Below are 57,671 nucleotides of genomic sequence, written 5' to 3' on the forward strand. Positions count from 1 at the left end.
CTCAAATTCAAAATTTAGTCGTGGCATAGGACAAAAAAGTCTCTATTTAAATTGTCTATTTTATTGACAGGGGACCATAGGATTAATTAACTTTTATTTAATTATGAATTGCATCGTGAATAACACGTGCTCTACGTTTGTAATGTGCTCTAACTTTTTCACTTAACTTAATCAATGGATCGTCAGCATAATTGCGTTGAACGGAGACATCTCTGGATAGATAATGCCACGTCGAAACAATTAATAACAATGATACAAAGATTAATGGAAAACCGGCCATTGAACAAATGGCCTGAATCGTTTTGAAACCACCAACAAAGACAATCCCAAATGAGAACAACATGAAAATAACCATCCATACCATCCGGTTAACCAAACTTGGTTGTTGAGATGGTCTGAGCTTTGTACTGGTAAATGATGACACAATGTAAGCAGATGATGAAATCGTCGTTGCCAAGAAAATGAAACACGAAATGGCATAAATTACTAACATCACATACTTAAGTGGTAATGTCGAAATCACTTGCGCAATTGCAGCGGCTTGACCATACGTATTCAAGGTATGAATCAAGTTCACTGCCCCGCTTTGTTGGAGATAAAGTGAATAACCACCTAAGATGGCATAAAAACTCATACAACCTAACGCACCATATGCCAGCATCCCCAAAATCACCTGACGAATTGTCCGTCCACGTGAAATTCGGGCGATAAACAAGCCCATGAATGGCATGAAGGTCAACCACCAGCCCCAATAGAATACTGTTTCTGATTTAACTGGGTCAGTCGCATGTCCCAATCCTGAAGCAGTCCCGGTACTCATGGTAATAAATTTAGTAACCAAAAGCACTAAACTGTGACCTTCAGACTTAAGAATATACATTGTAGGTCCAACAAGTAAGACAATTAATAGAAAACCAATTGCGGTCCAGATGTGGGCTGAACTCAATCGGTCAATCCCACCTTTGATACCTTTGAACATTGTTAATATGAATAACGTGAACAAAACTAAGAATAATGCTAACTTCAAGAAAATCGTATCTGGTACTGAGGTTAACGTTGCAATAATTTTTGAAAGCACTGGAATTTCCATCCCTACAGATGAACCAATACCACCCATAATTCCAATAACGACAAGAAAATCTACAACCTTACGTAGTACTTTCTTATAAGTCTGGTCCCCTTGTAACATCGGAATAACGTCACTCACACACATGACTTTAACATTTTTAACGTACATCACATAGGCGATAATCACGGCAGATGAAGCAAACATCATCCACGCCATTGGGCCCCAGTCGAACTGGCCCAACATGTGAGCATTTTGATAATTGGCAGGTGACATCGCTTTAGCACCAAACAAAGGTTGTTGCACGTAGCGAAGTGGATCAACCATGCTAAGCATTAAAATACTAGCATCAATGGCAGTGGCAAACACCATGCTACCCCATTTAAAGTTACTATACATTGGCTTTTCATTTGCATTTCCAAGTCTAATCTTCCCTAAATGACTTAATGCAATGTATAAAAAGAACACGAAATTGATGATATAAATACTTAGATATGCCCAACTTAGATGTGCGGTAATCACGTCCATCACCGAACTTAATGACGTTTTAAGACCTGATCCACCAAGCAACAATCCGATTGACACCAAGAAAAACAATGCCACAGTTGGTACGAACATCTTCTTATCAATATTCTGACTCTTTAAAATAAAAAATTCCTCTTTCCCATAACTAGAGTGCATCAAACCACGCGCAGCTTTAACCAACTAGCAAACACATTTTGCTTTAGTTGAAAAAAGTTTTGGATTGGGGCACGGTTCAAAAATAAGAGTGCGAACAGTCGTGGTCAGCTTTTGAGCACTAACAATAAAATATGTTTTGGACTCGTACTTGGAGTCTAAAAATATTTTGAGTTAGGTGAAAAGGCTGGGACTGGAAGCACGTTTACGTGAGAGTGCGACAAAAGTTGAATTGATTGTGAGCATTAGTCTAGCTTAGTTAAAAGCCGTTTTTAGGTTTGAAACTAATCGTAACTAAGTGAAGCAATCAAACTTTTGGACACGTTTCGATATTTTACATTTCATAGGTTCATTAACTTAGATAGATTAAACGTGCTCAGTCGCTATCGATGCTTTTCACACTCTCATATTTACATACACACAAAAAAGCACACCGATACAGTTTCTCCACTAGGGATATCTGCACAGCGTGCTTTTTAGCTTTGCTATCTTATACAAATACGATTGCGAGTGTGTTAACAACTAACTGTTAATCACACATTTAATATTTAAGTTAATCAATCTACTTTTAATTACTAACCGGGACTCACATCCCCGTTATCATCCAAATGACGAATGATCCGTGCTGGATTACCAGCAATCACGACATCATCCCCAAATGATTTAGTCACTACTGAACCAGCACCAACTACTACTCGGCTACCAATTGTTACACCAGGTAAAATGGTCACATGACCACCCATCCAAACACTATCACCGACCGTGATTGGTTTTCCTAGTTCAACATCTGCATCGCGTAATTTGGCAGACAATGGATGTACTGGTGTGTAGAATCCAACATCTGGACCAATATAACAATGATCACCAATTGTGATTGGACATGTGTCTAACATTGTTAAATGGTAATTAGCATAAAAGTGATTTCCTACATGAATATTAAATCCATAATCAAATTCAATTCCCGTTTCGGCCCAAAAATCTTCACCGGAATCGGCAAGTAATTCTTTAATTAATTTGTTTTGTTGTTCGTTATCATCAAGCTGGTTAATTGTCCGCAGTTTTTTCCGAATTAGTTTTCGTTGTGCAACTAACTCCGGATCCAACTGCTCGTACGGTTCACCATCTGACATTTTTTCTCTTTCTGTTTTCATCATGGTATAAGGGTAACACTTATTAGTCTGTTTGTTAAAGTTAGTTTACGAAAACGGCCAAAATGCCGAGAAATTAGGCCTAATTTAGACTGTTATAGTAAGGGTTGATAAGAATTTATATTATTTTTTTCAAATTAAACCATAAATTATTTAAGGATATTCATTCAAGTTTGGTTATTTAATCATTATTCATTTACCATTTTTAAAATCACCAAATTGTTTTGCGCTTTCAATCACAATATCTTTGCTTTCAGAAAAAATTGTGGAAAACAATATTCATTTTGAAACAGCTTTTCTTTGATTTTTATTGGATATTTAAGAAATCAAAAAAGTTTCAATAATGATATTAACTATTGAAACATTTTTTGCGTGATTAATTTATTTTGTTCACTTCAAAGCATTCAAAACATCTTCAACAGAATTTGCTGCCTTCAGTAGTCTCAAGCTTTCATCATTTCCTAATAAGTGCATGATTTCTGAGACTTGAGTTAATTTGCCACCCAAAGGATCAACAAATAAGAAAACAACTGCGACTGGATTTTCGTCGATACTTCCCCAATCAATTGGGTTGGCCAACGTGGCAACTGCCACACATGGACTGTTGACTTCTTCACTTTGACCATGTGGAATGGCAATCCCATTTCCGATTCCAGTAATCCCTTCATTTTCTCGAGCACAAATTGCCTCCAAAGTGCTCACATTATCAATTAGCTTTCCCGACGCAACTAACGAATCTACCAACGCCGTAATAATCTCTAATTTATTCTTTGCCCGTAGATTAACCAAAATATTATCTTCACTAATGATTTGTTCTGTAGTCACTCCTCATTCACTACCTTCCAAAACAAAATATTGTTTGATTTAATGAAACCAATTGATTCTAAACAGGTTCATCAATCTGGCCTTTGGATAAACACACCGGACAATGACATAAAGGGACACTGCAAACATGCCATACCAGCTAAACATAAACCCAGCAGTTTTCTGCGCTTCTGTTAAGCCAAAGTAGCCAATAATTAGATAGAGAATAAACAAAACACAAAATACGATAATTGATCCTCTAACAACCTTATGTTGCTTACCCTTATTACTATTATTTGTTTGCATGATTAGTGCCCTCCATTTTTCTATTTAATGATTATTTTTCAATTGAATTGCGGTGGTAAGTCCCGTTAAATTTAAAGTCGTAATGTACTGACGAATTGGATCTTTAATTCGTTCCACAACGTAGCGATTGGCATCAATATGATGATCATTTAAATTCCGATACATTTTTTGAATTTCCGCTTTCACTTCTGGCTCGTTGTAAACATAATGGCCCGCAACATCTAAAATGATGTCATATAAGTCAGGCCGCTTCAAAGCCTGTTCAGTGGTGACGTTCGTATCCGCTCCTTGCAGCCACTTGCTCCAACGACCATTCATCACTGCTTTATAAAGCAATACTCGATATAGTTCTGATGATTCTTCAATTAACCCATTACTCAACAGTCGTTGCTCAACTTCATACAGATGTAGTAAGGCTCGGGTTTCCACCGTTCCATACTGTGGTGCGACATTGGCAGCCGTAATATGCGCTAGTGGTTGCATTAAAAGCGTTACATCGTCTAAATAATCAGCGTTGTGTTCTTTCAACCCGACTCCGTATTTTTTGGCCATTGTTGATAGTTCAACCGAGTTTTCATAGTTCCATTTACCGATTTGTTCACCGACCCTAATCAAGGTCCCGGTCTGCCCTACAATAAACGTTGGCATTGGTAATTGGCGTTCATCCAATTTGGCCTTTAATCGCTGGATGAAGTTTTCATACTTATCAGTCGTGGTGAGTCCACCGTTAGTTTCTTCAGTCCCGACTTCATAACCAATTTCCGGTAAATTTCGTTTCTTTCGTTCAGTTTCACAAAACTCAATTAGTTCCACAGTCCAATCAATCACATTGTCTAAGTTAACTACTTTACCAATTTGGAAAGGATCCTTCGTTGGATCAATCATCAGCAAATCAAACCCAGCTTCAATATCTGCCAAATATGACTGTTTCGCAATTTTCATTGCTGCTTCAAGTGATAAATGATCATTTCGTTCTTTATCTCGTTGCCAGGGTCCGCCATGGTCTCGACAAAGATAATAAATACCATCAAATTCAACTTCATTAGCAATTTTTTTAATATCTGACGCAAACCTCGCTTGATTCCAGCCGTTCACATAACCACCACCAAGTTCATCATTATCGACTTGGTTTCGACTGGCAATAAACATTAGTGGAAAATCATCATCACGTGCTAATTCAAAACTAGCCCTTAACAAGTTAGGTGACATTGGCCCGATTCCGACAAGTGTCGAATAACGCCCCTCATCTTGCAAACTCAGCATACTGGTAATTGCGTCTTTAATTGGAACTTTTACATTCATTCTAAATTCCTCCAAAGTAATGATATTTTGTTACATTTTTGCCAATTTGTTCATCAATGCCCCTGATTTTTCAATGATTACTGTCGAACTGAGTTCAATCACTTTTTTGCCTTTAAAACGTTGAATACCACGGATTGATGTGTCATTTGTCAAAACAACATAATCGGCATCTGCAATTTGTTCAACCGTTAACGTATTATCTGCTCCACCGGCACCTTGTGTTTCAATATGAACTTCATAGCCTTTTTCTTCACCTGCATTTTGTAATGCTTCGGCAGCCATATACGTATGTGCCACCCCACTTGGACAAGAAGTAACTCCTACAATTTTCATCATGTTCATCTCCTATTAATTAAAAGTTTTGAATGTCAAAATCAATATCTTCGTCATCTGTTTTATCTTCGACTTCTTCAGCGACATAATTCTTTTTTGTGACTCCGACAATTACAGCCACTACTAACGATCCAATCAATACCGCAGCGACATATCCTAATCGGTTTTCTACAACTGGCAAAACAATCAATCCTCCCCACGGTGCGTGATTCAAACAACCAAACATAAATCCGGACAAACATGCAACTGCGGCACCAATGGTATTAGCTGGAATCACCCGAACTGGATCTGCAGTGGCAAATGGAATTGCCCCTTCAGTGATTCCCATCGTTCCCATGACTAAAGCCGCAATGCCTGAATTCTTTTCATCTGGACTGAATTTTTTTCTGAAGATTAGAGTTGCAATTCCCAGTCCGATTGGTGGAGTAGCACCGGCAGCGCCGACACCACCCATTAAGAATGGCAAGGTATCAACTTGAGTTTGAGCAAATGTATATGCAACCTTATTAATTGGGCCACCCATGTCAATCCCAACCATGGCTCCTAACAATGCTCCCAATGGTGCTTTGGCAGCACCGTGTAAGCCATTTAAGAAACTAGTTAATGCTTTCATGATTTCAGCAATTGGTCCTCCTAATACGAAGACCATCAATCCACCGGCAATCAATGTCCCACCTAATGGATAAATAAAGATGGTACTCAAAGTTCTGAAATTAGCAGGAAGTTTGATTTTCTTTAATAAATTAACTGAGTATCCAGCTAAGATACCACCCAGAATTCCGCCTAAAAATCCGGCATGAATCTGTACCGCCAGATAAGCTGTAATGAATCCTGGTGCAAGCCCAGGTCGGTCCGCCATACTAAATGCTAAGTAACCACCTAACGCTGGTATAAAAAGTGCTAACCCTGCAGCTCCAATTGAATTTAATTTTCCTAACCAACCAGTGGTAGGTTGTGATGGTTGCCCACTTAACATCACAGATAGTGCAAAAATTATACCCCCAGCTACCACAAACGGAATCATGTATCCTGTCGCCGTCATCAAGTGTTTTTGCGCCGGTGCCCACCAACTATTACCTTTTTTCTTTGCATTTGCAGCCATTTAATTCACCCCTATAGTTTTTTTTGATTATCAATTAACAACTTATAGACTTTTTGTTCTGGTAAAGTCCGCAACTTTTGTCGAAAATCATCATGCATTAGCAACCGTGCCAAGTTTGCTAGAATCTTAAGATGCAACTTTTCTTCTCCTCCTGTTGGTACGGCAATTAAAAAGATAAAATCGACTTGCTTATCATCAATCCAGGTTACTGGTTTTGTCAGTTTTCCAATCCCAATGGTTGCCTTTTGCACCGCATCACTTTGTGCATGTGGCAACCCAAAGCCATAACCAATGTATGTTGACAATTCAGACTCTCGATCAAACACGTCTTGTTGAAACTTTTCCTGATTAGTCAGTTTTCCTGTCTCAAACAGTTTACTAACGACCTGATTAATTGCCTCGCTCTTCGACTCTGCTTCGATATCAAAAGCGGTCACAATATCAACAAGTCTTGCGGAATCCTCCATGATGTTCACCCCTATTCATTTATACTGCGTATGATAGCGCTTGCAAAATATTGCAACAAGACAAATTATTGCACTAGAAAAATGCAAAAATTGTGTTCTTCAATAATCGTTGTTATAATTATGTAAACGTTTTCAATTTTATTAGGAGGTTCATCTTGATTAATATTAGCCAAAAGAAACGGATTAACCTACTAGCGACCTATCTTGTTTCTCACGAATATGCCAACCTACATGACATCGCCAATGAGTTTTCCATTTCAAAACGAAGTGTTTTTTATTGGATTAAAGATCTAAATAATCAGTTAGATGAACTAGAAATCGACCCGGTTCAACGATTAACACAAAGTAAATACTACTTAACTCCTTTATCAAAAGAAGATTTAAATCAATACGATGATTTGGATAATGACAATTTTTCTATTGAATATTCAGACAAAACTACACGGCGTGATATTATTATTTGGAAATTAATTCAAGGTGAACACGAAATTACACTTAGTAAAATGGCCGAATTTTTCAATGTTTCCAAAAATACCATCATCAATGATTTCCAGAACGTCAAATCCTATTTGGGCATGTATTCTCTTTCGGTGGATAACGTCAAATACGGGAAAAAAATAAATGGTGCTGAAATCAATAAGCGCGCTTGGGTGTATGAAATTATCACCACTAAACAAAATCAAATCATTTTAAATGAGTTGAATGGTGCAGATTACCGCTACCTAGTTGAGCAACTGACGAACTTACAAACCATCTCCAAAGTCATTTTCAGTGACAATTCGTTTGAAGCCCTAGCAAAATTCCTTTCATGGAATTTGAACCGGATTCGACTAAATGCTGATTGTGAGGTTGAGCAAGTCCCAAATGATCTCCACTCTTTAGATTCAGTTCTTAGTGATTGGCTTATCAAGCTGATTCAACAATACAAAAATACCGTTTCGGACAATGAAATTAATTACTTTAAGAATATTATTTATAGTGCACAAACGACTAATATTCCCGAATGGCAAGCAACCAGTAGCTTACCAGTTGAACGATTAGTACCCGAAATTATCAGCCGTTTTAGTCGAATTTCAGGTACCAGTATTAGCTCTGAACAATTACAAATTGGATTAACCGCGCACTTACTCTCTACTTACCAAAGGTTAATCCTTGGTATCCCTTATAAATCTCCCAACTTGGAAGAAATTAAAAATGATTATGCGGACCTCATGAATCTTACCAGTTTTGCAATTCAACCATTTGAAGCGTATGCCCACCAGCAATTACCAGAAGACGAGTTAGCCTTGATCACCACCTATTTTGGTGGCCAAACTAGTTATTTAAAAAATACCAAATCGTTTACGACCAACATTGATGTGATTTTAATTTGTTCCAGTGGTGTCGGACCGTCTAACTTTTTAAAACAGACCCTGAAACGCAAATACACACAAATTAAGTTTTCCAAAGTGCTCAGTATTAAAGAATTTCAACAATTACGTGGCATCGTCAACACGAAGTTGATTATTTCAACCGTGGAACTTGAAGATGAACCACTGGTAAAAACTGTTATCGTGCACTCCATTCCAACGGAGAAAGATTTTGCCTTAATTGACAACGCATTACACCAAGTTGGGTTAACCGCCATGCATGACGCAAACGCCTTAGCGGTTGATGTGATGGATATCATTGGCAATGAAATGAAGATTGAGAACCCCAAGACTTTAAATCAAAAGTTAGTCGATTATTTTAACCGCCAAGTTAACCCAGGTGCAATTTCTCAATCTAAAAATTATCATTTTATTCCCTCAATTAAAGAACTGCTGTTGCCATTAAATGTTACCATTACTAATCAGTCATTAAATTGGGAAGCTGCCATTCAAACTGCCTTTGTACCTTTACTCGACAATCATTCTATTAATGAAAGTTATATCACGGAAATTATTTCAAAATTGCAGACTGATGAACACGTTTTGATTGCTAAAGAAGGAATTTTACTAGCTCATTCAGAGCCATCATCCAAGGTTTATAAATTAGGTATGTCCTTATTGAAGTTAAGTAAACCAACGGATTTAAAAGGACATCAAATTAATGTCATCATTTGTTTAGCACCGAAGGAAGAAAAACAACATTTACGCGCATTAAGTGGCCTGCTGGAAATCTTACAAAACGAGCAAAAATATCAATGCCTTATGAAGGCCGACAGTGAATCAGAAATTGCTTCTTTAATTGAAAGTTTAAAAAATTGACCATCGACAATATATTTTTGGTAACTTGACCAACCCAATTTGCTTGGCTATAGTTTTGTTATACGACACGACAAAGGAGCACAATTATGAACATTTCTGAACACCAAGCGTGGCTAACTGATTTTTATAAAGAACGTGATTGGTACAAACTCTCGCCATTTATTCGACTCAACTTTTTAACCGAAGAAGTTGGTGAAGTATCGCAAGCAATTCGCGATATGGAAATTGGTCGAGATCATCCGGGTGAAGCCAAACATACCCTCGAATATCGCCAAAATCATTTACACGAAGAACTCGGCGATGCACTTGATCAAGTCCTAATATTAGCCAGTAAATATGACATTGATGCGCAAGATTTATTAGATGCTAGCGAACGAAAATTAAAAAAGCGATTCAATCTCTAGGCATGTTGAGTAAATAATGAGACCAAATTTGAGAACAATGTAATATCTTTTATTTTTATTAAAGTAACCCCTTTCAATTTTGTTAAATCAGCAATCGTGATAGTATGTATGTGTTGAATAGTTAACTTTTGTTAATTGAAAGTAGTTCTACAATGTTAGCAAGTTATCCAGCCCTGTTCTATTCAAGTATTGGTATTGATGAACCGGCAGAATATTTCATCCATTTCCCCGATTTTAAAAATAGCGCGACTCAAGGAGATGATATCCACGATGCGTTGATCATGGCATCTGATTGGCTAGGTATGAATTTAGTTGATTATGTCGCCAACGGAGGAGCGTTGCCACAGCCCTCCGATATCAATCAATTGTCCCTTTTTAACAACAACCCATTCAAAAATGATCCTGATTTTAATCTCAAATACATCCCCAAAGAATCATTTATTTCAATGGTTAACGTTAACTTAGCAGACTACTTAGAACTGGATGAACCAATCGAGAAAAAAGGGACCATTCCTAAATGGGCTGACGAACGTGCAACCAGCTTACATTTGGATCTCGGCGAAACTCTAGTTGATTCAATATTAGAAAAAGAAATCCGTTAAATATTAAAGTGCTTAATTCGAATTTGAATTAGGCACTTTTTAAATTCTCTGAGATTAATTTAAGCTGAATAACCAAATTATTTCGTACTTAACTTATGTAGGTACAATTGTATTTATTGATTAACACGTGTTATACGTGTTATAATTTCAGCATATGGAGAACTCCACAATGCCAATGACTCAACGGCAAATGGTTAAGTTGTTACACCGTCACGGATGGAACAAAGTTATTGGTGGTAAAGGCTCTCACATTAAAATGAGCAAAGCTGGCCACAGACCAATTACTGTTCCGCATGGTGAACTAAATAGAATTACGCAAGATGCAATCTTTAAGGAAGCAAACTTAATAATATAAATTTAGAAAGGAGTCTTAATATGTTAGTCAGCTATCCAGCCTTATTTTACTTTTTAGAAAATGAACCGGTTAATTATTATATCTACTTTCCTGATATCAAAAGTACTGGCACTCAAGGAACTGATATCCCAGATGCCATGTCAATGGCTTCCGATTGGTTAGGAATCATGCTAGCTGATGATATTACGAATGAACGCCCAGTTGCAAACCCTTCAAACATCAACGATTTGTCTTTGAAAACCGATGCACCTCAGCAAACTTTAAATTTTGATCCAACGCGTTCATTTATCTCAATGGTCAATGTTGATTTAACAAACTACCTCACTGCAAATCATCCAATTAAGAAAACCTTGACGATTCCGCAATGGGCAGAAAAAATTGGGCAAAAATTAAATATCAACTTTTCTCAAACTCTAACTGATGCTATTCTCGCTAAAAATATTAAAACTAAATAATTTCCAGTCAAAAACAGTGATGCAACCCTCATTTGAAGGTTCATCACTTTATTTGTTTTCAATCAATTCAATTACCTGCGCTGCATTACGTCCAGCTTGTGTCACTAACTTTTGGGTTTGTTGGATAGCCGTTTCGACCGTCATCGGCCGGCTCACACTTGGAATCACTAAATCAATTCCATGTTGGTACGCCCCTTGATATTCATCCCCTGCACTGCCTGTAATTGCAATCACTGGTAGCTGGTGTTGCTTAGCTAACTGCGCCACTCCAATCGGTACCTTACCACCCAATGATTGTCCATCAATTTTGCCTTCACCCGTAATTACCACATCGGCCGTTAACAACTTGTCTGGTAAGCCAATCAGTTTCATCACCGTTTGAATGCCAGATTCAATTTTGGAATGGCAAAAAGCTAAGAGAGCAAAACCAATCCCGCCTGCTGCACCTGCACCGGCTTCATTCGCATGATTTTCATGTGCGACTTGGTCCGCAAATTTTTCAATCATTTCGTCTAGTTCAACAACTTGTTGTTCGTTAGCACCTTTTTGTGGTCCAAAAATATAACTGGCACCTTGTTTGCCCGTTAACGGATTGGTGACATCAGACAAACCAATGATTTGAACTCCCACCAAGTTGCGTTCTAATTGAATCGTATCAATTGTACTAATTTGATCTAAGTTTGTTGGAACGCCTTCAAGTAAATGCGCATTTTCATCTAAGAACCGCGCACCCAACGCTTGCAACATCCCCAGTCCAGCATCATTTGACGCACTTCCACCGAGGCCGACATAAATCGTCTTTGCACCTTGATCAATGGCTTGTAACATTTGCTGGCCCACACCGTACGAACTAGCTCGCATCACGTCCAGTCGACCGTCAATCAAAGTAATCCCATCTGCTTGTGCCACTTCAATAATCGCCGTTTGAGGATCAAGTAATCCCCAGTGGGCTTCAACTGCTTCGCCAAACGGGTTTTTGACTGGTTTGGAATAGACTTCTCTGTGAGTCGCATCAGTCACCACCGAAACTGTGCCCTCACCACCATCGGCAATCGCAACTTTTTCAATCTCAAACTGTGAATTGCCTTGCTGCAACCCAGTTTCAATATAATTCGCAATTTCTTCCGAGGTCCCACTACCCTTAAATGAATCCACGGCGATAATTATTTTTGTCATGTGTAATCTCTTTTCCGATATTTGATAGTGGTATCTTAACATATTTGTGGTAAATGGCAGTTTTTCATCGTATTTAATACATGTAACCATACGCCTCGAGATTGTCCGAGCAATCTTTTTGACGTACGTAGTTACGTGCGCTAAAATAACACTATAAATTCAAAGAAAGGAGTTAATCATATGCAAGATATTTATACCCCAACTAAAGCCCGTCAAAATTTGTATTCAATCTTAAAAGATGTTAATGCCAATAGTCGTCCTGTAATTATCACTCGTGCTAATGGTGATGAAAGTAGCTCGGCCGTGCTCGTCAGCAAAAAGGATTGGGATGCACAACAAGAAACAATGGCCCTGTTAGCTAATGGTCAGTTACAATTTGCTTTAGCACACGAACACGATGAAACTGAGGATATCGATGATGTGATTGCTTCAATTGATTCTGAGATTGAACATGAAAGTCCAAATGAATAACTGGCACGTTCAGGCCGTTAAGTCAGCACGGAAAGATTTAAAAAAAGCCCGTCAAAGTAATTTGAATCGAGCATTGATGGAAATTATTGATACATTAAGGACCAATCCATATGCGCAAACTCAGTCATTTGAAAAATTAACCCCACCTGCCGCCGGTAAATATTCACGCAGATTAAATAGTCAGCATCGAGTTGTTTATATCATTGATATCCCTAGTCATACCGTCACAATTTTGTCGGCCTGGTCACACTACGAATAACTCACCACTTGAAGTGGTATACTGTACTCACCCTTGGCAGGAACTATAGGCGCAACGGAGTCGTAACGAAACTAATGTTTTGTTCAACGGCTCCTTTTTTGATTTCAACTATTTGAGAAACGGCTCCATGACTAGTTATTCAGTCATTTCTGCAAAGATTTCAGCAACTTCACCGATTAACAATGCATCTGCACGTGCTAATTGTTTAGTCTTTCGAGCTAACAAATCAATCGTTATGATTTGATCTGTCATGACCACTCCAGTGATGTTACCAGCACGTCCGTCAATTGCGACGTGTAATGGAAAATGTTTATTATGACTGGTAATTGGGAAAACCGATACAAAGCCACTGACCTGCTGGCTTTCTTGATTAGTCCAAACTAGTCCTAGTCGGTATCCCTGTTGTTCATGACCTAATGATGGATCAAAATTTAACGCAATGATATCTCCACGTTGGTAGGTATTAAATTTCATAGGAGTTTAATCCTTTCAATCATATTTTGGTTACCATATTTCGCGGCCTTTGGGACCTGGCAAATCATTCGAGGCAATTTCACGGTTCTTGAGGTAATCTTGTGGATCATAATCTGCAAAGCGCTGCATCAGTTTTGACTGTTGACTAGTTTTTTCAATGATAATTTTGCCGTCATTAACGGTTAATGTAACCTGCTCGTTATCGATATTTTCAACTCCAATTTGTTTTAACATTTTTTTTGATAAGCGAATTCCTTGTGAGTTTCCCCATTTTGAAATATTGGTGACCGTCATGGTATGACCTCCTCAATTACTAGTTTTAATTAAGTATATACATTGGGATATCCTTTCGTCAATCAAGTCACATTAGTTAAATACGTCAAATTTGGCCAATTGCATTTTTTTGCATAAAAATACCCCACTCCGACATGAAGTGAGGTAGGAAAGACATAAGTAGTGCCTATGCAGCGACTGATAATTCAGCTGATGTTCACCCAGGGGATCACACGAAACATAGGTCTTATCTATGACTACATTATACAACCTGCGCAGCCGTTTGTTAACTTTATTGACCGAACTGATCAGCAGGTAAAAATTGATGATTTTTCAAAGATGGCTCAACATACGTAATTAAATTATTTTTGCCCGAGAGATAATATTGGTTGATGGCATTGGCCACAAAATCGGCTGTTTGAATGCCATAATCCAGGTGGGATTCAATGTACATGCCATTAAATTCAATGTCATACATATTGTTTTCATAAACTAAATGAATTTTCAGATAATCTTCAAACGAATTCTTACTTTGGACTTGAATCGTCCGTGCATCTAAGTAACAATTCAGCTGACGAACGTCGGGATTATCACGGACGATGGCATCAATCACATATTTCGACATAAAGTTATAAAAAGCGGCCTTATCATCTAACCATTGATGATGAATTTTTTCTTTATCAGTCGTGATGCTGTAAACTTGAATATCGGGTTTACACAGTGATTGCAAGACAATTTGCTTATCTTCCGGGTTCAAATAGGCGGCCTTCACTTCCCCGTCCTTCCAAACCTTGTTGATATGTTTTTGTTTCATAAATAAACTGGCTTTTTTCATCCGGCGACGAATCGTTTTGGTTTTGGCAATATCAACCACCACAAAAGCAATCGTGAAATAGCGCCCAGCACCATAGCCCAGATTACCAGATTCATCGATAAACACATCAATTGACCTCACCGTGATCACCCCTCGCAGTTATTTGTATTCAATATAACATAACGAAGCGGAAATAAGGCGTGCACTGCATTCCTACAAATCAGGGTCATGAATTGACTTAGCAATTACATTCACGGTTCCGTTCTCTTGTCGCGCAAACGTCAGCTTGCACGGAAGTATCTCGTCATTATTCAAATGCGTCACCCACTCAAAGCAGTCATCCGGTAACCGCCAAAATCTGGTCTGATCGCCCCACATCGTCGTCATCCCCGGATACAAACTTCTGGTAACGTCATCAACATAGTGCCCCATCGACAACACCGACGCCGTCTGGTCCTCGGTTAAATTATTCACATCAAAAAACCAATTGTCTTCTTTGCCAATCTGACGTTCCGCCCCAAACTGGTCGATTTCAATCATCACTCCATCAACCCCATAGGTCACATTGATCAACTCACCAATTTCACTTTCACACGGTGTAATCCACAACTCAAAATTTTGTTGGATTAAATCATAGGTCGCAATCGCCTCACCATACGGAATTGGTTTTGAATCGTGAACCGGGCTGCGCGTAAACGCTTGATACAAGTCCAACGCAATTTCCTGTTGGTCTGTTTTATTGGTAATCAAAGTCAGCGCTTCATCTGAATTTGAAGTCAACTCCAATTTTAGTTCATAATTTTGATACTTAAACCCCTTAATCATCTGTCGATCAAACGCCGAACGAAATCGAACTCGATAAACCTCATTCTCTAATTTAGCCATGAGTTACGTCTCCCTCCACTAGTTGAAATATCATCATTCCTTTTGATACCCACATTTTAGTACTTAAAGTGGCCAAACTATGACCAAAAAGGCCGAAAAATAAGTTGTTTTTATTTATTAAACAAGGTATGATTAAACTATAGAACATGCGTTCGTATTTAAGGAGATGTATCATGATAGCAATAGCAGAACTAGATCAATTCATCGACAAAGGTAGTCGTGCCAAAGACACCTTCTACGAAAAAGCATTAGTGTATCAACAAGCTAAAAATATGAAACGGCAACCGGCCAAGCGTTGGAATGACACTAAAGTTGACCGCGCTGTCGATAAGATGTGGGCAGAGATTCTCGATAGCGTGCTGACTAAAGTTGAAAACGCCATGCAACGCCGCTCCAACCCATTTGGTGATGATTGGCAAAAGTTTATGAACGCCAATGAGATTCTTGAAAGCTTAGAGGAATCAATGAGTGAATTGAGCTTTACAGAAGAATAATCAAGCGACACAAAAAGTCCGACGAAAATATTCGCCGGACTTTTGTTAGCTTAATACTTCTACTAAGAAAATAATGGTAAAACCAATTTGATCAAATAAATAATGCATCGTGAACGGAATCAAAATGTTCTTCGAACGAATAAAGGCGGCCGTTAAGAAGAATCTGGCTGGACCAATCAAGAGAAACATTTGTGCCAAATTACCATTGTAGGCATTGTAGTGAATCGCACCAAACAGCAAGATTGAAATCAACAACCCACCATAAATACTGGCGCTTCGTGAGAGCTTAAACTGTTTCTGCAACACAACCGCGAAGCCAATGAATACAAAGACACTGAAAAGTTCCTCATTCATTAAGTTAACTGAATCAGTCCCATAATTGATTAACAGCCGACTCAAGGTCATATTTTGTATATTCGCATGGCCATTGGTTTTCAGCCCCATCAGGTGAATTAACGTTTGCGCAACCTGCGTAAAAATCGCATAATCAATAAAATAAACCAGCCAAGTTTTTAGATTCGACTTCGACCAAAATTTTGATTGAATTAGCACCTTAAAATTAGCTTGCGTTGTTACTTTTAAAGCGACAATCATCAAGATTAAAGGAATTAAACTCACAAAAATAAAATATACGAATTGATTTGGATTATTTGGTGACAGATAATCCATTAATAAAATGGCACCCATAATCACTGAACCCACTAAGGCTAACAATAGTCCCCGTGACGCGGACAGATTCGAATCTACTAATGGGATTTTACGCTGTTCACTGTTTCGTTCAAAAATCGTCATCTTACTTCTCCCAGTGTTTTTCTTAATCATCACCTTAGCACTGGCAATTAAGAGAAGCGACAGTTTTGCTCAATCGCGGATAACTAATGACCACTTTATCAATCAGTGTATTCTAACATCACATCGTTATATTCAGATGGTACATTACCGGCATAATTTGGCGTTGCCAACGACATGCCTCCTTGCTTATTGTAAAAGAGATATGCCACGTTTCCTACATATTTAGACGCTCCATCTTGATTACCTCCGGCGACTGAATTGATGGTAACTGCCGTATCAACCTTCACCGTCCGAATCGCATTGTTTCCATGACTGAACACCCGAACTTGTTTCGTTGGAATGCTTTGGATTGTCGCATTCACTATATCTGGTGCTGCACTATCAGGATATTGTTGGTAACTAATACTAATCACATAATTAGATCCACTCCCACTAGTGAAATCAAAATTACTAGGTGTATTCACACCCTTAATAGTAAATGACTTCCCCGCCAATGACGCTGCATCGACCGCATAACTGGTTTCCGTATTAGTGGAACTAGAAGCTGCTGCTTTACTGCTTGAATGACGGTTAGTTTTCACACTTGAAGACGCTTTGGAACTTTTAGAGCTCGAGCGAAAAAGGCTGACACTGTGCTGGCTACTTTCGGACTCTTTCTTACTTGAATTTGATACCACAAAAACAATGATTAAAACTCCAACCACCAACATTGCCAACGCAATAATAAACTTTTTCTTTCCACCATTTGGACGTTTATTTTTTGAAACCCGACTTTCTTCTGGCATAATTTTATTCCTCCAATTATTCGTAAAATACTATCTTGGCATTAATATATCATAACTAGTGAATTAAAATCTCATTCCAATCCGCATTATTATTTGTGAATATCTAAATTAGTTACATCTGCCTGTCTAAAATAGATATAATGGTAGTAACGATTTACTGGAGGTTATATACATGGGCACATTTTTCTCAATTCTATTTTTAATTTCAATGGTCATTACCATTATTTACGCACTAATTTTAATCTGGTCATATGCACAACACGAACCGAACTTTGCCACTCCTCAAATAACAGCTATCTTGGCAGTTATTACGGTGGTGCTCTTCATACTTGGTACGTTAACATCTAAATAATTTATGCGGTTTTATAATAAAGGAGGTATCTCGAATGTGAGATATCTCCTTTATTTATTATCAATCACTATATTGATTGATTGGTTTTATCACACATAAATTTTAAAATACTAGTTTATTTAAATGATTAACACTTAATTATCATGACAAAGCCTTTGTTTATTGGAAAGTAAGTATTAAACAAAAATAATTGTTTTATTTATCGATAAAAATATATAGTGGTATCTGCATTTTGAAATATTTTATACTATTTACTAAAAAAACTATTTTCACAGTATTTATATTTTTTTGTTGCTTATATTTGAATCCCAAAGTATTATTTAAATATAATAGTTTTTTTATAAAGTTTTATTTCCTTTTAATTGGTTTATTTTTACTAAACATATGTCCAAATCCTAATGACATTAAACTTTGGTAATTAAAAACTTTGGAGGAATTGGTATTATGTCTAAGAAAATTACGGATGAAGATGGTAACAAATACGTTCAAAAGAAACCATTTTATAAGCGGGTATGGTTTTGGTTAGTTGTTGTAGTTCTTGTAATCATTGCATTTTCAAGTATGGGTGGCAGTTCTTCAAGCAGCTCGTCAGACAAGACTACAAAATCATCAAGTTCAACCGCCGACAAGGTCTTAACGAAAACATATAATGTTGGCGACACCGTTTCATATAAGGGTTACGAAATAAAAGTAAATAGTGTCGATTTTAATCAAGGTAGCGAATTTAATACTCCTGATTCGGGCAAACAATATGTTGTTTGCAACGTAACTATTACTAATAAAACCTCAGATAGTCAGGATTACAATCCTTATGACTTTAAATTAAATGCTGATGGAAACAATACGGATTTCGATGAAATAAATACCGACATCGATAATACTTTAAACTCAGGCTCTTTAGACAAAGATGCATCTGTAACTGGTAATCTGGTTGGTCAAGCAAATACATCTGTCACCAAGTTACAATTGCAATATAAAGCATCAATATGGAACGATAAAACTGTTGATTTTAATTTAAAATAATAACAAAAGAGCGATCCATCTATTGGAATACAAAATTCCAATAGATGGGTCGCTTTAATTTGTTAAATGAAACTTATTATTTCTTACCTTGGTCGTCCTCACCAGTTTGTAAAACTGTCATGAAGGCTTCTTGAGGTACTTCGACGGTACCGATAGATTTCATTCTCTTCTTACCTTTTTTCTGTTTGTCGAGCAATTTAGCACGACGATCAGGATCACCGGTATGAATTTTGGCGGTAACGTCTTTACGGTAAGCTTTGATATTGGTACGGGCGATAATTTTGGCACCAATTGCTGCTTGAACGGGAATTTCAAAGTTAGAACGTGGGATGATTTTCTTCAAACGTGAAGTAATATCACGTCCACGTGCTTCGGCAAATTCACGGTGAGCAATGAAACTCAAGGCATCGACTTTATCACCATTCAACAAAATATCGATTTTAACTAATTCGCTTGGACGATATTCTTCTATTTCATAATCTAACGAAGCATACCCCTTGGTGCTACTCTTCAACTTATCAAAGAAATCAAAGATGATTTCTGACAATGGAATATGATACTTCACGTTAACTCGGATATCATCTAGATAATCCATCGTTTCAAAAATCCCACGTTTCCGTTGTGCTAGTTCCATCACGGCCCCAACGTATTCGTTAGGGACGATAATTTGTGCGAACACATATGGTTCATTAATAGCGCTGATTTCAGAAGCATCTGGCATATCAGATGGGTTTTCAACAATCTTTTCGCCACCATCATTTAAGTCAACTTTATAAGTAACTGATGGTGCCGTTGTAATCAAATCTAAGTTAAATTCACGTTCCAATCGTTCTTGAACCACATCCATATGCAAGAGTCCTAGGAATCCACAACGGAAGCCAAAGCCTAAAGCCGTCGATGATTCAGGTTCAAACGTTAATGCTGCATCATTTAATTGCAGTTTTTCCAAAGCTTCACGTAAATCAACAAACTTAGCGTTGTCAGTTGGATACAAACCTGAATAGACCATTGGTGTCATCTTCCGATAACCCTCTAATGGCGAATCGGTTGGGTGATTAGCATTGGTAATCGTATCACCGACTGAAGTCTCTTGGATGTCTTTGATGCTAGCGGTAATATAACCAACATCCCCAGCCATCAATAATTCACTCTTGATTGGTTTAGGTGAGTTAACTCCCACTTCGACGACTTCATATTCAGCACCACTATTCATTAACCGAATTTTGTCGCCTGGTTTAACCGTTCCTTCTTTAATTCGAACACTTAAAACGACACCACGATATTCATCGTAAATTGAATCAAAAATCAAGGCTTTCAAAGGTGCTTCCAAATCACCATCTGGTGCAGGAATATCAGTCACCACTCGTTCCAAGATCTCTTCAATTCCGATACCAGCTTTGGCGCTGGCTAAAATCGCATCAGAGGCATCTAAACCAATCTGATTTTCAATTTGTCCCTTAACCATCTCAGGATCAGCGGATGGTAAATCAATTTTGTTAATGACTGGAATAATTTCCAAATCATTATCCAAAGCTAAGTAAACGTTGGCTAAGGTTTGAGCTTCGACACCTTGGGCAGCATCAACCACCAAAATGGCACCTTCACAGGCAGCCAAAGAACGTGAAACTTCATATGAAAAGTCCACGTGTCCTGGGGTATCAATTAAATGGAATATATATGTTTCGCCATCTTCAGCTTTATAACTGAGGGCCACCGCGTTCAACTTAATCGTAATGCCACGTTCGCGTTCCAAATCCATCGTATCAAGCAATTGTGCTTGCATTTCCCGCTTTGAAACCGTATCTGTCAGTTCCAAGATGCGGTCTGCCAACGTTGATTTACCATGATCAATATGCGCCACAATCGAAAAATTCCGGATGTGACTTTGTCGTTCTTTCATTTCTTCTAAGGTCATTTTGTTCTCACTTTCTCCGTGTATCGTCATGTACTAGTATACCATGATAGGAGCAGTTCACAACGAGAAGAAACTGCAAGCAAATTCGAGTTTAATTCATATTATTTAATCAACGAATTCAATGACATCATTTCTAACAAGCTTTGCGCGACATCACTACCTTTGTTGCCGCTCTTCGCACCGGCACGATCAATAGCTTGCTCGATTGATTCTGTCGTTACCACACCAAAGACGACTGGCACATCAGCATTCAAACTCAGCTGACCAACCCCCTTCGCCACTTCATTACAAACCAGGTCGTAATGTGTGGTTGCCCCACGAATGACAGCTCCTAATGTAACGATGCCATCATATTTTTTCGTAGCCAACACTTTTTTGGTAATAAATGGAATTTCAAATGCTCCCGGCACCCAGTACACATCAATTTGATCAGCGTTCACACCGTGACGAGTCAGGGTATCTTGTGCCCCGGCTAATAACTTACTGGTGATAAAATCATTAAATCGTGCGACAACAATTGCTACCTTGGCATTTTGATCATTAAATTGTCCTTCATAAACTGTCATCTTGCTTCTCCTTTAAATTGACAACATGTGATTAAATTTATGTTGTTTAGTTTGTAGATAATTTTTATTTTCTTGATAAATGGTCGTTTGTAACGGCAGTCGTGCTTGTATAGCAATCCCTGCATCTTCTAATTCGTCAATCTTTTCGGGATTATTCGTTAGCAACTTGATTGTTCGTACTCCATTTGTTTGCAACAATTTCACGACCCAATCGTAATGGCGTTCATCAGGTTCAAATCCTAACGCTACATTGGCCTCGTAGGTATCCATCCCCGCTTCTTGCAGTTCATAGGCCTTTAACTTATTAACCAGGCCAATTCCCCGTCCTTCTTGGCGTAAATAGATGACTGCTCCAACACCATATTCTGCAATTTGGCGCATTGCTTCATCAAGTTGCTCCCCACAATCACAACGATGAGAACCAAAGACATCACCAGTCATGCACTCTGAGTGGATTCGAATTAATGGTACTTCAGCTGGATTAGTCCAATCACCCATCGATAACACTAATTGATTCTTACCTGTTTCGTCAGTGAAGGCTGTCAATTGAAAGTCTCCATACTGATTAGGTAATTTTACATCGGCCACTGGTGTCATCGCTTGTTGATTGAGATATGTTGTTAATTCAGCGATGGTTATCATTGTTAATTGCCATTCAACGGCGAGCTCACGTAACTTAACGGTGCGGGCCATATGACCGTCATCAGCAAGAATTTCACATATATAGGCGGCGTCTTCACCAGCAAGTTTGGCTAAATCTATTGCTGCTTCGGTGTGACCATTTCGCTCACGGACCCCACCGTCTTTAGCGACTAACGGGAATAAATGCCCTGGTTGATAAAAATCACTGGCCTGGCTATCTGGTTGTGCGACGGCTTTAATCGTCATCGCCCGGTCATAGGCTGACACACCTGTGGTGGTTGACTTGGCGTCAATTCCTGCCATAAAGGCTGTTCCAAACGCATCGTGACTGTCACGTGCCATTGACTGAAGGCCTAATTGGGTTCCTTTTTGAGCCGTAACTGGGATACATAATAACCCACGTGCATGTTTAGTGATAAAGTTGATTTTTTCCGGAGTCACCTGACTCGCTAAACCGATAATGTCACCTTCACCTTCGCGGTCTTCATCATCTGCCACGACAATTAATTTTCCCTGCTTTAAATCTTCAATTGCTTGTTCAACTTGCATAGGTTTTTCCTCCTAGTAATGACTGGACATATTTCGCTAACATATCCGTTTCTAGATTGACTTGATCACCAATTTTTAATTGTCCAAAGTTAGTTTGTGTTAATGAATGTGGAATCAGCGAAATGGAAAATGCATTGGCTCCAACTGTTGCCACTGTCAAACTGGTCCCATTAATCGCAATGGAACCTTCGGCGACAATTTGTCCTTGCAAACTTGCTGGATAGACAAAGGTCATTTGGACTGAATTTTCATTTTCTCTAATTATTTTGACTCTAGTGGTGGTATCAACATGCCCTGCCACAATATGGCCTTCAAACCGGCCGTTGGCAGGCATTGCTCGCTCTAAATTGACTCGTGCATCAAAAGCCAATTGTTTAAAGGTTGTTTTGTCAAACGTGGTTGGCATAACGTCAACGGTAAAATTACCTTCGTTGACTTGAATCGCTGTTAAACACACACCGTTAATAGCCATGCTGTCACCAATTTGATAATCCTCTAATAGTTTGGAGTCCGCTGCAATGGTGACTTGAGCGTGCTGACCACTACGTTGAATTGATTTTAAGGTGCCGACTGCTTGAATTAATCCGGTAAACATTTATTCCACCCTCTCACTCACAATTCTGACATCATTGCCGAATTGCTGAACTGACTTTAGTTTCATTGCTTGACTAGTTGGATTGGCTTGGTTGCCTGAAAAAGATGGTATGCCACCGCTCCCAATCACTTCTGAACCAACATAAGTAATTAATTCATTAAATAAATTGGCTGCTAAAAACTGGTTGTGAATCTGGGCACCGCCTTCTACGTAAACCGACTGCACACCTTGCTTCGCCAAATATGAGACCACCGATTCAATCGTCCAAGTTTCATTTTCAAAGAGTTGGACATTCGATGACAATAGTTGATTAGTTTTTTTCGTTGTGAAAATCCAAGTTGGCGCTTGTGAGTTAAAAATGTTTAATTCTGGCCGATTCAAACAACGTCCTTTGCGATCTAACACCACGCGAATGGATGGAAAGTTCGTTGCACCGCTGGCCAGTAAAGTTGGATTATCGACTAATACTGTTTCACTACCGACTAAAATGGCTTGAAACTCATTCCGCTCATCATGCACTTGTTGATTGACACTTGCACCCGTAATTTGAGTTCTCGTCCCAGATTGGGCGGTAATTTTACCGTCCAAACTAATCGCCTGTTTAAGCACAATATACGGTAAGTTATGTTCAAAATAATAGTTGTAATACGGGTTCAATGCTTGAACCGTTTGTCCCAGGTCATTAAAATCAACCTGAATTCCATGTTCTCTTAATTTTTGTGTGCCTTTCATTGATACGACTGGGTTAGGATCCGATTGGCCAATCACCACTCGGCTGACCCCGCTCGCTATCACGGCATCCACACATGGCGGTTGCTTACCAAAATGCGTGCAAGGTTCTAACGTCACATATAAAGTTGAATTCTTCAATTCTTCGAGGGTTGAACAAGAATCAATTGCCATCCTTTCTGCATGTTTATCGCCATATCTGGCATGGTATCCACTGGCAATTACTTGCTTGTCTTTAACAAAAATTGCACCAACCAGTGGATTACGATAAGTCTTCCGCCGTCCTTTTTTTGCAAGGTCAACAGCTTGTTGCATATACAAATTATCCATTGTTATTCCCCTTTCTTGAAAAAATAAAAAGCCCCGTAGATTATCTCTACGAGGCTTGACTAAATAGACTAGTTTAATGGATTAACGATTGCACGGATACAAAAAAAGCATCCAGTGCGACCATCAATCGTCTTACACTAATTTCTTCTCCCATCCAGACTTTAACTGTCGGTTCTAGATTTGCACTAGATCAACCGCATAAATAAATGCGGGTCACGGACTTCGAGTTTCACCTCGTTACCGTCGGTCGGGAATTTCACCCTGCCCCGAAGAATTATTCAACTTTATGGCTTTATCATAAATTAACTGATTTATTTTGTCTAGTTATTTTTTTACATCCACATCATCATACAGCGGCTTCGGATGTTTTTGTTGTTGCTGTTCTAATTCATGTAATTCTTCTTCAAACGTCGTCATATGTTTACCGTGATTGGCTAATTTGAAGGTCAGGTGATTAATTGCTGCAGTTAAATCGTCCCGTTTTTCTTCCAGTACTTCTAATTGTTCCTGCAATAAATCCAATTGTTCTTGCTGATTATTTTCATCGGCATCAAATAATTGAATATATTTTTGCAAATTTTCTACACTCATCCCCGCCGACCGCATTTGACGGGCAAAATTGATACGACGAATGATACGTTCGTCAATATCTCTAACGCCGGTTTCCTTGCGGTCAATTGGTGGGACTAAGCCGATTTTCTCATAGTAACGGATAGTTTCAGAAGAAACTCCCGTAATTTGACTTGCTTCTTTAATGTTCATAATTACTCCTAAAGTGTACTAACTTTCACCAATGATTTAATGGCAGTACGTTGATCCATGGCTTCATAAGCAGATTGGATATCATCTAAGGCAAATGACTGGGTAAAGACCTTACCAGGTTCAATTTTACCGCTGAGAACTGCGTTTAATAAGACACTCTTGTCATAAGTGGTCACTGAGGCAATTCCGCCACGGAGGCCAATATTACGCCAGAATAAGTTATTCGTATTCATATCAGATTTTTGTGGTACACCGACACGACCTACAACGGCGCCTGGACGACCAACTTTAACAGCGGTATCAACTGATTGTTCCGTTCCGACACATTCCAATACGGCATCGGCACCACCATCAGTCAATTCCATCACGCGTGCGACTGGCTTCATCACCACGTTCAGCAATAATGTCTGTGGCGCCAAATTCTGTCGCTAATTTTTGACGGTCTGCATGACGACTCATAGCGATGATTCGTTTAGCCCCTAATAATTTGGCACCAATAATACCGCATAATCCAACTGCCCCGTCACCCATAACAACCACTGTATCGCCAGTTTTAACCTCGGCAGATACTGCAGCGTGATAACCGGTTGCCATCACATCAGCCAAACTCAATAAAGAATTCAGCATCTCATCTGAAAATGATTTTGGATCACCCGGAACTTTAACGAGTGCCCAGTCGGCGTTATTAAATAACAGATATTCGGCTTGATAGGCGGAACCACCAGCTGGTGCGTTCAAACAGTTACCATCGAAACCAGCTAAACAGGCAGCATAATGACCACAACCATGTGTAAATGGAGCAATCACAAAATCACCAACGGCTACGTTAGTCACTTCAGAACCAACTTCTTCAACGATTCCAATCGCTTCATGACCGACCAACGTATCTTTTTCACGTGGGCTAAGCCACGATACCACCTAAATCAGATCCACAAACACAGGCCCGAACAATGCGAATCACTGCTTCATTTGGTTTTGAAACACTGGGTTTTGGGACTTCATGAATTTCAACTTTTCCTGGTTCAATAAATGCTGCTGCTTTCATCAGTTAAACTCCTCTGTAAAGATATATTTGTTCAATACCCATACTATAGACCTTAGAGTACACTTTAAGGCAAGCCCTATTTTTACCTAATAATGAAATCTGATTCAATGACGACTTGTTGCATTTCACCCGCGCCAGTAACCAGCTCTAACGCTTGGCGACCTAGTTTGTCGAAATGATGATTGATTCTCGGAATATTGAGTAGCTGACCGCTAAATTGATTTTCTTGCCCAATCACGAGTGGCGGCGTCTTTTGATGCGCTTGATAGGCTTGAACCACGCCGGCTGCCACATCATCCCCATTTGTAAAAATACACTGCACATTTAACTGCTGCTTAATGATCGTTTGGGCAGCCTCGTATCCGTCTTGAAACGTGGTCACGGTTTCGAAGAGTAGATCATTGTTGGGCAATTTAGTAAAAATCGATTGATATGCATCCAAGGTAATTTGGCTCGTGACGCTACTGGCATAATCACGACTCAGCAAAACTGCGACTTGTTCAATTTGTTGGCTTTTGAGCCATTTAAACGCTTCTAAATATGTTGTTCTTCGTTTGGAATATACTGCGAAAACATCCTCACGATTTGGATTTTCACAGACCACAATCCGACCATATTGAGAATATTCCGTAATTTTATCTAAGGAAATTTCATGGGAAATGAAGATTAGCGCATCAAAAGCTTTGCGACGTAATTGTTCTAAATAATCAATTTCCACTGACTCATTGTATTGGGATGGTAAAATCACCACTCGATAATCTGATTCAAATGAGGCTGCAATAATTCCGCTCAATATTTGCGTAAAATATGGATGTTTCGTATGCGGCAAAATTACACCCACGTTATAATTTCGACCATGACTAAAATCCCGAGCGATATCGTTAGGAACATAATTCAATTCTTTCATCGCCGCTTCGACCGCTAAACTCGTCGAGTTGGCTACGTAGTTTTTACCATTCAACACTCTGGAAACCGTTGAAGCTGAAACGCCACTTTTCTTGGCAATATCATGAATATTCGTCATGTCACATCTCCAAATTGAATTTATTGAAGATAGTGTGTGATTCCATAACCAACTCCGTCTTCAATATTGCTTTTAGTGATATATTTGGCAATTGTTTTAATTTCTGGTGCGGCATTGTCCATCACAATTGGATTACCAACCATTTCTAGCATTGGTAAATCATTGTGGCCATCTCCAAAGGCCGCTGTCTCAATCTTCGTCAAATGTTCCTGTTCCATCACATAGTTAATCCCATGCGACTTTTTGGCTTGACCATCCGTGATTTCAAAATAATTTGCTCCAGCTTGTTGAGCCGAAATGCCTGAAATACCTAATTCTTGGACGAATTGTTTTAATCGTTTCATTTCTTCACTATCAAACGAGATCAACATAATTTTAAACGTATGATGAGTTGGATCACTTAAATAATCTCGTATACTCACAATTTGTGGCACCATATTGGTCATACCGGATTCTAATTTAATGCCGTCATCAATTTTTTCAGTATACCAATCGTCTAAGTCATAAAAACTTTGACTCACGTTGGGAAATTGTTGTTTGATTTGAGTGAGCAGAATTTCTGTTGCATCATAATCGAGATAATGCTGATCAATGATTTTTTTATTGTTCTCTTGGCCTGTAAATATCAAGCCACCATTAAAGGCAATTTGAGGCCCTTGGAGATTTAATGCCGTCATGGCAAACTCCATTTCCATGGGTGCACGTGCGGAAACTAGTGTAAATGGAATCTGACTTTGCTTAATTAATTCGACGTTTCGCTCATTCAACGCCCCTGCTTCGTTCAGTAACGTCCCATCCATGTCTGAAAATATATGTTTAACCATCTCAACCACTCCTTTAGCATTTTCACATAGTTTATTCTATGAAACGGGTTTTAGGTCAAGTCAATTTTACCATTTTTTGCTGGTAACTAAAAAAGAGCCTAGAAATTACCTAAGCTCTCAGATAGTTACTTAATTTGTGCTTCCACTGCTTGATTAACTGCAACTTGTTCCGCTGCAATTAAATTAACCCGACTTTCAATCACTTTTAAGTCCATCGTGATTTCACGTTTTAAACCAGGTGTTTCAAGCATAGGCCAGAAGAAATATTTAAATTCTTTCAACCGAGTTGGTGTCTTGAAAATACCGGCAATTACCGTAATGTAAGTGGTGAATTCCATATCTCCACCGACAGTTTTTTCTAACCAATCCCAATCATTGCGAATCCAATCCCAGGCAGCTTGTTCCCCATGACTGTTGGCCAAAATTCCACGGAACCAGGCCCGTAAATCTTGAGGTTTAATCGTTTCTGCATTTTTAAATTCGGTCACAATTTGTTTAATCAAGTCTGCATCTTGGGTACTAGTTACTGCAACCCTTAAGTCTGACTTATAACTGGCATCAGCTGTTTGTCGATAAGCTGTTAACATTTGATTGACTAAATCACGATTACCATAATTTTTAATCTCATTTTTCAAAATAAATACTCGCACATCTGCCGGTAGATCAGCTACTTTGTCGGCATTATTTTGATAAATCTGATGGGCCATCTCAATTGATTTTTGATTTTCAGCATATAAGGTTGCGTTCAAGACGTATGGTCGTGTTAATTGATCATCATTCGTCTCACCATCAACTGGGAGCCAACCTAAGCGATTGACTTGATTATCACTCATCTTATTAAAGAAGGCTTGTAATTGCTGCTCTGCAACTGAATTCGGTGTCACAAATTTTTTCAAATCATTCGCTAAACTATAGAGCGCTGAGTTAACAATATTGGAGGGACTCGTGATAAAGTGACCCAATAATGGTACGACAGTTGCATAGGAAATTTGGCCACCTTCAGCTAATAAGCGCAGGTCTTGCAGCAATTGTAATTGTGAAATTGAATCTAGTTCATCCACATGTTCAATGATATCTGCTAATAACTTCTCATCATACTTCACGATGAAATGAGAGTTATTCCCTACGTTCAATCTAAAGGGAGCGCCATTTTGTGACCGCAACTGTTGATAGTTACCCAAGGTGGTTTCTGTGTCAGCAAAGATTGCTGGCGCTTCAGCATAATTACTGTTCAATGGAATTTGCCATTGCCGTGCTTTGGGTTCATTTTCACCAATAAAGAATTGTGACTGACTGATTGTCAATTTTCCATCAACAACCTTAGCGTTAACCACGGGATAACCTGGTTGTTCCAACCATGATTGCATGATCCTACCAATATCCATCCCGGATGTTTCACCTAATGCTGCCCACAAATCTGCGCCGGTGGCATTACCAAATTGATGACTGGCAAAATAATTCTTTAGGCCTTTTCGCAGTGCATCATCACCAATTAAAGCACGAACCATTACTAGCATTCTGGCACCTTTAGCATAGACAATTGCACCATCAAACAATGAATCAATTTCAGCTGGGTCTTCAACTTGAACGTGCACTGACTGAACACCATCAATCGCATCGCGTTGCAAGGCGGCGGGTGCTTCAGAGGTTTGGAAGCTTTCCCAAATCTTCCAGTCAGGTTCAAGGGCATCAATCGCCACATATTCCATCATGTTGGCAAAACTTTCGTTTAACCATAAATCATCCCACCACTTCATTGTAACCAAATCACCGAACCATTGATGCGCTAATTCATGTGAAATCACCGTCGAAACCAGTTGTTTAGTAGATAATGAGGTATTATCTGGATCAATCAACAAATATGCTTCTCGATATGTCACCAAGCCCCAGTTTTCCATTGCTCCAGCAGAAAAGTCTGGTAAGGCTAATTGCCATGAATGTGGCAATGGATAAGGTGTTTGATAGAAATCTTCGTAAAATTCAATTGAACGTTTGGCAATGTCTAAGCCAAAATCTAGTTCTTTGGCTTGATGGGCTTTCGTAGCGAAAACACCAATTTTTACGCCACTTTCAGTGGTCGTATATTTACTTAGCATTTCCCCAAACGCAAATGCGACTAAATAAGTTGACATTTTGACGGTCGTTTCAAAATAATGAACCCCATCCTCCACCCGAATTTCAGGCATATTTGCAATAATGGTTTCGCCTGGATGTTCATCAAATTTAATGGCTAAATCAAAAGTCGCTTTTGCTGCTGGTTCATCAACTGATGGGAATGCTTGACGTGCAAAAGTTGTTTCAAATTGAGTCCCAATTAGTTGTTTCTTTTCGCCGTCAACTTCATAGTATGACGGATAAATGCCCATCATTGAATCGGTTAACTTGGCTGAATATTCAATGATAACTTCGATATCGCCAGTTTTAACATCTGGCAATAAAATTGCTTCGTCTCGCATTTTGAAGATGGCAGCTTGGTTATCAACGAGGACACTTTTAATATCCAAATATTTTTGATGGATTGAAATCGATGACGCTAAGGCTTCACCGCGAATAATGGTCTTACCAGTAATCGTTTTGGTGGCCCGATTAATATCTAAATAAATGTTGTAATTGTTTGGATGAAAACTCTCATAAAAATGACTCATAGTATTCCCCTTTTCACTTCGATAATATACTACTAGTATACGCTAAACCGTGGAGTCACGTCATTAATCAACCTTATAAAAAAATAGATTATTCTGACTTTCAATCAAGAACAATCTACTAGTTATTCCAGCTATTCAGCTCCACTATTTTTACGGTTTACATCCCGGTACTTAGCTAATTTTTCATCAGTTGTTAAAATATGTTCTGTTGGCGCATACGATAATTTGATATAGTTACTAATTCTTGGCGCACCACTTTTGGTGACTGATAATTGCATTTGATGAATTAATTTAATTAAATCATCTAGGTCACCTTCAACCGTCGTTTCAAAAGCCCCGACTTCATATGACATCCCAGTTGCATTAATTTCTGCGATTGCCACGTCGACTAGTCGGAGTAATTCATCTGTTGAATCTGCTTCAGGTAAAACTTGAATTGCCATTACTGCATTTGCCATGATTTTTTCTCCATTCCAATTATTTGGTGCAAAAAAAATGCACCTTCTTCAACATAGAAAAGGATGAAATCAATGAATATTTGCTCCACTTTCCTACGCTAGCATCAACTAGATCAGGTTCCAGAATTTCATTTTCATGATCTCAGCCAAACTAAATTGGCACTCCTAGTGGTTAATTTATTTGAATACGCAAATTATAGCACTTAATCGAATTTTGCCACATAACTTTTTCGAATAATACAAAAAATCTCATCGTGATTTATGGAAAATCACGATGAGATATTTTTCGTTAGTGCTCAGAAGTTAATCGGCAGAAAGATTACCTAGTTTTTAATCATCAAACGCATCTTTTAATTTATCAAAGACACCTTTTTTGACACCAGAAACTTTTTGTCCGGAAGCAACAGCAAATGCTTGGAGTGCTTCTTTTTGTTGTTTGTTCATATTCTTAGGAGTCTCAACACGTACTTTAACGTGTTCATCCCCATTACCGTTACCATTCACACGAGGAACTCCCTTACCACGTAAGCGGAAGTTAGTCTCAGTTTGAGTACCAGCAGGGATTTTTAATTTAACATCCCCATGAACGGTCTTAACTTCAATTTCGTCACCAAGCGCTGCTTGTGCAAACGAGATTGGTTGATCAAAGAAGATATCATTTCCATCACGTGTGAACTCACGACTTGGAGTCACTGTGAAGACGATGTAAAGATCACCATAAGGGCCTTTGTTCTCGCCGGCTTCACCTTGATTTTGAAGACGCATTTGTTGGCCGTCATCAACCCCAGCTGGAACATCAACTTTTAATTCATGACGTTCTGACACGTGGCCAGAACCATGACAAGTTTCACATTTTTCTTTGATTTCTTTACCAGTCCCACCACAAACATCACAAGTTTGGGTTGAACGCATCCGACCTAAAGGCGTGTTTTGAATCACATCAATCGTTCCACTACCGCCACACTTAGAACAAGTTACAGGTGAAGTACCTGGCTTTGCACCAGTACCATCACAAGTTCCACAGTATGCTTCTCGGTTGTACTTGATAGTTGTGGTTTTACCAAAAATGGCTTCTTCAAACTTCAAAGTCATATTATACTGTAAATCACGTCCTTGACGAGGGGCCGATGGATCACGACGTTGTTGACCACCGCCACCAAAGAATTGGCTAAAGATGTCGTCAAATCCACCGCCACCGAAACCGCCTTGTTGATATTGACCACCGCCGAAGCCGCCGCCTCCACCAAAACCACCTTGTGGTCCAGCTGAACCATAAGTGTCATATTGTTGACGTTTTTGTTCATCACCGACTGTTTCAAAAGCTTCATTAACTTCTTTAAATTTATCTTCAGCTCCTGCTTCTTTGTTCAAATCAGGATGATATTTTTTTGATAATTTACGATATGCTTTTTTAATCTCGTCTTGAGAGGCATCTTTACTAACGCCCAGCACATCGTATGGATTTTTGTCTGCCATTTCTTGGATCCTCCGTTATAAAGTAGTCCCTTAGTTATACCATAAAGTCTAGTACCAAGTAAAAGCCAAAGCACATGACTTTGGCTTTTACTATCAAATTATTAATCAGCTCTCAAAGTCAGTTAAATTCGCTAACTTCAACTCTTGGCCGGTTCCAAAGCCCAATCAATTCCGCTTAACTTAAATAATACAAATTTCAAGTTCAGAAATTTTATTATTTATCGTTAATACTCATTGTTTAGACGGGCTTTGTCACACTTAATTTATTTCTTGTCTTTAGGGTCTACTTCCTCAAAGTCACCATCAACGGTATTGTCATCTGACTTCTTACCATATGAACCATCAGCTGCACCGCTACCTGCTCCATCAGCACCTTGGGCGTCTTGAGCTTGTTGATACAACTTAACAGTTAATTCTTGAACGATTTCATTCAATTCGTCCTTCTTGGTCTTCATGTCTTCGGTGTTGCCGTCTTCTTTAGCCTTCTTTAATGCATCACGTGCATCTTCAGCCTTTTTGACTTCTTCATCGGTAACTTTACCTTTAAGGTCTTTCAAAGTCTTATCAACTTGGAATAATAGTTGATCAACTTCATTATTCAAATCAACTTCTTCTTTTTTAGCCTTATCAGCTTCTTCGTTTTCTGAAGCTTCCTTCATCATACGATCGATTTCGTCATCTGAAAGTCCTGAATTACTCTTGATGGTAATCTTTTGTTCCTTGTTAGTACCCAAATCTTTAGCTGATACATTTACAATACCGTTCTTATCGATATCAAATGTAACTTGAATTTGTGGAACACCACGAGGAGCAGCAGGAATATCACTTAATTGGAAGTTACCTAGTGTCTTGTTGTCAGCGGCCATTGGACGTTCACCTTGTAACACATGGATATCAACAGCTGGTTGGTTATCAGCGGCAGTTGAGAATGTTTGGCTCTTTGAAGTAGGAATAGTAGTATTCCGTTCAATCAATTGAGTCATCACACCACCCATAGTTTCGATACCAAGTGAAAGTGGCGTAACATCAAGTAAAACAACATCCTTAACATCACCAGTTAAGACACCACCTTGAACCGCAGCACCAATTGCAACGGCTTCATCAGGGTTGATTGAGTGGTTAGGTTCTTTACCAGTTAATTCTTTAACAGCTTCTTGAACGGCTGGAATACGAGTTGAACCACCATTTAAGATCACTTCGTCAAGGTCGCCAAATGATAAATCGGCATCCTTCAAAGCGTTCAATACTGGTTGTTTTGTGCGTTCTACAAGATCAACAGTTAATTGGTTGAACTTAGCACGACTCATAGTTTTTTCCATGTGAAGTGGTCCAGCAGCACCGGCCGAGATAAATGGAAGACTGATCGTAGCTTCGTTAGCGCTAGAAACGTCCTTCTTAGCCTTTTCAGCAGCATCCTTCAAACGTTGTAAGGCCATCTTGTCTTGAGCTAAATCAACGCCATTTTCGGCCTTGAATTCTTCAACAAGCCAGTCGATAATCTTTTGGTCAAAGTCATCCCCACCTAAATGAGTATCACCATTAGTTGAAAGTACTTGGAACACGCCATCGCCTAATTCAAGGATGGAAACATCAAAAGTACCACCACCAAGGTCATATACAAGCACTTTTTCATCTTTATCTTGCTTGTCGAGACCATATGCCAATGAAGATGCAGTTGGTTCGTTGATAATCCGCTTAACATCTAAGCCGGCAATTTTACCAGCATCTTTAGTAGCTTGACGTTGGGCATCGTTGAAGTATGCAGGTACCGTAACAACGGCTTGTGTCACTTCATCACCAATATAATCTTCAGCATATTTCTTCAAATATTGAAGAATCATTGCTGAAATTTCTTGTGGAGTATACTTCTTACCTTCTACTTCAACCGTATAACCAGCTTCACCCATGTGACTCTTGATTGATACGATTGTGTTAGGATTTGTGATTGCTTGACGTTTAGCAACTTCACCAACTTGAGTTTCGCCATCTTTAAATGAAACAACAGATGGTGTTGTCCGGCTACCTTCTGGGTTAGTAATGATTTTAGGTTCATTACCTTCCATTACAGCAACAGCTGAGTTTGTAGTTCCTAAATCAATTCCGATAATCTTATTACTTGCCATGTTAAACTTACCTCTTCTTATTATTTTTATTTATTTTAATTATTGGGAAACAACGACCATTGCTGGACGTAAAACTCGATCTTTTAACTGATAACCAGCCTGTAGTACTTGAACGACTGTATCAGCCTCTTGTCCATCTTCAGCGGGAACTGTTTGCACAGCCTGATGAAGCGTTGGATCAAATTTTTTACCAAGTGATTCAATCTCGGTCACCGAATTGCCGGTTAAAGCTTCATCTAAATGATCATGGACCATTTGAATTCCCTTCTTTAACTGTTGCCCATTTTCATCACTGACTTCAATTTCAAGAGCTCGTTTCAAATTATCCATGACTGGTAAAATTGCTTTAGCCAATGATTGACCATCATATTTTAACAGATTGGATTGTTCCTTTTTGAAACGATTGTTCATATTTTGAATTTCAGCTTGTTCACGGAGCAGTGAATCTTCTGCTGCCGCTAGTTTAGCCTTGAGTTGATCTACTTCAGAAACTTCTTCGGTTTTTACTTCGGGAGCATCTGTGGTTTCATCAACTTCAGGTGTTTCAACTTGTTCTTCTTTGACTTCCTCGACAGCTTCATCGGCTGTCTTGTGTTCGTCTTTAGCCATTAATATGGAACCTCCTATTGATCGTAGTAACGGTGATAATAATCTAGCATTTGCTTAGCTAGTTCTTCGCGAAAAGCACTAACTAATCCAATCGTTCGAGAATATGGCATCCGTGTTGGCCCAAGCACGGCAATGATGCCTTTCCCATATTGATCCACATCATACGTCGCGGTAATTAAACTAAAATCATCTAATAATTTATTAGAAATTTCAGAACCAATCCGCACGTTGATATTATCATCAAGTGGGTCAAGAACGGTTGACAAACTTTCGTTTTGATCTAGCAGTCTATATAGTGCTTGGAGTGCATTGGGATCATGATTGTGTGAAAAACCTAATAGATTCATTTTTCCACCAACGAAAAATTGTTCGCTAGACACATGTGATAAAATGTTATCAAAAATATTAAGCACTCCACTTGGGCTCCGCATGTAGGACTTAATCCGCAATGGAATATCTTGTTGCAATCTCGTCAAAACTTCAGTTAATGGTAACCCTGATAATTGATCATTAATGAGTCGAATCACTGACTCTAACTCATCGGTGTTCATATCTCGGGGAATGGTGAACGTTTGGCTTTCAACATCTCCACTATCAGTAACCAAGATTGCCATGACTTGCTGATTACCTAATGGCACTAAACGAAAACCACTCAAGCGAGCCATTTTTTGTTCTGGCTTTAACGTGAATGTCGTAAATGTTGTTAAGTCGGATAAGATATCAGCCGACCTGGCAACAATTTCATCTATTTTATTAAAATCTTGGCCAAACGAATTCTGAATAATTGCCACATCACTCGCATCGACGGCCTGCTTATCTAGCAAATTATCGACATAATACCGATAACCGACTGTTGAAGGCACCCGACCAGATGACGAATGTTCCTTGGCGATTAATCCCATTTCCTCAAGTGCAGCCATTTCATTACGAATAGTCGCTGAACTGACTTTCTCAGGTAAACTGTCTGCCAATAACTTTGAACCAACCGGTTGCCCTGTGGCCGTGTAATGGCGTACAATTGCTTGCAGGATATCACTTTGACGTTTTGTTAACATAATTATCACTTCCTTTTTAGCACTCGACTCACTCAAGTGCTAAACACAATCTATAATATACCAAGTCCGCAATTTAAAGTCAAGAAAAGTCAACATTTTTTAGCCTATTTTGCAAGCAACTTTCGCTTTAGCTAAGTCGATATCAAAATCTTCCACAAACGACTTAGACTTTGTATGATAAAGTAATTTACCAAAATTTTGAATTAATTTTAATATTAGGAGCTCTCATGTCAGATACAGAAAAAAATCGTTATGTTCAACCAAGCAATGTCAAAGAAGCAATGGAAACCATCCAAGGTTTGTTCAATCAATATCGTAAAGCCGACTTAACGATGGAATTACTCAAGTATCATCAAAACTTAGTCTTACGGCTCCAGTCTGATATTCACGAGGAAGCGGTGCGTGAAAATAATCCTTCACAATTAGTCACGCTAGAAAAAATGATTGGAGATATGCAATTTTGGACAAAACAACGGATGAGCGACGAACCATTTGCGTACAAAATGAAAAATTTTAAACTCGTCAATGAAAATAAAACTAAATTTAAACGCCACGTAATTAAAGGTGGTAAAGCTGGCGGTTCACACCGGTCATCACGACACTAAAAAAAGTTACTTTGATAAATTTTCAAAGTAACTTTTTTGATTACCAAATGCGTTTTTTACCATTAAATAGTTGTGGCTTGGCTGGTAATTGACGATACTTCCAAAGTGACCGAATCGAATATGCAATTGACACAATTCCGATTAGGTAAAACCATGGATTCGCCGCCATCGAGAAGTAATGACTGCTCAATGCCCACATATTCATTGGAATAAAGCTATTCACGGTGCCAATAAAGATGACAATCGCCAAGCCCATTGATCCACCCGTTTGTGTTTTTCGTTGTTCCCAGTAGAGTCCAGGAAAAATGGCCATAATGACATTAGTAAAGATGAACCATTTGAACATGTATGGATCGTGCATAAAGACCCGGAACAAGTTAACAATCGCAATCATCATAATGATTTGGACGACAACTTTCCAAAAGGCCTGTCCCACTGTCACTTGACCATTCGGATATAAGTGGCCCCATATCTCGTTTCTTTCAACTGTGATTGCTTTATATAAATTGAAAATTTCAAACAGATTCCAAACCATTAGTGCGCCTGAAGCTGACCAGAAGAACCAAAAATTATTATTTGCCAATGCCGCGAGGGCAAAAACGATTGCTCCAGTCGAATCATGTGCAAAATAAAACGTGTGCATCCAAATAGGAAACGGTGCACTCTTTTCCCATAAAACTAACGCAAAACTATACATATACTCCAAATAACCCATTAGAAACGTAATTCCTGCGACCGTCAGCACAAAGCCAATATGTGGATTGCTAAACGAGAAGGTTTGCAATAAATCTTGTAACCTGTAATCTGTCGGATATGAATTATATAATTGCTCAATCATAAATATTACCTCACTATACTTTTTCCCCACTTGAGGATAAATCTATGGTATGGTGATTAATAATTAAAAACAACGGCAATATTCAACAAGCTATAGATTATTCAACAACAAACAGAAAGATGGGGTCAATATGGATCGAAGAGTTAAGAAAACTAAACGAGCAATTCAAACTGCACTAATCACCCTCTTGCAAAAGCACATTTTCACTGAAATTACGGTCAGCGAATTAGCTAGAACGGCTGATATTGATCGTAAAACTTTTTATTTACACTACCACTCCATCAACGACGTGCTCGATGAATTTGAAGCTGAGTTAACTCAACAGGTGTCTGACATCATCAACGCCAGCGACAGATTTAATTTAGATTCTTTTATCGACGGCCTGACACACATGATGTTAGAAAAGATTGATATTTTTGCTCACATTTCAAAAAACAATGACTATTCATTTTTACTGGATGACTGTAAAAATATTTTGGCTGAGGCATTGTTAAAAGAATCAAAGACCGAAAGCACGCTTGGTCGAGAGGAATTAGATTTCATCACTCATTTCATTGCTTACGGGGTGGTTGATACTTACAAAAATTGGCTTAAAACGCCTACCCGGTCAGAAATCGAGCTAAAAAAGACTAGCCTTCATATTAAGAAGCTAGTCTCTAAATTGATTCAAACGTATTAAAGTAAAGTCCCAACGTAAAAGTGAATAAACATCGTAATAATCCCCACAATTACATTTCGGAAAATGGCAATCTTGACCAGTCCGTCGCCGAGCTTAGCACTTAAAAAGCCGGTCAGTGTAACTGATAAGAGCACCGCTAAAATTGTCCCTGCCCATTTAATATCTGCAGGAAACAGGATAATTGCCATCAAGGGGAATAGCCCACCTGAGGCCGCTGCAAACATCGAAGAAAAGGCCGCTTGCCATGGATCCATGTAGTGACCGTATTCTAAATCATGTTTCGTCCTCAAAACGGTTTCCAAGGGCTTCTTTTCCATTAGTTCTTGGGCAATTTCATTGGCAGTCGCCGTCGACACGCCACGGTTCACGTAATAGTCTGCTACCTGACTAGTTTCATGTTCAAAGTCATTATCAATCAACTTGCGTTCAGACAGTTCTACCGCCTGCTCAGTGTCCTTTTGTGAACTAACAGATGCATATTCACCAGACGACATAGATAAGGCACACGCAATCAAATCTGACACACCAGCCACAATGATTGTCGCTTGATTTGAAGTTGCTACCCCAACTGAGAATAGCACCCCGACAACAGTTAAGATTCCATCATTAGCACCTAAAACTGCTGCACGAATTGTATTTGATTTTTCAGCTAGCGTTTGTTCACCCGTTGGCTCTTTCACTTGTTTCACCCGTTTATTATACAAATTGCGTTCCAACAATATATGTCACCACCATCGTTAATAATCCTGCCAATACATTTCTCACAACTGCTTTTTTCGGATCAGCATTGCCCAGTTTGGCAGCTGCCCAACCTGTAAAGATTAATGCAATCACCACCGAAATCATCGTTACTAAAATTCCATTACCACTACGTAATAAAGTAATTGTCAGCAACGGTAAGGCTGAACCAATTGGGAAAGAAATCATTGAAGCAATTGCCGCTGATATAGCACTCGTTTTTTCATTAGGATTAAAACCATAACGTTCACGAACACCCACTTCTAGCGGCTGATCTTGCAGCATTTCATTGGTTGCTTTCGCAGCTAAGGTATCCGAAATACCTGTCGCAACATATTTATTTTTGATATACTCAAATTCACGACCGAAATTGTTATCAAGTCGCTCTTTTTCATGAATCATCGCCATTTTTTCACTATCACGTTGGGTGCTGACTGACACCCATTCGCCCATGGCCATTGAAATAGTGCCGGCTAACATTCCCGCTAAGCCGGACAATAAGATTGCGTATGTACTGACTCTGGCGCCAGCCACCCCGATAACAATCCCAGCTACCGAGACAATTCCATCATTTGCGCCCATAACCCCGGCACGAATGATATTGACCCTCGCAGCCAAACTAATTTTTTTGTTAGTATTCTTCATTTCTCTGCCCCTAGTTTAGAATTATTCTAATCTATCTTTAAGTATAGTGGTCTTATTTGGGAAAGTAAAGAATTCAGTTTTAAGTTTGATATCTAGAAACATTTGCCAAATAGTGCTTTAATATAGTAAGTAACTTTTATCGAAAGGATCTAGCAAAATGGCTGATGAAAATGTAATTGAACAGACACGCACTGTTCTCAAAAAACACAACTTAAGAATAACGGCTCAACGACACATTATTTTGGCTTATTTAGCTAGTCACCCTACACATCCAACTGTTGAAATGATTAAGACTGGCCTCAATCGAAAGCTGCCAAACTTGGGCTCGGCAACCATTTACAACACACTTAATACCCTAGTTGAACATGGGATTGTGATTGAACTGCAAAATGGTGATGGTAGCACTCATTATGACTATTTTGAACATCATCATTACCATGCAATTTGTGATAATTGTGGGAAAATCACAGATATTGCATTTAAAGATTATCCAAAACTAGAAAATGAACTTCAAAAACAAGCTGAAAGTTTGTCTGGTTATGCAATTTCCAGTGACGAAATTGCCGTTCACGGTCTTTGCCCTGAATGCCAAATTAAGCTCAACTTTCATCGATAAAGAAATCGCCCAATTTTGGACGATTTTTTTAGTGTATTCAACTAATTTTAAACGTATCTATTAGATAGACACCTAAATGGGGGTTGCTCCCCATGGATGTGTTTAGTGATTGACACATGAATCTTCCCTTCAACATTATAGGAAAAAAGAGGTGGTGATTCTATGTGCTCAACTAGGAACGTGAGGGGTGAAACCTTGGCTGTTGCCATAATTTTATGGTTGCTATCAAGAAGTATAATAAACTTCACAACGGCATATGCAATCATAAAAAAAGCTAACCGTCATTATAACGATTAGCTCCACCATTTCACGTGTCTAGAATCACGCTGGGAACTCAGTAGCAGCTGAGTTCCTTTTACATATCAAATAATACTACTAATTTTTAATCTTTTCAACATATCGCTCTAAGATTTTTCGACTATCAATTTCATCTTGTTGCAACTGTTTGATTAAATTTTCTACGGTTGTATATTTAACTTCATCTCGCAACCAAGATACCCAGCGAACCTCGACATTTTCACCATAAATAGCTTGATTAAAATCGAATAAATTAATTTCCAAGGTTTTTGGTCGCGCATCCCCAAACGTAACATTATGACCAATTGAGGCCATTCCGTTATACCATTGATTCGACACTTTCAATTGAACAGCATACACGCCTATTCGTGGCATCCGTTCCTCAATTGGCCAATCAATATTTGCCGTTGGAAAACCAAGTGTTCGACCTCGTGCTTCTCCATGAACGACTAAGCCCGTTGTTTGGTATGCATATCCAAATAACTCGTTTGCTTCAGCAATTTTCCCATCGTCCAATAAGTGGCGAATTTTCGTTGAACTGATTTTTTCTTGATTTTCATTTTCACTTTTCACAATTACCACCTCAAATCGGCTCTTCGCGTATCCGGCCAATTTATCCATCGTTGAAATATCGGGTGGCCCATATGTATGATCAAAACCAGCCACAGCAACTTTAGTATGAAATCTTACCAGGTAATCATCAACAAACTGTTGAGGCCCCAAAGCTGATAGCGCCGAGGTAAAACTAACTACATAAACTAAATCTACCCCTTGAGCTTCTAACAATGACAATTTACGAGGCAGCGATGACAAGTAAGTTTGTTGGTTTTTAGTTGTCGTGTAGACAATTGATGGATGATGATCATAGGTTAAGACTGCCAGTGGTAACTTGAGTGCTTTGGCCCGTTGCTTGGCCTCTGCAATCACCGCCTGATGTCCTCTATGGACACCATCAAAAAATCCCATCGCGAGCACAATATCTCCACCTGGTATTTCATTTTGATTAAATGGTTGATGTAAATTAATTACTTTCACATTTTCACTTCCTATTGCACCGAAAACATTTTCAAAGGTTTGTAACTGTTGTCATCCTCATGACGTGAATACAGTGCTTTAATTTCATTATTATAACGCATCGCAATTGTATCAGCTGAGCTATCAATTTCTGACAACCTCATCCACATACCATTTTGGACACCCTTCCATTGTTTCTCAGTTAATTCAATTTTGGGATATTGGGTTAGTACAATATCAATTGGATTTAAGAGAGCATCGATGGTGCCGTTATCCATTGCTGCTTGAATATCTGCTAACGTGACGGTTTGGTCAATATTAAAGCCGCCACTTTTAATTCGAGTTAAATCACTCATTACCCCAGGATAACCTAGCAAATTGGCCAAATCCACGGCTAAGGTTCTGATATAAGTCCCTTTGCTACACTCAGCTTCAAAGCGAACTCGTTGTTGCTGATTTTCTTCATCATACGTTGATGAAATTAAATCAAATCGCGAGATATGAATCTGCCGTTTTGGTCGTTCGACAGTTTCTCCTGCACGAGCGTATTCATATAATTTCCGGCCATTAACTTTAATGGCTGAATACATTGGTGGAATTTGAATAATATCACCAGTCAATTTTAACATTTGTTCTTTGATTTGTTGATCTGTAAATGGCTGTGTTAATGGCTTACTTTCAATAATTTCACCATCAAGGTCTTGTGTTGTAGTTGCATAACCAATCAACAGTTCACCTTTATACATCTTGCCAGATTCCATCAATAATTCAACAACCTTAGTTGCACTACCAATGGCAATTGGTAACACACCATCCACATTTGGATCCAAAGTACCTGAATGACCTACTTTTTTTGTATGTAAAATTTTTCGTATCTTGCTGACACAATCGTGGCTAGTTATACCACGTTCTTTAAATAAGGGAATAATTCCATTCATGTCCATTCCTCCAACAATCATTAATTATACAGGAAATATCTATAAAAGTCGTAATAGTTTTTTATTAAGCAAAACTCAGCTTGAACTTTTCAACTTGAGATTGAATTTAAATCAAAAAAATTACTTAACGACTGTGAAATCACAGCTGTTAAGTAATTTTTTGTATTATTCTTTTTTACGCAAATCGTTTAAAAGTTGATCGATTCGAGAACCATATGCAACTGAACGATCTTGTTCAAAAATTAGTTCAGGCGTTTTGAAAATGTTTAAGCGTGAGCCTAATTCACTTCGAATTAAACCTGAAGATTTTTCCAAACCAGTTTGTGCTTTAGAAGCATCAGAAGCTTTATCAGACAAAATACTGTAAAAGATGGTGGCCTGTTGTAAATCTCCAGTCACATCAACTCCAGTAATTGTGATTCCTTCAACTCGAGGATCACGAACTCTTTTGAGTAAGATATCAGAAACTTCTTTTTGAATTTCTTGGCCTAGTCGGCCGACACGATAACGTTTGTCTGGCATATCAAGAACCTCCTTTATTAATGTGATTCACTTCAATAATGAATCACTCGGTTCGAACAACCATTGATATGATTGTTTCAGTACCTCTTTATTCCACTGGAACTTCTTTCATGACGTAGGCTTCAATAACATCGCCAACCTTGATATCATTGTAGTTTTCGATAGTTAAACCAAGATCAAATCCTGCTTTAACTTCTTTAACATCATCCTTGAAGCGTTTCAAACTACCAAGTTTACCTTCATAGATAACAACGCCGTCGCGGATTAAACGAATTCCAGCTTCACGAGTAATACGTCCAGTAGTAACCATTCCACCAGCAATTGTTCCAATTTTAGAAACTTTGTAAAGTTCTTTAATTTCAACTTCACCAGTTACTTCTTCAACATAGACTGGTTCGAGCATACCCTTCATAGCTGATTCAACTTCATCGATGGCGTTATAAATAACACGGTGAAGACGAATATCAACTTCGCCAGATTCTGCTTGAACCTTAGCTTGAGGTGTAGGACGCACATTAAAGCCAATGATGATAGCATTTGACGCTTCAGCTAAAGTAACATCACTTTCATTGATAGCACCAACGGCAGTATGGATAATATCAACCTTCACACCATCAACCTTGATTTTCTTCAAGCTTTGGGCAAGTGCTTCAACTGAACCTTGTACGTCTGCCTTAATAATAACTGGAACAGACTTCAATTCGCCTTCTTTAAGAGAATCGAACAAGTTGTCCAAAGTAACGTGATTAGTGTTGGCACGTTCTTTCAATAAAGCACGTTTAGCACGTTCTTCACCAGCGGTACGAGCAGTCTTTTCGTCTTCGAAGACAACGAAACGGTCACCAGCATCTGGAACTCCACTTAAACCAGTGATTTCGATAGGTGTTGAAGGTGTTGCTTTCTTCAAACGACGACCATTTTCATTTGTCATTGTCCGAACACGACCATAAGTGTTCCCAACAACCACAGGATCACCAACATGCATCGTCCCTTGTTGAACAAGTAAAGTTGCTACAGCACCCTTACCTTTGTCCAAACGAGCTTCAACAACAGAACCAGCAGCACGTTGATCTGGGTTCGCTTTTAATTCAAGCACTTCTGCTTGAAGCAAAATCATGTCGAGTAATTCGTCTAAATTCTTACCAAATTTGGCAGAAATTTGAACGAAGATTGTATCTCCACCCCATGATTCAGGTACCAATTCGTAAGCAGCTAATTGTTCAGTAACGTGATCAGGATTTGCTCCTGGCTTGTCAATCTTATTAACCGCAACGATGATTGGAGTGCCGGCAGCTTTAGCATGATTAATTGCTTCAATAGTTTGAGGCATAACCCCATCATCAGCAGCCACAACTAAAACAGTAATATCAGTCACATTAGCTCCACGAGCACGCATTTCAGTAAAGGCCGCATGTCCAGGAGTGTCCAAGAACGTAATCATTTTGTTGTCATATTTAACTTGATAAGCACCAATGGCTTGAGTAATACCACCAGCTTCGCCTTCAGTAACGTGTGTATGACGTAATTGATCAAGCAAAGTAGTTTTACCATGATCAACGTGTCCCATAACAGTAACAACTGGAGGGCGTGGTGTTGCATTCTCAAGGTTTTCTTGTTCTTCATCAAAGAACTTATCGATATCAGCTACATCGACTTCAGCCTTTTGTTCAGCATCAATTCCATAATCTGCAGCTAAAATTTCAATCGTATCAGCATCGAGTGATTGGTTTTGATTAACCATTACGCCAAGCATGAATAATTTTTTAATCAATTCGGCTGGTTCGCGATGCAAAATTTTACCTAAATCTTGTGCATTCATACCCACTGAATAAACTAATGTATCTGGCAATGGACGTTCTTTACGAGTAGGAGCTGGAGTTTGAACTGCAGTTTCCTTGATACGTCCGTTACCTTTAATCTTCTTTTTCTTTGTGTAACGATTTTGGTTGTTACCACGGTAACCACCCTTACCGCCACGACGGTTATTGTTGCCACCGCTATTACCACCAGAATTCAAACTACCCCCAAAGCGGCCACCACCATTATTTGATGGACGGCTACTAGTGTTGTTTGAAGAACGGTTTTGTCCATTTGATTGTGGACGTGAGCTGTTGTTCGAAGGACGGCTTTGTCCGTTTGATTGTGGACGTGAGCTGTTATTCGATGGACGGTTTTGTCCATTTGATTGTGGACGTGAGCTGTTATTTGATGGACGACTCTGACCGTTTGAATGTGGACGTGAACTATTGTTTGAAGAATGGCTTTGACCATTTGATTGTGGTCGTGAGTTATTGTTTGATGAACGGTTTTGCCCATTTGATTGTGGTCGTGAACTGTTATTTGATGGACGACTTTGTCCGTTTGAATGTGGACGTGAGCTGTTGTTTGAAGGACGGCTTTGTCCATTTGATTGAGTATGTGAGTTACTGCTGGTTGCAGGACGACTCGTATGACTTGCTGCAGAAGCTGACTTTGAAGTAGCAGCTGGCTTCTTTGCAGCAGGAGCAGAACTAGTAGCAGCCTTTGCAGGTGCAGCTGGTTTCTTAGTAGGAGCACTTGCTCCCCCTTTTAGTGTTTGTCTGATGCTGGCAGCATCTTTATCTTCGATTGAAGACATGTGGTTTTTGACAGAAATGCCCTTTTTTTCAGCAGCATCAATGACCACTTTGCTTTCAACGTTTAGTTCTTTTGCTAATTCATAAATTCGTTCTTTAGCCATGTGTTCACTCTCCTTTACATAGTTAGCAACTCCTTGAACTTTTTAGCGAATCCGTTTTGGGTGACGCCGTATATTGTCCTTTGTTGACCGGTTGCTTGATTTAATTGTTCTTTAGTAAATGACAAATCATAAGCAATCTTATAAAACTTACATTTATCTTGAAATTTTTTACTGGTAGATGCCCCTGCGTCTTTAGCAATAAAGACAAAGGCAACTTTTTGGTTTTTAATTGCTTTTAACACGATATCTTCACTGGAGATTAGTTCACCAGCTCGTCTGGTTAATCCAAGCAAATTAAGTACTTTTTGTTCATTATTCATTTTTGAATAACTCACGGCGTGCTTGTTGATGATCGACATACTCAATTAATTCATCGTAAAACGAATCTTCAATTGATGTTTCAAAAACTTTATCAAAAGTCCGATTTTTCAAGGCTTTCTTCGCTATGTCAACATCAATCGCCACATATGCCCCTCGACCCGGCTTTTTACCAGTTGGATCCAGTGAAACTTCATTTTCTTTGTTACGTACGACACGGATTAATTCTTTCTTTGGCATCATTTCGCCAGTCACGATGTCTTTACGCATTGGTATTTTTCGTTGTTTCAACGTAACTCACCTCTCTGTCGTGTAACTACTAATCTTCAGTTTCTTCAGTATCAACATCATTGTCATCAGCAGGTGCATTATCTGTCATTTCAGATTCTGGCTTGATGTCAATTTTGTAATTAGTCAATCGAGCAGCTAAACGAGCATTTTGTCCTCGCTTACCAATGGCTAATGATAATTGATAATCTGGCACAACTACCGTACATGAACGTTCGTTTTCTGGATCAAAAATTACATCCAAAACTTCGGCAGGATTCAGTGCGTTAGCAATATAACGCGCTGGATCATCAACCCATTCAACAATATCCATGTTTTCGCCACCTAATTCGTTAACGATTACTTGAACACGTTGACCTTTAGGACCGACTGCAGTTCCCACTGGATCGACGTTTTCGTCGTTTGAACGAACGGCCACTTTGGCACGGTCTCCAGCTTCACGGGCGATGGACATAATTTCTACAACTCCATCATAAATTTCTGGCACTTCTTTTTCAAATAATCGCTTCAAAAGTTCAGGTGCTGTCCGACTAACAAACACTTGAGGACCCTTAGTGCTGTTTTCAACCTTTGTCACAAACACTTGGATACGATCATGCATTTTATAGTTTTCGTTAGGCATTTGTTCAGCGACTGGCATTACTGCCTCAACTGTACCAAGGCTCACGTAGATAAAGCGACTATCTTGGCGTTCAACTTCACCAGTCACGATTTCATTTTCGTATTCACTATACTTTTCGAAGACCACGTTACGTTCTGCTTCGTGAACTCGTTGCATAATGACTTGCTTAGCTGTTTGGGCCGCAATCCGACCAAAATTTTGAGGAGTAACTTCATAACGAATTTCATCGCCTAATTCATATCCTCGGCTGACTTTAAGTGCACCTTCTAGGCTGACTTGTTGTTGTTCATCTTCAACTTCTTCAACAACGGTTTTTACAGCATAAACTTTGATATTACCTTTAACTGCATCAAAATCAACTTCCACATTTTGAGCTTGATCATAATTACGTTTGTAGGCTGATACTAACGCAGCTTCTAACGCTTCAATCACAATTTCTTTTTTGATGCCTTTTTCTTTTTCCAGAGCATCTAACGCTCCGACTAATTCTTTATTCATGTTCACAACTCCTTTGATTTAAAACTTAATTGCTAATCTTGCTTTGGCAATTTTTGAACGATCAATGGTGATTTCTTTATGACGAGTCTTATCGAGATAATCTAAGGTTAACTCATCGTCCGTCAAACCAATTAATGTTCCTTCGTAAATCTTGCTACCGTTGATAGCTTGATACAGCGAGACGTTGATATATTCATTCATCGCGCTTTCATAATCTTTGGGCTTTTTCAGTTGACGTTCTGCTCCAGGTGATGAAACCTCAAGAAAATAGGCTTGGGGAATTGGATCAGGATCCATTTCGTCAAGTTTTTCACTTAAGTAATCACTTACTTGGGCACATTCTTCAATTGTAATTCCGCCAGGCTTATCAATGTAAACTCGTAAGAACCAGCTCTGTCCCTCTTTGACAAACTCCAAATCGTATAATTCAAAATTTTGTTTTTCAATGATTGGCATTACTACTTCTGTCACTGTTTCCACAACACTACTCACCTGAGCACCTCCAGTATTTTTGCAATAAAAAGAGCGAGCATTCCTGCTCACTCGTTAACGAGTTTTAATTTACTAGACTACTATACCATAATCATACTCAATATACAAATTTCAGACCGGCTAGTGAACTAGCGTCGCCATTAATTTTGTAAACTCCATGCTGCCATTAAATGGATGCACATAAGTGAAGTCAATTCCGCCACTTTGCATAAAGTATTCTCGGTTTTCATGACCAATTTCTTGCAAGGTTTCCAAACAATCAGCCACAAATCCTGGAGTAATAACAATCACATCTTTAATGTCTTGCTTAGGTAATTCATGCATTTTATCTGCCGTCGCTGGTAGCAACCATTGACTCGGACCAAATTTAGATTGAAATGATTGCGTATAGTCCACATCCCCAAACAACTCCATCACTTTTTGGGTAGACGCAGTACATTGTTCTGGATATGGATCCCCATTATCAGCATACTTTTGTGGAATACCATGATATGAAAAACCAGGTGTGCATTAGGATGTTCTTTTAGAGCATCTTTGATTTGCTTGGCCAGCAACTGAATATAAGCTGGTGACTGGTAGAAAGAATCAATAAAATGAAGCTTAGGCTGTGACATCGCATGCATATAATATGTCATCACTTGGTCAAAGACAGACCCAATTGTTGTCGTTGAATATTGGGGATAAAGCGGAATCACAGTCAAGTCTTCTACTCCAGCCGTTTCCATTTCCTTTAACACATCCGCGACGCTTGGATTACTGTAACACATCGCAAATCGAACCATTCGGTCGGGCAACAAAGTTTGTAATTGTTCAGACTGTTGTTGCGTATACAACAACAATGGTGATCCCTCGTCTGTCCAAATTTTACGGTACAATGCCGCTGATCTAGCTGGTCGAAAAGGTAAAATCATGCCGTACAAAATCGGCATCCACGCCAATCTTGGCATATCAATCACCCGTCAATCTGCTAAAAATTTTCTTAAATATGTTCGTACTTCAGGAGCTTCTGGTGCGTCTGGAGTCCCCAAGTTTACCAATAGTACCCCTTTTTTCATGTTCCTGCCTACCTTCAAATTAATATGTCACATTAAAACAATGATAATTGATTTTCATCTGGCAGTGCATCAAGGACCCGGTTAACCGTCATAAAATCAATCAACGTTTTCGAAACTTTCCCACGTTTCGCTAAATCTTCTTTTGATAAGAATTCTTTTTCTTCTCGAGCTGCCACAATTTGCTTCGCAACATTCAAACCTAAACCTGGAATGGCACTAAATGGCGCAATTAAGGTGGCTCCATCAATTAGCCATTCAGATGCATCCGAACGGTCAATATCAACCATTTTGAAACTATAACCACGTTCCAACATTTCATTGGCTAATTCCAATACGGTTACCAGATTCTTTTCTTTAGTAGAAGCATCATTACCCTTTTTGTTAATTTCTTCCATCGCACTTTTCACAGCTTCTTTACCATGTGCCATTGCCACAATATCAAAATCATCAGCTCGCACTGAAAAATAAGCACAGTAATAAACCAATGGGAAATACACTTTAAAGTAAGCAATCCGCAGCGCCAGTAAGATATAAGCCGCCGCATGAGCACGAGGGAACATATACTTAATCTTCAAACAAGAATCAATGTACCACCCGGGCACTTCAGATTTTTTCATTTCTGCTTGCCATTCATCAGGAATCCCCTTACCTTTACGCACATGTTCCATAATTTGAAAAGCAATTTCAGATTCCATTCCGTAGTGAATTAAATCGGTCATGATATTATCACGACATCCAATCACGTTGGCAATCGTAGCAGTTCCATTTTTAATTAGCTCTTCAGCATTTCCCAACCACACATCAGTTCCATGTGATAGCCCTGAAATTTGTAGCAGTTCTGAGAAATTACTTGGATGAGTTTCTTCGAGCATCCCCCGAACAAATCGGGTTCCGAATTCTGGCACTCCAAGTGTCCCAGTTTTTGAAAAGATTTGGTCCTCGGTGACACCCAACACATCTGGATTAGAGAATAGACTCATCACGCCCGGATCATCGGTCGGAATCGTTTTGGGTTCTACTCCTGATAAATCTTGTAACATTCGAATCATCGTGGGATCATCATGTCCCAAGATATCCATTTTCAAAATATTATCGTGAATTGAATGGAAATCAAAATGGGTTGTTTTCCAAGCGGCACTGGTATCTTCAGCTGGATATTGCACCGGGGTAAAATCATAAATTTCCATATCATCCGGGACAATCAAAATCCCAGCTGGATGTTGACCGGTGGTCCGTTTAACCCCAGTAGCACCTTTGGCCAAACGATCAATTTCTGCACCACGAATCTGCTGCTCAGTATCCCGTTCATATGCCTTTACATAACCATAAGCCGTTTTATCAGCCACGGTACCAATTGTTCCGGCACGGTAGACATTATTCTCACCAAATAACACTTTAGTGTAGTTATGGGCAATGGCTTGATAATCTCCAGAGAAGTTCAAATCAATATCCGGAACTTTGTTTCCAGTAAAGCCAAGGAAAGTTTCAAACGGGATATCATGACCATCTTTGATTAACAATGTCCCACACTCTGGGCAATCCTTATCTGGTAAATCAAAACCTGAACTGTATTCACCTTCAGTATAGAAATGACTGTACTGACAATTTGGGCAACGATAATGTGGTGGTAACGGATTAACTTCGGTAATTCCGGTTAAAGTTGCCACAATACTGGAACCAACCGACCCACGAGATCCAACCAAGTATCCATCTTTATTTGATTTCGCCACTAATCGTTGCGCGATTAAATAAATCACGGAGAATCCATTACCGATAATACTTTCCAATTCTCGTTCGACTCGTTTTTTAACTAAGTCTGGTAAGGGATTGCCATACCAAGCTTCCGCCGTGTTCATCGTCCGTGAACGAATTTCATCTTCCGCTCCTGGCATTTTAGGTGTGTACAATTTATCTTGCAACGGCGTGATTTCATCGATCATGTCGGCAATTTTGTTGGTGTTTTCAACTACAATTTCATGCGCCCGTTCTGCACCCATGAATGAAAATGCATCCAACATCTCTTGCGTTGTTCTAAAATGGGCTTCCGGTAATTGATAACGATTCAGTGGATTAGCCCCACCTTGTGAATGAATCAAGATTTTACGATAAATTGAATCTTCTTTATTGAGGTAATGAGCATCCCCGGTGGCGACAACTGGCTTATCTAACTCTTTACCAATTTCCACCATATTAATAAGAATTTCTTCAAGGTTTGAATCATCCTTGATGAGTTCGCCTTCGATTAACGGCGCGTACATCGCTTTAGGCTGAACCTCAATAAAGTCGTAATACTTGGCCTTTTCTAAAGCTTCTTCGCGGCCCTTTTGCATGATTGAAGTAAAGACTTCACCAGAAGAACAGGCGGTACCTAACAATAGCCCTTCTCGATACTTGTCTAATTCACTTCGCGGAATCCGCGGTACTCGATGGAAGTATTCAATATTTGACAATGAGACTAACTTAAACAGATTCTTTAACCCTGCTTGTGTTTGCGCCAAAATTGTCACGTGGAATGGACGCGCATGTTTATACGCATCGTTTTCACTCATATGGTCATTTAATTGATCTTGATATTGAATGTCGTATCGTTCTTCGGCATCCTTTAAGAAAATATGCAATAAATTCCCAGTCGTTTGGGAATCAAAAATAGCCCGGTGATGATGTTCCAATGCCACACCAAACTTCTTAGCTAAGGTATTTAATCGATAGCCCTTTAGTTCCGGGTGTAAGAAGCGGGCTAAGGTTAGCGTATCAATCACTGGATTTTGAATTGGTTCTTTACCCTGACGCGCATAACCTGTATTCATGAAGCCCATATCAAAAGTAACGTTATGGCCAGCCAAAATGGCGTCGCCACAGAAATCACGGAACATTTGGAAAACTTCTTCTTCAGACTTGGAACCACGCACGTCATCATCAGTGATACTAGTCAAATTAGTGGTGGTTTCCGACAAGTGGAACCCAGGATCAATAAAGTGTTCAAACTCTTCTAAGACACCACCATTTCGCATTTTAACGGCAGATAATTCAATCACCTTGTCATAAATCGCCGATAAACCGGTAGTTTCCACATCAAAAATAACATATTCCGTGTCTTTCAACGCTACATGCTTTGAGTTATAACCAATTGGTACACCATCATCAACCACGTTAGCTTCAACGCCATATAACATTTTGATATCGTTCTTTTTAGCAGCAGCGAAAGCTTCAGGAAAGCCTTGTAAACCAGCATGATCAGTAATCGCGATTGCTTTATGACCCCATTTAGCTGCCTGGCCGACAAAATCTTTAATCGAATTGGTGGCATCCATTTGGCTCATAGTGGTATGCAAATGTAATTCCACCCGTTTTTCGCCTTCCGCAGTATCTTGGCGTTTCGGATGTGACACCGTATTTAAATCATAAGCATTAATGGTTAAATCACGCATGAAGGTATCTTCTTGCACTGGTCCACGAACCTTAATCCAGTCACCTTCATTGATTGCATCAAATTGAGCTTCATCATCAGCATTTCTTGAGAACTTTTTAATCGTGATTGAAGACGTATAATCAGTAATTTCCAAAATCATCAATTGACGTTGAGACTTGAGGGTTCGAACTTCCTTGCTAAAAATATATCCTTCTACGACGACCGACCGTTCCTCTTCAGTGATATCAATCATCCGACGAACTTCTTCTTTGTCGCTGATGTTTTTACCCAACTTTGCTGGCCCTTCTACGGGTGCAGCCGAATCCGAACTACGACTAGCCATTGCTTGAGTTTGTGCGGCCGCTTTCGCAGCTAACTCCACGTTACGTTTATCTTGAGCTTCTTTCAAAGCTTGAATTTGAGCAGCAGAGGCACTTTCGTCGACCATGGTATGAATTCGAAATTTTGGAAAACCGAATTGTACATAAGTTTCCTCAATTTGACCGATAGCTTCACTCATTAAGAAATCACGCACGATTTCATTTTCAGTGACTAAGGTCACCCGGTCATCAATTACATTAGGCATGCCACGATCGGCCACTTGTCCTAACAAAGGAGACTCAACTCCACTGTTGGAGACAATAAAACTCCAATAATCCGCGATATCTCGCTGGACCAACTCTTCTTGGTTAGTTGTAATGCTAAATGAGACCTGGGCAATCGAATTAAAGCCGGCTCTTAAAGCATTATTAAATGACTGAAATAACTCAAATGGAATTACTTTTGGAAAAAAGAAAGTAAATTCCCAATTTTTAGAAACTTGATGGACCACGACTCGTCTAATTTCAGCGTCTTGAAAGGCTTCATTTTGACTATCCTCAAAATGAATTTGTTCTAGTAATTTTGTAAATAATTGATGCTGAGATAATTCCACTTGAACTGCCTCCTAAAAATAAAAATGTGAAACGAATAATCGTCGACAATTATCGTATCACATTTCAAGTAACTCACTATCTATTCTGCGTTTGTTTTCATTAAGATTGCTAAGGTATTGCCAAGTTCTTCTTGTTTCACTTCGAGTGTTTCACCCGTTCTCCGAATTTTAACTTCAACAATTCCCTCATCTGCCTTTTTACCAACTGTAACGCGTAAAGGAATGCCAATTAAATCTGAATCAGCAAATTTAACCCCTGGACGTTCCTTACGATCATCTAATAATACTTGATAACCTTCTGCTTGTAATTGATCATTAATTTTGTCAGCTAATTCACGTTGTTCATCATTCTTCATGTTAACTGGGACAACATGAACATCGAATGGTGCGATTTCATTAGGCCATACTAAGCCATTATCATCAGCATATTGTTCAGAAATGGCAGATAACAAACGTGAAATACCAATTCCATAACAGCCCATGATTACGTCTTGTTGACGACCATTGTCATCTAGCACACTCGCACCAAGTGATTTAGAATAACGGGTTCCTAATTTAAAGATATGACCAATTTCAATCCCGCGAGTAAATTGTAATTTCCCATTACCATCAGGTGAAGTTTCGCCTTCTTTAACTAAACGGAAATCACCAAAATTATCGACCCGGAAATCACGATTAAGGTTGGCGTTAATATAATGATAACCATCTTCGTCGGCACCGACTGGAACGTTGACCATATCGCCAATATATTGATCAGCTAACACAGTAACATCTTCACCCACCCCAACTGGTCCAAGTGAACCAAATGAAGCATGTAAAACTTCAGCGGTTTGTTCAGGAGTGGCCATTTCAAGTTCATCGGCATGTAAGAAGTTAGTAACTTTAACTTCATTGACTTCGTGATCCCCACGAACTAATACCATGACTGGCTTACCGTCGGCCATAAACAAGAGTGTTTTAACAACACCACTGGTTTCGATGTCTAAAAATTCAGCCAATTCTTCAACTGTTTTGACATTAGGCGTCTTGATTTTTTCCAAGTCTAGAGGTTTGGCGTGTGATTTTTGGCTAGTAAAAGTGGCAGTGGCCATCTCTAAATTAGCAGCATATTCACTAGAATCTGAATAAACAATTGTATCTTCACCCACAGCAGCTAAAGCAGAGAATTCTTTTGAATCACTACCACCCATTGCTCCGGCATCACCAATAATAGTTTTAAACTCTAATCCACAGCGCTTAAAAATATTGTTGTAGGCAGTCGCCATTTGGTTAAAAGCAGTATCGAGTTCATCTTCATTAACACTAAATGAATAAGCATCCATCATGTCAAATTCACGTCCACGAAGTAGTCCATAACGTGGACGATCTTCATCCCGATATTTATTTTGTAATTGATACAGTGTCAAAGGTAATTTTTTATATGATTTGATGCTATCACGAATAATTTCAGTAAAGGTTTCTTCGTGAGTTGGTCCCAAGATGAATTCACGTTCATGACGATCTTTCAACTTGAATAAATTGTCGCCATAAGTTTCATAACGACCAGATTCGCGCCATAAGTCAGCTGGTAAAATTGCTGGAACCAACATTTCCACTGCGTCGATTTTTTCAAGTTCTTCGCGAATAATATTTTCAATTTTACGTAACACTCGATGTGCCAAAGGCAAATATGCATATGCCCCCGCAGCAACTTGATAAATATACCCCGCACGGAGCATCATTTTATGGCTTAAGGCTTCCGCATCGCTGGGAACTTCCTTAAGGGTTGAAATTAACATTTTTGATTGTTTCATTATTTTCCAAATTCTCCTTGTTTATGTAGCATTAAAAGAAATACCTTTGAATATCGTTCCAAGTGACCGCTAGCATGAGTAGCATTAGCAATCCAAAGCCAATCACCGTGACAGTTCCTTCGAACCGTTCAGAGTTAGGTTTTCTTCTAATCGCTTCAATAAAGTTCAATAATATCTTACCACCGTCTAAAGCTGGAATTGGCAGTAAGTTAACGATCCCTAAGTTAATTGACAAGACTGCCAAGAAATTAAGGACTCCCGTAATTCCGTAAGAAGCTGCGGTTGATGTACCGGCATAAATAGCCACTGGGCCACCGAAATCATTCACATTAAAGCCATGGGTCAACATATGACCTAAGACACCAAAAATCAGAGATACGATAGCCATAAATTGTGTAAATCCATAACTAATCCGAGAAACAAAGTCGGTTTTTTGTTCTTCCATAATACCGATTCGACCAACTTTTTTCTTTTCTTGGGTCACTGAATCTGGCGTTAACTTCACTGTTTTTTTATTATCATTATGTTTGACTGTTAATGTAACTTGCTTGTCAGGTTTTGAAGAAATTGCGCTCGACAAATCCGTCCAATCACTCGTTTTTTTACCATCAACCGCCGTGATTTTATCACCAGACTTCAAACCAGCTTTTTGTGCAACTGAATTTGAGGTGACTTCGCCAACCACATTACTATTTGTGGGGATTCCAGACAACATAAAGCCTAAGATGGCAAATACGACGACAGCTAAAATGAAATTATTCATTGGGCCGGCAAAGTTAGTAATAATCCGTTGCGGTAATGATGCAGACTGAAATTGAACATCACGTGGTGCAATACGAACTTGCACGCCGTCACTTTCAATAATCGATGCATCGTGATCAACATCGTAACGTTTTAATTCAGACTCATCACCATTGATGTATCCTTCAATCCATAAGCCATCCACTAAATCAGCATTGGCAACTTGCATTGGGATACCGTTAAACAAGGTACTTTTTTTACTAGTATTGATTAACGTGACTTTGTCATTTTCTCCAACTTGAATACTAACCGGTGTCCCCGGTCGTAAGGTATCCTCATCGTCGTCTTGTGATCCTGCCATTCGCACATAACCACCTAATGGCAAGATTCGTATGGTATAAGTGGTACCATTTTTTCGATGCCACCAAATTTTGGGACCCATGCCAATTGAAAATTCGCGCACTAAAATACCCGCCCGTTTGGCAAAACAATAATGCCCAAATTCGTGGACTAAAACAAGTACTCCAAAAACAATAATAAAGGTGATGATTGTAATAATCACTTGGCTACCTCCCAATCAATTAATTTCATGACGTCGTTAAATGACACCAAGCAAGTGAAGCATTGGCATAACTAACAACATACTATCAAATCTATCTAAAATACCGCCATGACCAGGTAAAATTTTCCCTGAATCTTTAACGCCGTAGAACCGTTTCAAAGCTGATTCTACCAAATCTCCAAATTGGCCAACAATCGACAGGATCAAAGTTAAAATGACCATAACAATCCAATCATAGCCAACTGGGAAGAACATTAAGTACACCGCTAAGATAATGGTTGCAGCGATTGTACCACCAACTGAACCTTCCCAAGTTTTATTTGGACTAACCTTAGGAGCTAACTTATGCTTACCAAGTTTACGGCCAATCATGTAGGCTCCACTATCAGTCAACCACACGATTAACATTCCGAATAATAAGGTCGTAAATCCATCGCCTCTAGCAGCAACGAAATAGTGGAACCCTGTTCCAACATACAGCATTGCTAAGGTTAGGACTCCAGCATCATCAAATGTAAAGCGACCCTTCTTAGTCACTGTGTTGACTGCTAAAATAATCGCAACGACATAGAATAAAAAAAAACGATTAATGTCAGTTGGTAAGAAAGATAACCAGCTGTCAGGAATGATTAACAGTAAAACTCCAATATTAGTCATGATAGCTTCAAACGAAACTAACAGAATTTTTTTCATAATCAAAATTTCGTCAACCGCAATAATCCCTAAAGCTAAGGCGGCAATCGTTAGTGGTAAACCACCGATGACGATAAGTGGGATAAAAATAATCAGCGCAATAACCGCTGTAATAACACGTTGTTTCATGAATGTTCACACTCGTTTCCAATTTATTAAGTACTTATTTTGTTTCTAAACCACCGAAGCGACGATGCCGACCCTGATAAATTTTAATTGCATTACTTAATGAATCACTATCAAAATCTGGCCAGTGCTCA

General features: G+C 39.0%; 58 protein-coding genes, 2 pseudogenes and 2 riboswitches (1 of these 62 running past the window's edge). Of the genes and pseudogenes, 13 read left to right on the forward strand and 47 right to left on the reverse strand.

What is annotated here, in order from left to right; all coding sequences use genetic code 11:
• Nucleotides 1-97 precede the first annotated feature (97 nt).
• From FFM59_RS00435 to FFM59_RS00470, 8 genes are all read right to left on the reverse strand, one after another.
• Nucleotides 98-1,684, reverse strand: a complete 1,587-nt coding sequence (locus FFM59_RS00435) for a BCCT family transporter (protein WP_225420259.1) — start codon at nucleotides 1,682-1,684, stop codon at nucleotides 98-100.
• Nucleotides 1,685-2,319: 635 nt separating this feature from the next.
• Nucleotides 2,320-2,898, reverse strand: coding sequence for a sugar O-acetyltransferase (locus tag FFM59_RS00440; protein ID WP_137601094.1), 579 nt, complete (start codon nucleotides 2,896-2,898; stop codon nucleotides 2,320-2,322).
• 384 nt (nucleotides 2,899-3,282) lie between these two features.
• Complete coding sequence (locus FFM59_RS00445) at nucleotides 3,283-3,717, reverse strand: PTS sugar transporter subunit IIA (protein ID WP_137601095.1); 435 nt, start codon at nucleotides 3,715-3,717, stop codon at nucleotides 3,283-3,285.
• A gap of 39 nt (nucleotides 3,718-3,756) precedes the next feature.
• The gene (locus FFM59_RS00450) at nucleotides 3,757-4,002 is read right to left on the reverse strand and encodes a hypothetical protein (protein WP_137601096.1); all 246 of its coding nucleotides are present in this window, start codon (nucleotides 4,000-4,002) and stop codon (nucleotides 3,757-3,759) included.
• A gap of 24 nt (nucleotides 4,003-4,026) precedes the next feature.
• The gene (locus FFM59_RS00455) at nucleotides 4,027-5,304 is read right to left on the reverse strand and encodes a class II D-tagatose-bisphosphate aldolase non-catalytic subunit (RefSeq protein ID WP_137601097.1); all 1,278 of its coding nucleotides are present in this window, start codon (nucleotides 5,302-5,304) and stop codon (nucleotides 4,027-4,029) included.
• Nucleotides 5,305-5,334: 30 nt separating this feature from the next.
• A complete protein-coding gene (locus FFM59_RS00460; RefSeq protein WP_137601149.1) occupies nucleotides 5,335-5,637 on the reverse strand; it encodes a PTS fructose transporter subunit IIB in 303 nt (100 codons plus the stop codon).
• Nucleotides 5,638-5,656: 19 nt separating this feature from the next.
• A complete protein-coding gene (locus FFM59_RS00465; RefSeq protein ID WP_137601098.1) occupies nucleotides 5,657-6,739 on the reverse strand; it encodes a PTS fructose transporter subunit EIIC in 1,083 nt (360 codons plus the stop codon).
• Nucleotides 6,740-6,750: 11 nt separating this feature from the next.
• Nucleotides 6,751-7,206, reverse strand: coding sequence for a PTS sugar transporter subunit IIA (locus FFM59_RS00470; RefSeq protein WP_137601099.1), 456 nt, complete (start codon nucleotides 7,204-7,206; stop codon nucleotides 6,751-6,753).
• A gap of 155 nt (nucleotides 7,207-7,361) precedes the next feature.
• Here FFM59_RS00470 and FFM59_RS00475 point away from each other — a divergent pair, with 155 nt between their 5' ends.
• The 5 genes from FFM59_RS00475 to FFM59_RS00495 all read left to right on the forward strand — a co-directional run bounded on the left by FFM59_RS00475 (nucleotide 7,362) and on the right by FFM59_RS00495 (nucleotide 11,250).
• The gene (locus tag FFM59_RS00475) at nucleotides 7,362-9,434 is read left to right on the forward strand and encodes a BglG family transcription antiterminator (RefSeq protein WP_137601100.1); all 2,073 of its coding nucleotides are present in this window, start codon (nucleotides 7,362-7,364) and stop codon (nucleotides 9,432-9,434) included.
• Between the two features lie 86 nt (nucleotides 9,435-9,520).
• Nucleotides 9,521-9,838, forward strand: coding sequence for a MazG nucleotide pyrophosphohydrolase domain-containing protein (locus tag FFM59_RS00480; RefSeq protein ID WP_137601101.1), 318 nt, complete (start codon nucleotides 9,521-9,523; stop codon nucleotides 9,836-9,838).
• Nucleotides 9,839-9,990: 152 nt separating this feature from the next.
• On the forward strand, nucleotides 9,991-10,440 hold the full coding sequence (locus FFM59_RS00485; RefSeq protein ID WP_137601102.1) for a type II toxin-antitoxin system HicB family antitoxin: 450 nt from the start codon (nucleotides 9,991-9,993) through the stop codon (nucleotides 10,438-10,440).
• A gap of 169 nt (nucleotides 10,441-10,609) precedes the next feature.
• Nucleotides 10,610-10,795, forward strand: coding sequence for a type II toxin-antitoxin system HicA family toxin (locus FFM59_RS00490; RefSeq protein WP_137601103.1), 186 nt, complete (start codon nucleotides 10,610-10,612; stop codon nucleotides 10,793-10,795).
• 20 nt (nucleotides 10,796-10,815) lie between these two features.
• Entirely contained in the window at nucleotides 10,816-11,250 is a 435-nt protein-coding gene (locus FFM59_RS00495) for a type II toxin-antitoxin system HicB family antitoxin (protein WP_137601104.1), read from the forward strand.
• 48 nt (nucleotides 11,251-11,298) lie between these two features.
• Here FFM59_RS00495 and FFM59_RS00500 read toward each other — a convergent pair whose 3' ends face one another.
• The gene (locus tag FFM59_RS00500; protein ID WP_170175886.1) at nucleotides 11,299-12,426 is read right to left on the reverse strand and encodes a glycerate kinase family protein; all 1,128 of its coding nucleotides are present in this window, start codon (nucleotides 12,424-12,426) and stop codon (nucleotides 11,299-11,301) included.
• A 180-nt stretch (nucleotides 12,427-12,606) separates the two neighbouring features.
• Here FFM59_RS00500 and FFM59_RS00505 point away from each other — a divergent pair, with 180 nt between their 5' ends.
• Both FFM59_RS00505 and FFM59_RS00510 read left to right on the forward strand, forming a co-directional pair.
• Nucleotides 12,607-12,897, forward strand: coding sequence for a type II toxin-antitoxin system Phd/YefM family antitoxin (locus tag FFM59_RS00505; RefSeq protein WP_137601106.1), 291 nt, complete (start codon nucleotides 12,607-12,609; stop codon nucleotides 12,895-12,897).
• Nucleotides 12,890-13,156: a Txe/YoeB family addiction module toxin gene (locus FFM59_RS00510; RefSeq protein ID WP_137601150.1), complete on the forward strand. Its 267-nt coding sequence runs from the start codon at nucleotides 12,890-12,892 to the stop codon at nucleotides 13,154-13,156. The genes FFM59_RS00505 and FFM59_RS00510 overlap by 8 nt, the downstream gene beginning before the upstream one ends.
• A gap of 135 nt (nucleotides 13,157-13,291) precedes the next feature.
• On the opposite strand, the gene FFM59_RS00515 is transcribed toward FFM59_RS00510, so the two are convergent.
• The 4 genes from FFM59_RS00515 to FFM59_RS00530 all read right to left on the reverse strand — a co-directional run bounded on the left by FFM59_RS00515 (nucleotide 13,292) and on the right by FFM59_RS00530 (nucleotide 15,602).
• Nucleotides 13,292-13,630, reverse strand: a complete 339-nt coding sequence (locus FFM59_RS00515; protein ID WP_137601107.1) for a type II toxin-antitoxin system PemK/MazF family toxin — start codon at nucleotides 13,628-13,630, stop codon at nucleotides 13,292-13,294.
• 30 nt (nucleotides 13,631-13,660) lie between these two features.
• Nucleotides 13,661-13,924 carry an AbrB/MazE/SpoVT family DNA-binding domain-containing protein gene (locus FFM59_RS00520; protein WP_137601108.1) on the reverse strand — a complete coding sequence of 88 codons (264 nt, stop codon included), beginning with the start codon at nucleotides 13,922-13,924 and terminating at the stop codon, nucleotides 13,661-13,663.
• Between the two features lie 271 nt (nucleotides 13,925-14,195).
• Nucleotides 14,196-14,858, reverse strand: a complete 663-nt coding sequence (locus FFM59_RS00525; protein WP_170175887.1) for a DUF3800 domain-containing protein — start codon at nucleotides 14,856-14,858, stop codon at nucleotides 14,196-14,198.
• Between the two features lie 72 nt (nucleotides 14,859-14,930).
• Nucleotides 14,931-15,602 carry a hypothetical protein gene (locus tag FFM59_RS00530; protein ID WP_137601110.1) on the reverse strand — a complete coding sequence of 224 codons (672 nt, stop codon included), beginning with the start codon at nucleotides 15,600-15,602 and terminating at the stop codon, nucleotides 14,931-14,933.
• A gap of 173 nt (nucleotides 15,603-15,775) precedes the next feature.
• Between FFM59_RS00530 and FFM59_RS00535 the strand changes: the two genes are divergently transcribed.
• The gene (locus FFM59_RS00535) at nucleotides 15,776-16,096 is read left to right on the forward strand and encodes a hypothetical protein (protein ID WP_137601111.1); all 321 of its coding nucleotides are present in this window, start codon (nucleotides 15,776-15,778) and stop codon (nucleotides 16,094-16,096) included.
• A gap of 45 nt (nucleotides 16,097-16,141) precedes the next feature.
• Here the strand turns inward: FFM59_RS00535 and FFM59_RS00540 are convergent, their stop codons facing one another.
• Nucleotides 16,142-16,888 (reverse strand): CPBP family intramembrane glutamic endopeptidase, encoded by a 747-nt coding sequence (locus tag FFM59_RS00540; RefSeq protein WP_137601112.1) that lies wholly within the window; start codon nucleotides 16,886-16,888, stop codon nucleotides 16,142-16,144.
• Between the two features lie 98 nt (nucleotides 16,889-16,986).
• Nucleotides 16,987-17,673: a hypothetical protein gene (locus tag FFM59_RS00545; protein ID WP_137601113.1), complete on the reverse strand. Its 687-nt coding sequence runs from the start codon at nucleotides 17,671-17,673 to the stop codon at nucleotides 16,987-16,989.
• 172 nt (nucleotides 17,674-17,845) lie between these two features.
• On the opposite strand from FFM59_RS00545, the gene FFM59_RS00550 reads away from it, so the two are divergent.
• Both FFM59_RS00550 and FFM59_RS00555 read left to right on the forward strand, forming a co-directional pair.
• Complete coding sequence (locus FFM59_RS00550) at nucleotides 17,846-18,025, forward strand: hypothetical protein (RefSeq protein WP_137601114.1); 180 nt, start codon at nucleotides 17,846-17,848, stop codon at nucleotides 18,023-18,025.
• Between the two features lie 444 nt (nucleotides 18,026-18,469).
• Complete coding sequence (locus tag FFM59_RS00555) at nucleotides 18,470-19,048, forward strand: DUF4352 domain-containing protein (protein ID WP_137601115.1); 579 nt, start codon at nucleotides 18,470-18,472, stop codon at nucleotides 19,046-19,048.
• Nucleotides 19,049-19,124: 76 nt separating this feature from the next.
• Here FFM59_RS00555 and lepA read toward each other — a convergent pair whose 3' ends face one another.
• From lepA to hrcA, 15 genes and pseudogenes are all read right to left on the reverse strand, one after another.
• Nucleotides 19,125-20,963 (reverse strand): translation elongation factor 4, encoded by a 1,839-nt coding sequence (lepA, locus tag FFM59_RS00560; protein WP_137601116.1) that lies wholly within the window; start codon nucleotides 20,961-20,963, stop codon nucleotides 19,125-19,127.
• Nucleotides 20,964-21,064: 101 nt separating this feature from the next.
• The gene (ribH, locus tag FFM59_RS00565) at nucleotides 21,065-21,529 is read right to left on the reverse strand and encodes a 6,7-dimethyl-8-ribityllumazine synthase (RefSeq protein WP_137601117.1); all 465 of its coding nucleotides are present in this window, start codon (nucleotides 21,527-21,529) and stop codon (nucleotides 21,065-21,067) included.
• A 12-nt stretch (nucleotides 21,530-21,541) separates the two neighbouring features.
• Nucleotides 21,542-22,720, reverse strand: a complete 1,179-nt coding sequence (gene ribA / locus FFM59_RS00570) for a GTP cyclohydrolase II (RefSeq protein WP_137601118.1) — start codon at nucleotides 22,718-22,720, stop codon at nucleotides 21,542-21,544.
• Nucleotides 22,710-23,315, reverse strand: coding sequence for a riboflavin synthase (locus FFM59_RS00575; protein ID WP_137601119.1), 606 nt, complete (start codon nucleotides 23,313-23,315; stop codon nucleotides 22,710-22,712). Before FFM59_RS00575 ends, ribA begins: the two co-directional genes overlap by 11 nt.
• Nucleotides 23,316-24,374 (reverse strand): bifunctional diaminohydroxyphosphoribosylaminopyrimidine deaminase/5-amino-6-(5-phosphoribosylamino)uracil reductase RibD, encoded by a 1,059-nt coding sequence (gene ribD, locus FFM59_RS00580; protein ID WP_137601120.1) that lies wholly within the window; start codon nucleotides 24,372-24,374, stop codon nucleotides 23,316-23,318. It abuts the gene before it with no gap.
• A 138-nt stretch (nucleotides 24,375-24,512) separates the two neighbouring features.
• Nucleotides 24,513-24,652: riboswitch (FMN riboswitch) on the reverse strand.
• Nucleotides 24,653-24,698: 46 nt separating this feature from the next.
• Entirely contained in the window at nucleotides 24,699-25,136 is a 438-nt protein-coding gene (locus FFM59_RS00585; protein ID WP_137601121.1) for a MerR family transcriptional regulator, read from the reverse strand.
• Nucleotides 25,137-25,144: 8 nt separating this feature from the next.
• Nucleotides 25,145-26,181, reverse strand: a pseudogene (locus FFM59_RS00590) (zinc-dependent alcohol dehydrogenase family protein).
• A gap of 82 nt (nucleotides 26,182-26,263) precedes the next feature.
• Nucleotides 26,264-27,205, reverse strand: coding sequence for a LacI family DNA-binding transcriptional regulator (locus FFM59_RS00595; RefSeq protein WP_137601122.1), 942 nt, complete (start codon nucleotides 27,203-27,205; stop codon nucleotides 26,264-26,266).
• A gap of 20 nt (nucleotides 27,206-27,225) precedes the next feature.
• Entirely contained in the window at nucleotides 27,226-28,029 is an 804-nt protein-coding gene (locus FFM59_RS00600; protein ID WP_137601123.1) for an HAD family hydrolase, read from the reverse strand.
• Nucleotides 28,030-28,154: 125 nt separating this feature from the next.
• Entirely contained in the window at nucleotides 28,155-30,674 is a 2,520-nt protein-coding gene (locus FFM59_RS00605; RefSeq protein WP_137601124.1) for a M1 family metallopeptidase, read from the reverse strand.
• Nucleotides 30,675-30,805: 131 nt separating this feature from the next.
• Nucleotides 30,806-31,132, reverse strand: coding sequence for a thiamine-binding protein (locus FFM59_RS00610; RefSeq protein ID WP_137601125.1), 327 nt, complete (start codon nucleotides 31,130-31,132; stop codon nucleotides 30,806-30,808).
• A 73-nt stretch (nucleotides 31,133-31,205) separates the two neighbouring features.
• A riboswitch (TPP riboswitch) is annotated at nucleotides 31,206-31,309 on the reverse strand.
• 153 nt (nucleotides 31,310-31,462) lie between these two features.
• Nucleotides 31,463-32,608, reverse strand: a complete 1,146-nt coding sequence (gene dnaJ, locus FFM59_RS00615) for a molecular chaperone DnaJ (protein WP_137601126.1) — start codon at nucleotides 32,606-32,608, stop codon at nucleotides 31,463-31,465.
• A 263-nt stretch (nucleotides 32,609-32,871) separates the two neighbouring features.
• Complete coding sequence (dnaK, locus tag FFM59_RS00620; protein WP_137601127.1) at nucleotides 32,872-34,731, reverse strand: molecular chaperone DnaK; 1,860 nt, start codon at nucleotides 34,729-34,731, stop codon at nucleotides 32,872-32,874.
• Between the two features lie 39 nt (nucleotides 34,732-34,770).
• Complete coding sequence (gene grpE / locus FFM59_RS00625; RefSeq protein WP_137601128.1) at nucleotides 34,771-35,340, reverse strand: nucleotide exchange factor GrpE; 570 nt, start codon at nucleotides 35,338-35,340, stop codon at nucleotides 34,771-34,773.
• A 14-nt stretch (nucleotides 35,341-35,354) separates the two neighbouring features.
• The gene (gene hrcA, locus FFM59_RS00630) at nucleotides 35,355-36,395 is read right to left on the reverse strand and encodes a heat-inducible transcriptional repressor HrcA (RefSeq protein ID WP_137601129.1); all 1,041 of its coding nucleotides are present in this window, start codon (nucleotides 36,393-36,395) and stop codon (nucleotides 35,355-35,357) included.
• Between the two features lie 227 nt (nucleotides 36,396-36,622).
• On the opposite strand from hrcA, the gene FFM59_RS00635 reads away from it, so the two are divergent.
• On the forward strand, nucleotides 36,623-37,000 hold the full coding sequence (locus FFM59_RS00635) for a hypothetical protein (RefSeq protein ID WP_137601130.1): 378 nt from the start codon (nucleotides 36,623-36,625) through the stop codon (nucleotides 36,998-37,000).
• 40 nt (nucleotides 37,001-37,040) lie between these two features.
• Here FFM59_RS00635 and FFM59_RS00640 read toward each other — a convergent pair whose 3' ends face one another.
• Nucleotides 37,041-37,838: a hypothetical protein gene (locus tag FFM59_RS00640; RefSeq protein WP_137601131.1), complete on the reverse strand. Its 798-nt coding sequence runs from the start codon at nucleotides 37,836-37,838 to the stop codon at nucleotides 37,041-37,043.
• Between the two features lie 130 nt (nucleotides 37,839-37,968).
• Here FFM59_RS00640 and FFM59_RS00645 point away from each other — a divergent pair, with 130 nt between their 5' ends.
• Entirely contained in the window at nucleotides 37,969-38,517 is a 549-nt protein-coding gene (locus tag FFM59_RS00645) for a TetR/AcrR family transcriptional regulator (RefSeq protein ID WP_137601132.1), read from the forward strand.
• On the opposite strand, the gene FFM59_RS00650 is transcribed toward FFM59_RS00645, so the two are convergent.
• Together FFM59_RS00650 and FFM59_RS00655 are read right to left on the reverse strand one after the other, a co-directional pair.
• Nucleotides 38,514-39,233 (reverse strand): VIT1/CCC1 transporter family protein, encoded by a 720-nt coding sequence (locus tag FFM59_RS00650; RefSeq protein WP_225420260.1) that lies wholly within the window; start codon nucleotides 39,231-39,233, stop codon nucleotides 38,514-38,516. The genes FFM59_RS00645 and FFM59_RS00650 overlap by 4 nt on opposite strands.
• Nucleotides 39,214-39,900, reverse strand: a complete 687-nt coding sequence (locus FFM59_RS00655) for a VIT1/CCC1 transporter family protein (protein WP_137601133.1) — start codon at nucleotides 39,898-39,900, stop codon at nucleotides 39,214-39,216. The genes FFM59_RS00650 and FFM59_RS00655 overlap by 20 nt, the downstream gene beginning before the upstream one ends.
• 157 nt (nucleotides 39,901-40,057) lie before the next feature.
• Between FFM59_RS00655 and FFM59_RS00660 the strand changes: the two genes are divergently transcribed.
• On the forward strand, nucleotides 40,058-40,516 hold the full coding sequence (locus FFM59_RS00660; RefSeq protein ID WP_137601134.1) for a Fur family transcriptional regulator: 459 nt from the start codon (nucleotides 40,058-40,060) through the stop codon (nucleotides 40,514-40,516).
• Nucleotides 40,517-40,891: 375 nt separating this feature from the next.
• On the opposite strand, the gene ribF is transcribed toward FFM59_RS00660, so the two are convergent.
• From ribF to uppS, 14 genes and pseudogenes are all read right to left on the reverse strand, one after another.
• Nucleotides 40,892-41,848 carry a riboflavin biosynthesis protein RibF gene (gene ribF / locus FFM59_RS00665; protein WP_137601135.1) on the reverse strand — a complete coding sequence of 319 codons (957 nt, stop codon included), beginning with the start codon at nucleotides 41,846-41,848 and terminating at the stop codon, nucleotides 40,892-40,894.
• Between the two features lie 11 nt (nucleotides 41,849-41,859).
• Entirely contained in the window at nucleotides 41,860-42,765 is a 906-nt protein-coding gene (gene truB, locus FFM59_RS00670; RefSeq protein WP_137601136.1) for a tRNA pseudouridine(55) synthase TruB, read from the reverse strand.
• Nucleotides 42,766-42,930: 165 nt separating this feature from the next.
• Nucleotides 42,931-43,287, reverse strand: coding sequence for a 30S ribosome-binding factor RbfA (gene rbfA / locus FFM59_RS00675; protein WP_137601137.1), 357 nt, complete (start codon nucleotides 43,285-43,287; stop codon nucleotides 42,931-42,933).
• Nucleotides 43,288-43,375: 88 nt separating this feature from the next.
• Nucleotides 43,376-46,006 carry a translation initiation factor IF-2 gene (infB, locus tag FFM59_RS00680; protein ID WP_137601138.1) on the reverse strand — a complete coding sequence of 877 codons (2,631 nt, stop codon included), beginning with the start codon at nucleotides 46,004-46,006 and terminating at the stop codon, nucleotides 43,376-43,378.
• A gap of 14 nt (nucleotides 46,007-46,020) precedes the next feature.
• Nucleotides 46,021-46,326 (reverse strand): L7Ae/L30e/S12e/Gadd45 family ribosomal protein, encoded by a 306-nt coding sequence (locus tag FFM59_RS00685; protein ID WP_137601139.1) that lies wholly within the window; start codon nucleotides 46,324-46,326, stop codon nucleotides 46,021-46,023.
• A complete protein-coding gene (gene rnpM, locus FFM59_RS00690; RefSeq protein WP_137601140.1) occupies nucleotides 46,319-46,615 on the reverse strand; it encodes an RNase P modulator RnpM in 297 nt (98 codons plus the stop codon). The genes FFM59_RS00685 and rnpM overlap by 8 nt, the downstream gene beginning before the upstream one ends.
• A 28-nt stretch (nucleotides 46,616-46,643) precedes the next feature.
• Nucleotides 46,644-47,732, reverse strand: a complete 1,089-nt coding sequence (gene nusA / locus FFM59_RS00695; protein WP_137601141.1) for a transcription termination factor NusA — start codon at nucleotides 47,730-47,732, stop codon at nucleotides 46,644-46,646.
• 18 nt (nucleotides 47,733-47,750) lie between these two features.
• Entirely contained in the window at nucleotides 47,751-48,224 is a 474-nt protein-coding gene (rimP, locus tag FFM59_RS00700) for a ribosome maturation factor RimP (protein WP_137601142.1), read from the reverse strand.
• 120 nt (nucleotides 48,225-48,344) lie between these two features.
• Nucleotides 48,345-49,279, reverse strand: a pseudogene (gene hemH, locus FFM59_RS00705) (ferrochelatase).
• Nucleotides 49,280-49,311: 32 nt separating this feature from the next.
• Complete coding sequence (locus FFM59_RS00710; protein WP_137601143.1) at nucleotides 49,312-53,622, reverse strand: PolC-type DNA polymerase III; 4,311 nt, start codon at nucleotides 53,620-53,622, stop codon at nucleotides 49,312-49,314.
• 80 nt (nucleotides 53,623-53,702) lie between these two features.
• Nucleotides 53,703-55,415, reverse strand: coding sequence for a proline--tRNA ligase (locus tag FFM59_RS00715; protein WP_137601144.1), 1,713 nt, complete (start codon nucleotides 55,413-55,415; stop codon nucleotides 53,703-53,705).
• Between the two features lie 31 nt (nucleotides 55,416-55,446).
• Nucleotides 55,447-56,718: an RIP metalloprotease RseP gene (gene rseP, locus FFM59_RS00720; protein ID WP_137601145.1), complete on the reverse strand. Its 1,272-nt coding sequence runs from the start codon at nucleotides 56,716-56,718 to the stop codon at nucleotides 55,447-55,449.
• A gap of 36 nt (nucleotides 56,719-56,754) precedes the next feature.
• Nucleotides 56,755-57,540 (reverse strand): phosphatidate cytidylyltransferase, encoded by a 786-nt coding sequence (locus FFM59_RS00725; protein WP_137601146.1) that lies wholly within the window; start codon nucleotides 57,538-57,540, stop codon nucleotides 56,755-56,757.
• 34 nt (nucleotides 57,541-57,574) lie between these two features.
• On the reverse strand, nucleotides 57,575-57,671 hold the 3' end of the coding sequence (gene uppS / locus FFM59_RS00730; protein WP_137601147.1) for an undecaprenyl pyrophosphate synthase. It continues 680 nt past the right edge of the window; the window shows 97 of its 777 coding nt (coding positions 681-777); its start codon lies off the right edge, out of view; its stop codon occupies nucleotides 57,575-57,577.

The organism is Paucilactobacillus nenjiangensis (assembly GCF_005405445.1).
Classification (GTDB): domain Bacteria; phylum Bacillota; class Bacilli; order Lactobacillales; family Lactobacillaceae; genus Paucilactobacillus; species Paucilactobacillus nenjiangensis.

What these genes read in the sequence shown, in the direction of transcription:
- FFM59_RS00435 (WP_225420259.1), bottom strand. Translation starts at nt 1,684, where the DNA reads ATGTTCGTACCAACTGTGGCATTGTTTTTCTTGGTGTCAATCGGATTG.
- FFM59_RS00440 (WP_137601094.1), bottom strand. Translation starts at nt 2,898, where the DNA reads ATGATGAAAACAGAAAGAGAAAAAATGTCAGATGGTGAACCGTACGAG.
- FFM59_RS00450 (WP_137601096.1), bottom strand. Translation starts at nt 4,002, where the DNA reads ATGCAAACAAATAATAGTAATAAGGGTAAGCAACATAAGGTTGTTAGA.
- FFM59_RS00455 (WP_137601097.1), bottom strand. Translation starts at nt 5,304, where the DNA reads ATGAATGTAAAAGTTCCAATTAAAGACGCAATTACCAGTATGCTGAGT.
- FFM59_RS00460 (WP_137601149.1), bottom strand. Translation starts at nt 5,637, where the DNA reads ATGAAAATTGTAGGAGTTACTTCTTGTCCAAGTGGGGTGGCACATACG.
- FFM59_RS00465 (WP_137601098.1), bottom strand. Translation starts at nt 6,739, where the DNA reads ATGGCTGCAAATGCAAAGAAAAAAGGTAATAGTTGGTGGGCACCGGCG.
- FFM59_RS00470 (WP_137601099.1), bottom strand. Translation starts at nt 7,206, where the DNA reads ATGGAGGATTCCGCAAGACTTGTTGATATTGTGACCGCTTTTGATATC.
- FFM59_RS00480 (WP_137601101.1), top strand. Translation starts at nt 9,521, where the DNA reads ATGAACATTTCTGAACACCAAGCGTGGCTAACTGATTTTTATAAAGAA.
- FFM59_RS00485 (WP_137601102.1), top strand. Translation starts at nt 9,991, where the DNA reads ATGTTAGCAAGTTATCCAGCCCTGTTCTATTCAAGTATTGGTATTGAT.
- FFM59_RS00490 (WP_137601103.1), top strand. Translation starts at nt 10,610, where the DNA reads ATGCCAATGACTCAACGGCAAATGGTTAAGTTGTTACACCGTCACGGA.
- FFM59_RS00495 (WP_137601104.1), top strand. Translation starts at nt 10,816, where the DNA reads ATGTTAGTCAGCTATCCAGCCTTATTTTACTTTTTAGAAAATGAACCG.
- FFM59_RS00500 (WP_170175886.1), bottom strand. Translation starts at nt 12,426, where the DNA reads ATGACAAAAATAATTATCGCCGTGGATTCATTTAAGGGTAGTGGGACC.
- FFM59_RS00505 (WP_137601106.1), top strand. Translation starts at nt 12,607, where the DNA reads ATGCAAGATATTTATACCCCAACTAAAGCCCGTCAAAATTTGTATTCA.
- FFM59_RS00510 (WP_137601150.1), top strand. Translation starts at nt 12,890, where the DNA reads ATGAATAACTGGCACGTTCAGGCCGTTAAGTCAGCACGGAAAGATTTA.
- FFM59_RS00515 (WP_137601107.1), bottom strand. Translation starts at nt 13,630, where the DNA reads ATGAAATTTAATACCTACCAACGTGGAGATATCATTGCGTTAAATTTT.
- FFM59_RS00520 (WP_137601108.1), bottom strand. Translation starts at nt 13,924, where the DNA reads ATGACGGTCACCAATATTTCAAAATGGGGAAACTCACAAGGAATTCGC.
- FFM59_RS00530 (WP_137601110.1), bottom strand. Translation starts at nt 15,602, where the DNA reads ATGGCTAAATTAGAGAATGAGGTTTATCGAGTTCGATTTCGTTCGGCG.
- FFM59_RS00535 (WP_137601111.1), top strand. Translation starts at nt 15,776, where the DNA reads ATGATAGCAATAGCAGAACTAGATCAATTCATCGACAAAGGTAGTCGT.
- FFM59_RS00540 (WP_137601112.1), bottom strand. Translation starts at nt 16,888, where the DNA reads ATGACGATTTTTGAACGAAACAGTGAACAGCGTAAAATCCCATTAGTA.
- FFM59_RS00545 (WP_137601113.1), bottom strand. Translation starts at nt 17,673, where the DNA reads ATGCCAGAAGAAAGTCGGGTTTCAAAAAATAAACGTCCAAATGGTGGA.
- FFM59_RS00550 (WP_137601114.1), top strand. Translation starts at nt 17,846, where the DNA reads ATGGGCACATTTTTCTCAATTCTATTTTTAATTTCAATGGTCATTACC.
- FFM59_RS00555 (WP_137601115.1), top strand. Translation starts at nt 18,470, where the DNA reads ATGTCTAAGAAAATTACGGATGAAGATGGTAACAAATACGTTCAAAAG.
- lepA (WP_137601116.1), bottom strand. Translation starts at nt 20,963, where the DNA reads ATGACCTTAGAAGAAATGAAAGAACGACAAAGTCACATCCGGAATTTT.
- ribH (WP_137601117.1), bottom strand. Translation starts at nt 21,529, where the DNA reads ATGACAGTTTATGAAGGACAATTTAATGATCAAAATGCCAAGGTAGCA.
- ribA (WP_137601118.1), bottom strand. Translation starts at nt 22,720, where the DNA reads ATGCAAGTTGAACAAGCAATTGAAGATTTAAAGCAGGGAAAATTAATT.
- FFM59_RS00575 (WP_137601119.1), bottom strand. Translation starts at nt 23,315, where the DNA reads ATGTTTACCGGATTAATTCAAGCAGTCGGCACCTTAAAATCAATTCAA.
- ribD (WP_137601120.1), bottom strand. Translation starts at nt 24,374, where the DNA reads ATGGATAATTTGTATATGCAACAAGCTGTTGACCTTGCAAAAAAAGGA.
- FFM59_RS00585 (WP_137601121.1), bottom strand. Translation starts at nt 25,136, where the DNA reads ATGAACATTAAAGAAGCAAGTCAAATTACGGGAGTTTCTTCTGAAACT.
- FFM59_RS00595 (WP_137601122.1), bottom strand. Translation starts at nt 27,205, where the DNA reads ATGACGAATATTCATGATATTGCCAAGAAAAGTGGCGTTTCAGCTTCA.
- FFM59_RS00600 (WP_137601123.1), bottom strand. Translation starts at nt 28,029, where the DNA reads ATGGTTAAACATATATTTTCAGACATGGATGGGACGTTACTGAACGAA.
- FFM59_RS00605 (WP_137601124.1), bottom strand. Translation starts at nt 30,674, where the DNA reads ATGAGTCATTTTTATGAGAGTTTTCATCCAAACAATTACAACATTTAT.
- FFM59_RS00610 (WP_137601125.1), bottom strand. Translation starts at nt 31,132, where the DNA reads ATGGCAAATGCAGTAATGGCAATTCAAGTTTTACCTGAAGCAGATTCA.
- dnaJ (WP_137601126.1), bottom strand. Translation starts at nt 32,608, where the DNA reads ATGGCAGACAAAAATCCATACGATGTGCTGGGCGTTAGTAAAGATGCC.
- dnaK (WP_137601127.1), bottom strand. Translation starts at nt 34,731, where the DNA reads ATGGCAAGTAATAAGATTATCGGAATTGATTTAGGAACTACAAACTCA.
- grpE (WP_137601128.1), bottom strand. Translation starts at nt 35,340, where the DNA reads ATGGCTAAAGACGAACACAAGACAGCCGATGAAGCTGTCGAGGAAGTC.
- hrcA (WP_137601129.1), bottom strand. Translation starts at nt 36,395, where the DNA reads ATGTTAACAAAACGTCAAAGTGATATCCTGCAAGCAATTGTACGCCAT.
- FFM59_RS00635 (WP_137601130.1), top strand. Translation starts at nt 36,623, where the DNA reads ATGTCAGATACAGAAAAAAATCGTTATGTTCAACCAAGCAATGTCAAA.
- FFM59_RS00640 (WP_137601131.1), bottom strand. Translation starts at nt 37,838, where the DNA reads ATGATTGAGCAATTATATAATTCATATCCGACAGATTACAGGTTACAA.
- FFM59_RS00645 (WP_137601132.1), top strand. Translation starts at nt 37,969, where the DNA reads ATGGATCGAAGAGTTAAGAAAACTAAACGAGCAATTCAAACTGCACTA.
- FFM59_RS00655 (WP_137601133.1), bottom strand. Translation starts at nt 39,900, where the DNA reads ATGAAGAATACTAACAAAAAAATTAGTTTGGCTGCGAGGGTCAATATC.
- FFM59_RS00660 (WP_137601134.1), top strand. Translation starts at nt 40,058, where the DNA reads ATGGCTGATGAAAATGTAATTGAACAGACACGCACTGTTCTCAAAAAA.
- truB (WP_137601136.1), bottom strand. Translation starts at nt 42,765, where the DNA reads ATGAATGGAATTATTCCCTTATTTAAAGAACGTGGTATAACTAGCCAC.
- rbfA (WP_137601137.1), bottom strand. Translation starts at nt 43,287, where the DNA reads ATGCCAGACAAACGTTATCGTGTCGGCCGACTAGGCCAAGAAATTCAA.
- infB (WP_137601138.1), bottom strand. Translation starts at nt 46,006, where the DNA reads ATGGCTAAAGAACGAATTTATGAATTAGCAAAAGAACTAAACGTTGAA.
- FFM59_RS00685 (WP_137601139.1), bottom strand. Translation starts at nt 46,326, where the DNA reads ATGAATAATGAACAAAAAGTACTTAATTTGCTTGGATTAACCAGACGA.
- nusA (WP_137601141.1), bottom strand. Translation starts at nt 47,732, where the DNA reads ATGAATAAAGAATTAGTCGGAGCGTTAGATGCTCTGGAAAAAGAAAAA.
- FFM59_RS00715 (WP_137601144.1), bottom strand. Translation starts at nt 55,415, where the DNA reads ATGAAACAATCAAAAATGTTAATTTCAACCCTTAAGGAAGTTCCCAGC.
- FFM59_RS00725 (WP_137601146.1), bottom strand. Translation starts at nt 57,540, where the DNA reads ATGAAACAACGTGTTATTACAGCGGTTATTGCGCTGATTATTTTTATC.